This is a genomic window from Pectinatus brassicae (genome assembly GCF_014201835.1).
GTDB lineage: Bacteria > Bacillota > Negativicutes > Selenomonadales > Selenomonadaceae > Pectinatus > Pectinatus brassicae.
In genome coordinates this window covers 1-57671 of record NZ_JACHFH010000012.1, presented here as the reverse complement: position 1 = coordinate 57671, position 57671 = coordinate 1, and the positions used below count along the sequence as shown (strand labels likewise).

52 protein-coding genes, 1 riboswitch and 1 other annotated feature (1 of these 54 running past the window's edge) are annotated in these 57671 nt (G+C 37.1%); of the genes, 31 read left to right on the top strand and 21 right to left on the bottom strand.

Features of this window, described 5'->3' with window-relative positions:
* The 3 genes in view from mutS to HNR32_RS06075 are tightly spaced (at most 46 nt apart) and all read left to right on the top strand, a layout consistent with a single transcriptional unit that may run on beyond the window.
* Positions 1-672: the 3' end of a DNA mismatch repair protein MutS gene (gene mutS, locus HNR32_RS06085; protein WP_231038072.1), read on the top strand. 1941 nt of this gene lie to the left of the window's left edge; 672 of the gene's 2613 nt are visible here — the last part of the coding sequence; the start codon falls outside the window, past its left edge; it ends in the stop codon at positions 670-672.
* Positions 669-2579, top strand: coding sequence for a DNA mismatch repair endonuclease MutL (gene mutL / locus HNR32_RS06080; protein WP_183860726.1), 1911 nt, complete (start codon positions 669-671; stop codon positions 2577-2579). The genes mutS and mutL overlap by 4 nt, the downstream gene beginning before the upstream one ends.
* 46 nt (positions 2580-2625) lie before the next feature.
* Entirely contained in the window at positions 2626-3420 is a 795-nt protein-coding gene (locus HNR32_RS06075) for a class I SAM-dependent methyltransferase (RefSeq protein ID WP_231038071.1), read from the top strand.
* A 70-nt stretch (positions 3421-3490) separates the two neighbouring features.
* Here the strand turns inward: HNR32_RS06075 and HNR32_RS06070 are convergent, their stop codons facing one another.
* The 5 genes from HNR32_RS06070 to HNR32_RS06050 form a co-directional block, all read right to left on the bottom strand.
* Entirely contained in the window at positions 3491-3745 is a 255-nt protein-coding gene (locus HNR32_RS06070; protein ID WP_183860724.1) for a pro-sigmaK processing inhibitor BofA family protein, read from the bottom strand.
* 29 nt (positions 3746-3774) lie between these two features.
* Positions 3775-4371, bottom strand: coding sequence for a recombination mediator RecR (gene recR, locus HNR32_RS06065; RefSeq protein ID WP_183860722.1), 597 nt, complete (start codon positions 4369-4371; stop codon positions 3775-3777).
* Positions 4371-4700, bottom strand: a complete 330-nt coding sequence (locus tag HNR32_RS06060; protein WP_183860720.1) for a YbaB/EbfC family nucleoid-associated protein — start codon at positions 4698-4700, stop codon at positions 4371-4373. The genes recR and HNR32_RS06060 overlap by 1 nt, the downstream gene beginning before the upstream one ends.
* A gap of 159 nt (positions 4701-4859) precedes the next feature.
* Positions 4860-5501 (bottom strand): GGDEF domain-containing protein, encoded by a 642-nt coding sequence (locus HNR32_RS06055; protein WP_183860718.1) that lies wholly within the window; start codon positions 5499-5501, stop codon positions 4860-4862.
* Between the two features lie 161 nt (positions 5502-5662).
* A complete protein-coding gene (locus HNR32_RS06050; RefSeq protein WP_183860716.1) occupies positions 5663-6409 on the bottom strand; it encodes a histidine kinase N-terminal 7TM domain-containing protein in 747 nt (248 codons plus the stop codon).
* 176 nt (positions 6410-6585) lie between these two features.
* On the opposite strand from HNR32_RS06050, the gene HNR32_RS06045 reads away from it, so the two are divergent.
* Positions 6586-7458: a VIT1/CCC1 transporter family protein gene (locus HNR32_RS06045; RefSeq protein WP_183860714.1), complete on the top strand. Its 873-nt coding sequence runs from the start codon at positions 6586-6588 to the stop codon at positions 7456-7458.
* Between the two features lie 45 nt (positions 7459-7503).
* On the opposite strand, the gene HNR32_RS06040 is transcribed toward HNR32_RS06045, so the two are convergent.
* The gene (locus HNR32_RS06040; protein ID WP_183860712.1) at positions 7504-8529 is read right to left on the bottom strand and encodes a hypothetical protein; all 1026 of its coding nucleotides are present in this window, start codon (positions 8527-8529) and stop codon (positions 7504-7506) included.
* Positions 8530-8891: 362 nt separating this feature from the next.
* On the opposite strand from HNR32_RS06040, the gene HNR32_RS06035 reads away from it, so the two are divergent.
* The 5 genes from HNR32_RS06035 to rpoC all read left to right on the top strand — a co-directional run bounded on the left by HNR32_RS06035 (position 8892) and on the right by rpoC (position 19862).
* The gene (locus tag HNR32_RS06035; protein WP_183860711.1) at positions 8892-9158 is read left to right on the top strand and encodes a glycine zipper domain-containing protein; all 267 of its coding nucleotides are present in this window, start codon (positions 8892-8894) and stop codon (positions 9156-9158) included.
* Positions 9159-9404: 246 nt separating this feature from the next.
* Positions 9405-11219: a translational GTPase TypA gene (gene typA / locus HNR32_RS06030; RefSeq protein WP_183860709.1), complete on the top strand. Its 1815-nt coding sequence runs from the start codon at positions 9405-9407 to the stop codon at positions 11217-11219.
* Positions 11220-11310: 91 nt separating this feature from the next.
* Positions 11311-11814 (top strand): cell division protein SepF, encoded by a 504-nt coding sequence (locus tag HNR32_RS06025; protein WP_231038082.1) that lies wholly within the window; start codon positions 11311-11313, stop codon positions 11812-11814.
* Positions 11815-12131: 317 nt separating this feature from the next.
* Positions 12132-15878: a DNA-directed RNA polymerase subunit beta gene (gene rpoB, locus HNR32_RS06020; protein WP_183860705.1), complete on the top strand. Its 3747-nt coding sequence runs from the start codon at positions 12132-12134 to the stop codon at positions 15876-15878.
* Positions 15879-15896: 18 nt separating this feature from the next.
* Complete coding sequence (gene rpoC / locus HNR32_RS06015) at positions 15897-19862, top strand: DNA-directed RNA polymerase subunit beta' (RefSeq protein WP_183860703.1); 3966 nt, start codon at positions 15897-15899, stop codon at positions 19860-19862.
* 100 nt (positions 19863-19962) lie between these two features.
* Here the strand turns inward: rpoC and HNR32_RS06010 are convergent, their stop codons facing one another.
* Together HNR32_RS06010 and HNR32_RS06005 are read right to left on the bottom strand one after the other, a co-directional pair.
* Complete coding sequence (locus tag HNR32_RS06010) at positions 19963-20556, bottom strand: N-acetylmuramoyl-L-alanine amidase (protein ID WP_183860701.1); 594 nt, start codon at positions 20554-20556, stop codon at positions 19963-19965.
* Between the two features lie 139 nt (positions 20557-20695).
* Positions 20696-21610 carry a metal ABC transporter solute-binding protein, Zn/Mn family gene (locus HNR32_RS06005; protein ID WP_183860699.1) on the bottom strand — a complete coding sequence of 305 codons (915 nt, stop codon included), beginning with the start codon at positions 21608-21610 and terminating at the stop codon, positions 20696-20698.
* Between the two features lie 146 nt (positions 21611-21756).
* On the opposite strand from HNR32_RS06005, the gene HNR32_RS06000 reads away from it, so the two are divergent.
* Genes HNR32_RS06000 through HNR32_RS05990 form a run of 3 tightly spaced genes read left to right on the top strand, consistent with a single transcriptional unit; the run spans position 21757 to position 23705 of the window.
* Complete coding sequence (locus HNR32_RS06000; RefSeq protein ID WP_183860697.1) at positions 21757-22425, top strand: metal ABC transporter ATP-binding protein; 669 nt, start codon at positions 21757-21759, stop codon at positions 22423-22425.
* A complete protein-coding gene (locus HNR32_RS05995) occupies positions 22419-23237 on the top strand; it encodes a metal ABC transporter permease (protein ID WP_183860695.1) in 819 nt (272 codons plus the stop codon). Before HNR32_RS06000 ends, HNR32_RS05995 begins: the two co-directional genes overlap by 7 nt.
* A gap of 30 nt (positions 23238-23267) precedes the next feature.
* Entirely contained in the window at positions 23268-23705 is a 438-nt protein-coding gene (locus tag HNR32_RS05990) for a Fur family transcriptional regulator (RefSeq protein WP_183860693.1), read from the top strand.
* A gap of 68 nt (positions 23706-23773) precedes the next feature.
* On the opposite strand, the gene leuS is transcribed toward HNR32_RS05990, so the two are convergent.
* Positions 23774-26242: a leucine--tRNA ligase gene (gene leuS, locus HNR32_RS05985; RefSeq protein WP_183860691.1), complete on the bottom strand. Its 2469-nt coding sequence runs from the start codon at positions 26240-26242 to the stop codon at positions 23774-23776.
* 41 nt (positions 26243-26283) lie between these two features.
* Positions 26284-26476 (bottom strand) — a binding site (T-box leader).
* Between the two features lie 315 nt (positions 26477-26791).
* Here leuS and HNR32_RS05980 point away from each other — a divergent pair.
* From HNR32_RS05980 to HNR32_RS05960, 5 genes are all read left to right on the top strand, one after another.
* Positions 26792-27421, top strand: a complete 630-nt coding sequence (locus HNR32_RS05980) for a flavodoxin family protein (protein ID WP_183860689.1) — start codon at positions 26792-26794, stop codon at positions 27419-27421.
* Between the two features lie 77 nt (positions 27422-27498).
* Entirely contained in the window at positions 27499-27996 is a 498-nt protein-coding gene (locus HNR32_RS05975) for a nitroreductase family protein (protein ID WP_183860687.1), read from the top strand.
* A gap of 603 nt (positions 27997-28599) precedes the next feature.
* On the top strand, positions 28600-32043 hold the full coding sequence (locus tag HNR32_RS05970; protein ID WP_183860685.1) for a DNA polymerase III subunit alpha: 3444 nt from the start codon (positions 28600-28602) through the stop codon (positions 32041-32043).
* 41 nt (positions 32044-32084) lie between these two features.
* Positions 32085-33701, top strand: coding sequence for an MBL fold metallo-hydrolase RNA specificity domain-containing protein (locus HNR32_RS05965; RefSeq protein WP_183860683.1), 1617 nt, complete (start codon positions 32085-32087; stop codon positions 33699-33701).
* 19 nt (positions 33702-33720) lie between these two features.
* Complete coding sequence (locus HNR32_RS05960) at positions 33721-33993, top strand: DUF1292 domain-containing protein (protein WP_183860681.1); 273 nt, start codon at positions 33721-33723, stop codon at positions 33991-33993.
* 109 nt (positions 33994-34102) lie between these two features.
* Here the strand turns inward: HNR32_RS05960 and bioC are convergent, their stop codons facing one another.
* The 4 genes from bioC to HNR32_RS05940 form a co-directional block, all read right to left on the bottom strand.
* Positions 34103-34897 (bottom strand): malonyl-ACP O-methyltransferase BioC, encoded by a 795-nt coding sequence (gene bioC / locus HNR32_RS05955; RefSeq protein WP_183860679.1) that lies wholly within the window; start codon positions 34895-34897, stop codon positions 34103-34105.
* Positions 34898-34901: 4 nt separating this feature from the next.
* Positions 34902-35576, bottom strand: a complete 675-nt coding sequence (locus HNR32_RS05950) for an alpha/beta fold hydrolase (protein WP_183860677.1) — start codon at positions 35574-35576, stop codon at positions 34902-34904.
* A 226-nt stretch (positions 35577-35802) separates the two neighbouring features.
* Positions 35803-36369 carry a lipid-binding SYLF domain-containing protein gene (locus tag HNR32_RS05945; protein WP_183860675.1) on the bottom strand — a complete coding sequence of 189 codons (567 nt, stop codon included), beginning with the start codon at positions 36367-36369 and terminating at the stop codon, positions 35803-35805.
* Positions 36370-36474: 105 nt separating this feature from the next.
* Positions 36475-37701, bottom strand: a complete 1227-nt coding sequence (locus tag HNR32_RS05940; protein WP_183860673.1) for a nucleotidyltransferase — start codon at positions 37699-37701, stop codon at positions 36475-36477.
* Positions 37702-37839: 138 nt separating this feature from the next.
* Here HNR32_RS05940 and HNR32_RS05935 point away from each other — a divergent pair, with 138 nt between their 5' ends.
* From HNR32_RS05935 to HNR32_RS05875, 13 genes are all read left to right on the top strand, one after another.
* Positions 37840-38343, top strand: a complete 504-nt coding sequence (locus tag HNR32_RS05935) for a YceD family protein (protein ID WP_183860671.1) — start codon at positions 37840-37842, stop codon at positions 38341-38343.
* A gap of 34 nt (positions 38344-38377) precedes the next feature.
* Positions 38378-38557 carry a 50S ribosomal protein L32 gene (rpmF, locus tag HNR32_RS05930; protein WP_183860669.1) on the top strand — a complete coding sequence of 60 codons (180 nt, stop codon included), beginning with the start codon at positions 38378-38380 and terminating at the stop codon, positions 38555-38557.
* 410 nt (positions 38558-38967) lie between these two features.
* Complete coding sequence (plsX, locus tag HNR32_RS05925; protein WP_183860667.1) at positions 38968-39993, top strand: phosphate acyltransferase PlsX; 1026 nt, start codon at positions 38968-38970, stop codon at positions 39991-39993.
* Positions 39977-40978 carry a beta-ketoacyl-ACP synthase III gene (locus HNR32_RS05920; RefSeq protein ID WP_183860665.1) on the top strand — a complete coding sequence of 334 codons (1002 nt, stop codon included), beginning with the start codon at positions 39977-39979 and terminating at the stop codon, positions 40976-40978. Before plsX ends, HNR32_RS05920 begins: the two co-directional genes overlap by 17 nt.
* 1 nt (position 40979) lies before the next feature.
* The gene (gene fabK, locus HNR32_RS05915) at positions 40980-41927 is read left to right on the top strand and encodes an enoyl-[acyl-carrier-protein] reductase FabK (protein WP_183860663.1); all 948 of its coding nucleotides are present in this window, start codon (positions 40980-40982) and stop codon (positions 41925-41927) included.
* Between the two features lie 39 nt (positions 41928-41966).
* Positions 41967-42911 (top strand): ACP S-malonyltransferase, encoded by a 945-nt coding sequence (gene fabD, locus HNR32_RS05910; protein WP_183860661.1) that lies wholly within the window; start codon positions 41967-41969, stop codon positions 42909-42911.
* A 1-nt stretch (position 42912) separates the two neighbouring features.
* A complete protein-coding gene (gene fabG, locus HNR32_RS05905; RefSeq protein ID WP_183860659.1) occupies positions 42913-43656 on the top strand; it encodes a 3-oxoacyl-[acyl-carrier-protein] reductase in 744 nt (247 codons plus the stop codon).
* Positions 43657-43692: 36 nt separating this feature from the next.
* Positions 43693-43923 (top strand): acyl carrier protein, encoded by a 231-nt coding sequence (locus HNR32_RS05900; RefSeq protein ID WP_183860657.1) that lies wholly within the window; start codon positions 43693-43695, stop codon positions 43921-43923.
* A gap of 80 nt (positions 43924-44003) precedes the next feature.
* Complete coding sequence (locus HNR32_RS05895) at positions 44004-44948, top strand: NAD(P)H-dependent flavin oxidoreductase (protein WP_183860655.1); 945 nt, start codon at positions 44004-44006, stop codon at positions 44946-44948.
* 20 nt (positions 44949-44968) lie between these two features.
* On the top strand, positions 44969-46210 hold the full coding sequence (fabF, locus tag HNR32_RS05890; RefSeq protein WP_183860653.1) for a beta-ketoacyl-ACP synthase II: 1242 nt from the start codon (positions 44969-44971) through the stop codon (positions 46208-46210).
* A gap of 13 nt (positions 46211-46223) precedes the next feature.
* Positions 46224-46931, top strand: coding sequence for a ribonuclease III (rnc, locus tag HNR32_RS05885; protein ID WP_183860651.1), 708 nt, complete (start codon positions 46224-46226; stop codon positions 46929-46931).
* A 107-nt stretch (positions 46932-47038) separates the two neighbouring features.
* Positions 47039-47419, top strand: a complete 381-nt coding sequence (locus HNR32_RS05880) for a VOC family protein (RefSeq protein ID WP_183860649.1) — start codon at positions 47039-47041, stop codon at positions 47417-47419.
* A 59-nt stretch (positions 47420-47478) separates the two neighbouring features.
* Positions 47479-48273, top strand: a complete 795-nt coding sequence (locus HNR32_RS05875) for a hypothetical protein (protein WP_183860647.1) — start codon at positions 47479-47481, stop codon at positions 48271-48273.
* A gap of 304 nt (positions 48274-48577) precedes the next feature.
* Here HNR32_RS05875 and metK read toward each other — a convergent pair whose 3' ends face one another.
* The 8 genes from metK to hisD form a co-directional block, all read right to left on the bottom strand.
* Positions 48578-49768 carry a methionine adenosyltransferase gene (gene metK / locus HNR32_RS05870; protein ID WP_183860645.1) on the bottom strand — a complete coding sequence of 397 codons (1191 nt, stop codon included), beginning with the start codon at positions 49766-49768 and terminating at the stop codon, positions 48578-48580.
* Positions 49769-49842: 74 nt separating this feature from the next.
* A riboswitch (SAM riboswitch) is annotated at positions 49843-49948 on the bottom strand.
* A 46-nt stretch (positions 49949-49994) separates the two neighbouring features.
* Positions 49995-51200, bottom strand: coding sequence for a bifunctional phosphopantothenoylcysteine decarboxylase/phosphopantothenate--cysteine ligase CoaBC (gene coaBC / locus HNR32_RS05865; RefSeq protein WP_183860643.1), 1206 nt, complete (start codon positions 51198-51200; stop codon positions 49995-49997).
* Positions 51200-51412: a DNA-directed RNA polymerase subunit omega gene (gene rpoZ, locus HNR32_RS05860; RefSeq protein WP_221300573.1), complete on the bottom strand. Its 213-nt coding sequence runs from the start codon at positions 51410-51412 to the stop codon at positions 51200-51202. The genes coaBC and rpoZ overlap by 1 nt, the downstream gene beginning before the upstream one ends.
* A gap of 2 nt (positions 51413-51414) precedes the next feature.
* The gene (gmk, locus tag HNR32_RS05855; protein ID WP_183860641.1) at positions 51415-52029 is read right to left on the bottom strand and encodes a guanylate kinase; all 615 of its coding nucleotides are present in this window, start codon (positions 52027-52029) and stop codon (positions 51415-51417) included.
* A 1-nt stretch (position 52030) separates the two neighbouring features.
* Positions 52031-52303 (bottom strand): extracellular matrix/biofilm regulator RemA, encoded by a 273-nt coding sequence (remA, locus tag HNR32_RS05850; protein ID WP_183860639.1) that lies wholly within the window; start codon positions 52301-52303, stop codon positions 52031-52033.
* 104 nt (positions 52304-52407) lie between these two features.
* Entirely contained in the window at positions 52408-53340 is a 933-nt protein-coding gene (locus HNR32_RS05845) for a YicC/YloC family endoribonuclease (protein ID WP_183860637.1), read from the bottom strand.
* Positions 53333-54172: a diaminopimelate epimerase gene (gene dapF / locus HNR32_RS05840; RefSeq protein WP_183860635.1), complete on the bottom strand. Its 840-nt coding sequence runs from the start codon at positions 54170-54172 to the stop codon at positions 53333-53335. The genes HNR32_RS05845 and dapF overlap by 8 nt, the downstream gene beginning before the upstream one ends.
* 170 nt (positions 54173-54342) lie before the next feature.
* A complete protein-coding gene (gene hisD, locus HNR32_RS05835; protein ID WP_183860633.1) occupies positions 54343-55605 on the bottom strand; it encodes a histidinol dehydrogenase in 1263 nt (420 codons plus the stop codon).
* 168 nt (positions 55606-55773) lie between these two features.
* On the opposite strand from hisD, the gene HNR32_RS05830 reads away from it, so the two are divergent.
* The gene (locus tag HNR32_RS05830) at positions 55774-57531 is read left to right on the top strand and encodes an Rqc2 family fibronectin-binding protein (protein ID WP_183860631.1); all 1758 of its coding nucleotides are present in this window, start codon (positions 55774-55776) and stop codon (positions 57529-57531) included.
* The last annotated feature ends 140 nt before the right edge of the window (positions 57532-57671 follow it).

Sequence of the window (57671 nt, the reverse complement as noted above, 5' to 3'; positions counted from 1 at the left end):
GCTTTTATTTCGCCGGTAGACAGAATTTTTACCCGTATTGGGGCCAGTGATGACTTAGCCAGCGGACAGAGTACTTTTATGGTAGAAATGAATGAAGTAGCACATATTTTGAAATATGCTACTAAAAATAGTTTGATAATTTTGGATGAAATCGGCCGCGGTACAAGTACGTTTGATGGTATGAGCATTGCCAGGGCAGTTATTGAACATATCCGTGACAAGGTAAAAGCGAAAACGTTATTTGCTACGCATTATCATGAGCTCACCGATTTGGCTGATGATAAACATGTAAAAAATTACTGTATTGCTGTCAAGGAAAAAGGCAGTAAAGTTCTCTTTTTACGGCGAATAATAGCCGGCAGTGCTGATAAGTCATATGGTATTCATGTGGCCAAATTAGCTGGTCTGCCGAAAAATGTTACTGACAGGGCTGAAAAAATACTTATTGATTTAGAAAATAGTGATTTGGCTGGTAAAAATGGAAAATTTGTCAGTAAAACAGAAACAGCACAAGAAAATCCAGTGATTGAGCCGGCAATGCCGACATTATTTGGCTCAACCTTGAGTGAAGAAATTCAAAAACTGGATGTATTGACGATGACGCCGCTTGAGGCGATGAATACATTATATAAATTACAGCAGCAGGCAAAGAAGGAGGCTGGCCGACTATGAGTAATATCCATGTGCTCGATGAAAATACCATAAATAAGATTGCAGCAGGAGAAGTAGTAGAGAGACCATCATCAGTGGTTAAAGAGCTCATGGAAAATGCTATTGATGCGCAGTCAGATAAGATAGAAGTAGAGATAATGGCGGGTGGCACAAGTTATATCCGTATAACAGATAATGGTCATGGTATGAGTCGGGAAGATGTACAAGTAGCTATTTTGCGTCATGCTACCAGCAAGATAACAGCGGTAGGCGATTTGGGGAAAATATCAACCTTGGGGTTTCGTGGTGAAGCTTTACCATCAATAGCAGCAGTATCAAGGTTTTCGATACTTACCCGTCGCCCCGAGGAAGAACTGGGAACAAGTGTAAAAATAACAGGTGGACATTTGGAAGATATTGAAGATGCGGGCTGTAATATTGGGACGACGATAAAAGTTGAAGATTTGTTTTTTAACACTCCTGCCCGCAAGAAATTTTTAAAAACCAATAATACCGAGTCCAATAAAATTAATGATTATGTCATAAAGCTGGCTTTTTCCAATCCGCAGATAGCCGTAAAGTTTATCAATAATAATAAATTTACAGTGACCACACCGGGAAATGGACTGCTCAGTGATGCTATTGCCAGTGTATATGGCAAAAATGTATCAGAACAGTTATTATCGCTTGAACTCAATAATGAAGATATAAAAATCAGCGGTTTTATAACGAAACCGGCAGTAATACGCAGCAGCCGCAGCTGGCAGACTTTTATTGTTAATGGCAGGATAATTACTAACCACATGATAAGCAAGGCCATAGATAATGCCTATCATTCATTGCTGCCAAAGTCGGGTTATCCATTGGCAGTACTTAATATTGAGGTACCAAAAGATAGTGTTGATATAAATGTGCATCCACAGAAAATTGAAATGAAGTTTGCTGATGAGGGGACGGTGTTTAAAGCTGTATATAAAGCTGTTCTTGATGCCGTACGACCATCCGATGATATTAAGCAATCTTCAAGTTTGGAATCATTTGCGGCTCCGGCTAATTATATCAAGCCTCATTATGAGGAAACTATCTTAGAGCCACAGCCGAAAATTGATTCGCAAAAATATGATGAAATTACTGAAACAATAAAGGAAAGATTGCCAGAAAAAAATAAATACAGTCTGGGTAATTTATATAAAAATAAACAAGACTATCATACGACTGTTAATGAGCCGTCAGTCGATTTTTCATTGGCAAAAGAAGAAGTATATGCAATGAAAAATAAGTCCTTTATTGCCCAAAATACTGAAGCTGTGGTTCAAGAAGAGGTTGTACAGATACAGTCGGAAATAGAAGTGCCAGAAGGCGATTTGCAGCCGTTGGGTCAGATTGATTTATGCTATATTATAGCTCAGGGGGAAGACGGCATGTATATTATTGATCAGCATGCCGCGCATGAAAGAATCCTTTATGACAGGTTTGGTCTGGCTAAAGACAGGGTTGTTACCCAGCAGTTATTAGTTCATTTACTGCTGGATTTGGCACCGACTGAATATGAGCTTTTGGAAAATAATCAGGAGGCACTGTATAAACTGGGATTTGGCATAAACGCAGCTGGTCCGGGTAAATTTCGTTTAAGTGAAGTCCCTGCTGATATACCGATAGAGGATGCCGAAAACACTCTTCGAGAAATATTGGCATCACTAGAAGATATGCATATGCCAACACCACAGGAAATACGGCATACCTGCTTGGCAACAGCGGCTTGCAGAGCGGCTATAAAAGCTGGCGATAAACTGACTACTAAGCAGATGAAGATAATTTTGGATGAATTGGCTAATACCAAGCTGCCCTATACATGTCCGCACGGACGTCCGACAATTATAAAATTTGAGCATCGTGATTTAGCAAAGATGTTTAAAAGAATACAATAAAAATCAGCCAGCAGTGCTGGCTGATTTTTACTGAGAAGTATAAGAAATGAGAAAAGCAGGAAATATGGATAAGTTTTTTATAACTACCGGCCGCAAAATAGATGAAAAAAGCTATAAAAAAGCACAGCAATTAGCTGAAAAATGTCAGATGCCTTTTGTAGAAAGAGATGGCAAATCGCTAGAACAGTTAAAAATAGAACAGCAGCTGGATAAAATTTTATTGGTAAAAAAAACGAAAATAGTTATAGTGACAGCTGTGGGCGAATTATTTTTCCATCCTAATATGGCACAATTGCGCATAAAAAAATTATTAAAAAAAGAGCCGGATAATATGATTGAGGCTATGGGATTAAAAGCAGGGATGACAGTGCTTGACTGCACATTGGGATTTGCTGCTGATGCCTTAGTGAGTTCATTTATAAGTAAAATACAGGTAGTAGGATTAGAGACAGATGAGCTGTTATCATTGGTAATAAGCGATGGCCTTAAAAACTATAATTCGGGCATAACGGCAATGGATGAAGCTATGCGCAATATTAAAGTTATAAATATCAATTATAAAGATTATTTACGGCAATTGCCGGATGATAGTTTTGATATTGTTTACTTTGATCCGATGTTTCGTCATCCACTGCAAGACAGCATTCATTTACAGCCATTGCGGCAATTAGCTGATATATCAGCAGTAGATGCAGAAAGTATAGTCCAGGCGCGGCGTGTCGCCAGAAAAAAAGTTGTTTTTAAGGAAAATAGTAAAAGCCGGGAATTTTCTCGCTTGGGATTTACTAAGATAGCTGGTGGACGTTATAGCAATGTCCATTATGGTGTTATGAATATATAGATTGATGAAAAAAGAGGTAACAACCACAAATTTATTGTGTGGCTGTTACCTCTTTTGGCATAAAACATTATTATTTAATTAAGTAATAAATTACTACCAGCAGTACACCAGGAATCCCTAAAGTACCAGCAACTAAAGCTGTTACAAAATTTATAGGAATTGCCAGACCTAAAACAAGATTTACAAGCCAAAGGCAGATAGCACCGATGATGCTGTTGTAAATAAGTTTCCATAAAGTTTTTACTGGCAGAGATAATATTTTTGTTATCAGGCATAATATAAGCAAGCCGATACAAAAAGCTATCACTAGATTTGCACTTATCATATTATAAATATCCTTTGAAAATTAGTAGATTAAATTTCACGGCGGTTTTCCAAAGCTTTGGCTAATGTAACTTCATCGGCATATTCTAAATCGCCGCCTACTGGCAAGCCGTGGGCAATACGGGATACTTTTATGCCGGCTGGTTTTACCAGACGAGCTATGTACATGGCGGTAGCTTCTCCCTCAATATTAGGGTTTGTAGCCATTATAAGTTCCTTAACCGTAGTGTTTTGTAAACGAAGCAGCAGTTCTCTTATTCTTATATCCTCTGGGCCGATACCTTCAAGTGGTGATAAAACGCCATGCAGCACATGATAAACACCTTTATAATCACGCATCCGCTCCAGCGCAGCGACATCACGCGGCTGTTCCACAACACAGATAATTGAGTGGTCACGGTTTGCCGATGAACAGATACTGCAGGGGTTGGTATCACTTAAGTTGAAACAGGTGTTGCAAAAGCCGATTTTTTCCTTGGCTTCAATTATGGCCTGGGCTAATGCTTTAGCTTTGGCTGGTTCCATATCAAGGATATGATATGCAAGACGCGCTGCCGTTTTGGAGCCAATTCCCGGCAGCGCGCGTAAATGTTCGATTAATTTGGCCAGAGGTTCAATATACTGCATTAAAACATTCCTGGTGGTAAATTAAGACCGCCAGTAAGTTTGCCCATCTCAGAAGCCATCATATCATCAACTTTTTTTACAGCTTCGTTTATAGCCGCAGAAATAAGATCCTCGAGCATATCAACATCTTCTGGATCAATGGCAGCCGGGTCTATTTTTAGGGAAACGACTTGTTTTTCACCGTTCATAACGATTTTAACTACACCGCCGCCGCTGGAGACATCGACTGTTTGTTTTTTTAAATCATCCTGCATTTTTGCCATGTCCTGCTGCAGTTTCTGTACTTTTTTCATCATGCCGGCCATATTGCCGCCCATAGGATTGAACATAAAATTTATTCCTCCTGTGATTTCGCTGAAACTATATAGTCTCATACTAAACTATCATTTATTCATCTACTAAGTATATAATATAGTTACTTCGCTTGCAAGTAGAATAATGGCATACAGCTCAAACATGTTGATTTTATCATGGTTGAAGTGTAATTTTTATTGGTAGAGACGTACACAGTTACGGCCTGCTTTTTTGGCATTATATAAGGCAATGTCTGCATTGTTTATTAAATTTTTAATATCAAGTGGTGTTTTTGCATTAGTGGTATGCGCGATGCCGATGCTTGCTGTTATATTTATAGTTAGAGAATTATTTATAAACACATTTTTGGCTGCGATTGAACAGCAAATTTTTTCAGCAATTTCCAAGGCGGTATCAATGCTTGCAGCGGGAAGAATAATAATGAATTCATCCCCGCCATAACGGCCTAAAATATCATTTGGACGCAGATTGTTCTCACAGATCCTGGAAAAAGTCTTTAAAACAGTATCACCGCCGAGATGGCCACATTTACCATTAATAATTTTAAAATTGTCAACATCAATAAGCAAAAGAGATAAATCCATGTCTTCATCAGGTGACATTTCAAGTAATAAAGCAATGTCCTCTTGTAATTTATGGCGATTGGCAATGCCGGTCAAAGGATCAGTTGAGGCTTTGCTTTGCAGCGTGTCAAGTTTATTGGAAAAAAATGTAATATCATGCAGGGTTATAATAAAGCCAATAAGTTTTTTCCCATTCATCAAGTTGATTCGCTTGGCCTGATATTTTTGTCGGGGTTTTCGTTTGATTTCCATTTCTAATATGAGCTCAGGCGCACTTTTCATTAGCTTAAGCATGATGGTATTGTGGGAAAATAGAATAAGGCCCGATTTACCTATTTGTCGTTCTCTTAGGTATGGGAAAATATTTTTACAGACCTTGTTGAAATCAGCTAAAATCCCGTTTTTATCAAATATTAAGATAGCATCAGATAATGTTTCGAAGATTTTTTTTGTGCTAGAGGGATGATTTCAAATAAATCTAAACTATATATAGCCCAGCCATATACAATACTAGGCACTAGAAAAGAAACAGGCGAAGGATCAAGCCCCCAAGGAATATAGCCGCATGTGTAGATAAGTGCTATTATCCAGGGGAAGAGTGAACTTAAAAAAAATATAAGGGCAGGTTGATTTTCCGGGTAGACTGATTTTCGCCAATAAATTAGATAAAAGATATTGCCTAATAACACAGCGGCATTGTTGAATACTATATGAATATCATACCAAAGGCCAGCCTTTATTTTAGCGATGGGGAATGGGGCAGCAGTATTAAGTGTCACAGATTTATAATACAAATTATGCAGGTCGGTTGTTACACTCAATATAAGTGTAATGGAGGAGAAAATAAGTAAAAAGGCTATTAGTAATTTATTATATTTAAAACGTAGTCCGGTATGCTGCAGGGAAAGAATTATCCAGGCCGTAGGAATAAAGGATACACCTATATTTTCGATATGCAGCCAAAATTTTATAGCAGTAAGGCTGTTGCTGGATAATTCACAGGTATAACCTAATGCGTATATGGCAGCAGATGAGGTTAAGAAAAGCACACATTTACTGAACGGGATATTTCTTTTTTCCCAGGCGATTATGCATACGCTGATTAAGGTAAAAAAACTAAATAGACATAAAATAATAAAAAAGATTCTAGGAAAATACATATAGCACCTCGAAAATACAAAATAAAGCTTTTTTTATATTCAATATTATGGAAACTATTTCCTCTGACAAGATCGGAAATAAAAAATAATGATGTAGATTGTCATTTTTATGTTATAATACGAAGTTAAATAATAGAAATGAGGTGTTGGTGTTTTAACAATATACACCATATATTATGAAATTATCGCAAACAAATTATAAAAGAATTATTAAATTTCAGCGTGATGAAATAACGGCAAGTATTTTATATAAAAAAATAGCGCAAAAGATAAAAGATGATAGTAAAAAAATGGCATTGTTGGAATTTGCTGCAGCTGAATATGAGCATTATAAAATATGGTACGATTTTACGCAAAAGGAAGTAAAGCCAGATTGGTTTACCGTAATGATTTATAATGTGTTATTCTTTATTTTAGGACAGACTTTTATTATAAGATATATGGAACGAAAAGAAAAATACACTCAGATGGAATTGCAGCAGATAAGTGAGCAGATTCCTGTGGCAAAGACGATAATTTTGCAGGAAGAAGAACACGAAATGCGCTTAATTGCCATGATTGATGAGGAGCTTAAGTACGTGGGGTCAGTGGTATTGGGGTTAAATGATGCTTTGGTAGAGTTGACAGGCACAATTGCCGGGATAACATTTGCCTTGATGAATACACGGTTAGTGGCGTTAGCAGCTATAGTCACGGGAGGAGCAGCAACCTTATCAATGGCGGCTTCCAATTATCTGGCACAAAGGGCGGAAAAAAGAGATGATGCTTTAAGGTCTAGTATATATACAGGCAGTGCCTATCTTATAACGGTTGTATTACTGGTGTTGCCTTATTTGGTTTTACCAGATGGGTATTATATTTCAGCATTTATTATCATGATTGCAGTGGCCGTGTTTATAATATTTTCGTTTAATTATTATATTGCAGTAGTACAGGCAACTGAGTTTTGGCCTAAGTTCTTCGAAATGGCATTAATCAGTCTTGGCGTTGCAGCATTGTCCTTTGCTATTGGTATTGCCGCTAAATATTTTCTAGGTGTAAATGTATAAAAAATGGTTGTCCACACTGTTACAACGTGTGGACAACCATTTTTGTTAGTTTTTGTCGAAAAGGCTGGTACGTAATTTAGTTACCTTTTTATTTTTGTCAGCAATTGCTGAAGTATTAAGGGTTACTTTTACTGTATTTAAATCAGCTTTTAATAATGGTGAATCATTGTTTAAAGGGATACTGATTTTTTTATTAAAGCTTGTTTGACCAGCAGGGATACGACCGGATATTTTACGTTCCGATAATATTGTACCATTTTTATCGGTAATAGTAAGCTGGGCCTGAAATCCCAGCAGTTCTTTATCAGAAGTAACGGTGACAGGAAATTCTAAATGCAGTATTTTACCAAACATTAAGCCTGTACCATCTGTGATGCTTGGCGTTATTTTACCGAAATCAACAGTCTTATTAAGCTGGTCCTGTAAAGATTTATTGAGCTGTACCAATTTTTCTTTTTCAGCAGTTTTTATTTCTTCAATATATTTATTGAGGTTGTCAATTTTTATTATTTGCCAGGTACCGTCATCTAGCTGGTGCATTTTTAAATCGAGTACAAATGTTTTATCAAGATCTTTATTGTATAGAGATAACCCGACAGTAGCAGTGCCGTTTTCTTTTTTGGTGTAGGCAATACCCTTAAATTCAGTGACTTCTAAGCCGGTAGTAGCTGTAAGTTTTTTGGTCATGCGGTTTGAAGATAAATCATTTGATTTTGCTTTATCGGAATCATCTTTTTGTGATGAAGTGTTTTCAATGTAAGATTTAAGTTTGCTTTTTACTTCGGATATAATTACTGGTTTAAGCATTTTTACTAATCCATTACCAAGCAGTGAAGCATTTTTTTGATTTTGTGTTGCTGTTACATCGTCAATAGCAGCTGATAAAGTTTGATCAATATCAACATGCTTTTGGAAAGTATCCCAATCATGATTTTGTACTGATTTGCGAATCAGATTTAAAGAGTAGGCAGGTGTTTTTTTGTAATAGAGAAAATAGCCAGCCGCTGAGATTATGCCTAATACAATGATTAAACCAATTGCTATAAATAAAATACGTTTTTTTTGTTCCATTAATTATGTACCTCTTTCTTAAAATATATGTAATACGTTGAGCTCGAAAGACAGATAGTGTTGTGCACTATCCAGAGTGGCGTAAAACTAATATCCCTCCTTCATTGAAAAAAATACAGTGAATAAAATAATAGTTTGGCTATTAAAATGGACTGGGTAATTATTGTAACATGGTTAATTCTTTTTTTGCAAGACTGTGATGAAAATCTACGAAATAACATAAAAAAGACACATTTTTATAAAAAATATAGTATATCATATTAATAAATTAGTTTTTAGGATATATAATATATAATATTCACATGGCAGTGTATCAACAGTTTATATTTTCACAGAAAATAAAATAAAGGATTGTGATATAGATGAAATTAAACAAAATATTGCCATTAGTATTTTCATGCTTATTAGTTGCCGGGATTTCCAGTAATGCTGTTATGCAGTCAGGAATGACTTATACAGGAAATACAGCACAGTCAGTTAATTACAGTAAGGCTACTACGGGGGCTGTAGTTGGTGGTGCAGCTGGAGCTATAATGGGAAGTAAGAGCAAAAAACATAAAACTGCCCATGCTATTACTGATGCAGCTATTGGTGCTGTAGTTGGCGGCGCCATTGCGCATAATACCTAATTGACACTGCTGCCATGTGAATGTTCTATAAGGGCTGTACGCACATTATTAAAAGTGTACGTCAGCCTTTTTAATTTTATATAGATTGTTAGTAGTGTGGTGTTTTTTTTATGGCATTTTTTATTTTTGTTGAGAAAAATATATCTGAGAAATAATTGTAATTGACAGTAATCGTTTTTTATACTATGCTTATGAAGATAAACAATTAAATAATGAGATTATTTCCTGGAGGAATGTATTTTTATCATGAACATTAATGAAAAACTTAGAAACATTGCCATAATTGCCCACGTTGACCATGGCAAAACAACATTGGTTGATGCCATGCTGAGACAAAGCCATGTATTTCGTGCTAATGAAAAAGTGGCGGAACGCGTTATGGATTCCAATGATTTGGAACGTGAACGCGGTATTACTATTTTATCGAAAAATACAGCTGTTATGTATAAGGACATAAAGATAAATATAGTAGATACACCGGGCCATGCTGATTTTGGCGGTGAAGTTGAACGTGTTTTAAACATGGTTGATGGGGTACTCTTATTAGTAGATGCATTTGAAGGCCCTATGCCGCAAACTAAATATGTTCTCAGGAAAGCACTGGAACAAAAATTAAAACCAATTGTTGTAATAAATAAAATAGACCGTCCTGACCAACGTGTTGATGATGTTTATGATGAAGTGTTAGAACTTTTCATGGAACTAGGTGCTGATGATGATCAGCTTGATTTCCCGGTAGTGTATGCTACTGCTCGCGATGGTATTGCTAAAATGGCAATGGAAGATGAAAGTGACAGCTTGCAGCCACTTATGGATCTTCTAATAAAAGAAATTCCGGCACCAAAAGGGGAAGCTGATGGTCCGCTGCAGATGATGGTAACTACACTTGATTCTGATGAATATGTAGGCCGCGTTGCTATCGGTCGTATCATTCGTGGCAGTGCTAGAGAAGGTCAAAACGTTGTAGTTATAAGCGGTGATGACCAAAGAAAAGCAAAAATTGGTCAAGTACTTGAATATCAGGGACTTAAAAGAGTTGCAGTAAAAGAAGCCGGATTAGGTGAGATTGTTGCTGTAACAGGTCTTGGTGACATCAGCATCGGTGAAACTGTCGCTGATGCTGAACAACCAGAAGCATTACCAATGATAAATATTGATGAACCAACCTTATCAATGACCTTTGGCGTAAATACCAGTCCTTTTGCTGGTAAAGAAGGTAAATTTGTAACTTCTCGTCATTTGCGTGACAGATTATTTAAAGAAACAGAAACTAATGTAAGCTTAAAAGTAGAAGAAACAGATTCAGCAGATACTTTCAGGGTTTCTGGCCGCGGCGAACTTCATATTTCAATATTGATTGAAACAATGCGCCGTGAAGGCTTTGAATTACAGGTTGGTAAACCAGAAGTTATTTATAAAACTATTAATGGACAACTTTGCGAACCAATTGAAAATCTTTCTATTGAAGTACCACAAGAGTTTATGGGAACAGTAATGGAATCCCTTGGTACCCGTAAGGCAGAACTTTCTAATATGGTTGAGCTGTCTGGCTATCTTAGAATGGAATTCACTATTCCGGCTCGCGGTCTTATTGGTTTTAGATCAGAATTTTTAACCAATACTAAGGGTAATGGTATTATGAACCATGTATTCCATGGCTATGTTCCTTATAAAGGTGATATCCCAGGTCGTGCTCGTGGTTCACTCGTTGCTTTTGAACAGGGCGAAACAACCTCCTATGGTATCTATACCTTGCAGGATAGAGGAACAATGTTTATTTCACCTAATCAGCATGTTTATGAAGGCATGATTGTTGGTGAAAACAGTCGTGATATTGACATTGATATCAATCCTTGCAAAAAGAAAAATGTATCTAATATGCGTACCAGTTCTTCTGATGAAGCTATTCGACTTACTCCACCACGTATTTTGAGCTTGGAGCAGGCTTTAGAATATATTAATAAAGACGAATTAGTAGAAGTTACACCGGAAAGTGTTCGTTTGCGCAAAACGGTGCTGGATAAACAGCAACGTGGTCGTATGAAAAAAAATGCAAAATAATAGATGCTTTTAGAAGGATTTTATAGTTTTGCATAGAATAGCTCTAATAACTATAAAAAAAGTATGTTGTATGGGGGTGATTTTTTTGAAAATGATGGATAGAATAGCTAATTTACTAATGCCAATTGAAGAGGTTGAAGAAATCGAAATGCCGGTTGAGAATATATCAACACAGCAGACCGTAGCTGATGATATGAAACAACGACATTTTACTGAAGAAAAGCCAATTACTGAAAAAGCAGTACCACCAAAAACATCACTTAAACCTTCTTCAACATCAAATGGAAGAGCACATTTATCTGTACATACTAATAAAATGAATATACAGGTATTTGAAATAAATGCATTCGATGAAGTAAAACGAGCTGCTGATGCTTTGAAATCTAAGCAGGCAGTAGTTTTGAATTATGAAAAAGTTGATACTGAAACGCAAAAAAGAATGTGTGATTTTCTAAATGGGGTTTGTTATGTATTGGAAGGCGAAGTAAAACGCGTTTCTGATACGATGGTCTTATATGTGCCAGATGATATGACTATTAGTAATGGAATTGTTCGCGGCTCGGATGGTATCTTTAAAAAAGATATGGCCAGCTAAATTGCTATTTTGATATTGTATTGGATTTATGAAAAAGGCTTTCTTTCATTTTGGATGGAAAGCCTTTTTCTTTTAACACACCGTAATGATTATATTTATAATAAAAATGATATTGACTAATAAAAAAAGCTGTGCTATAATTGGATTTTACAGAATGGCTAATTATCTGTAAAGCTAAAATTACAGATAAAATATATCAGGCGGGGTGACAATGAAATATTATGAAATTAGGAGAGCAAGGTATGAAAAACGATAACTGCCTTGCCTTTTTAATGTCATTGCTTATTATTGTTTAAATGTGCTGAGGGGTGAAAATTTTGTTTAAACCTGTTCCGGTAGGAAAAAGAACAAGGTATAGCTACGCCAAAATTAAAGAAGTTATGGATATGCCGCATTTGCTCGATATCCAGAGAAATTCATATGAATGGTTTATGAAAGATGGCTTGAGAGAAATTTTTCAGGATATCTCTCCTATTCAGGATTTTACGGGAAATCTCGTATTATCGTTTGAAAACTTTTCTTTAGGCGATCCAAAATATTCTATTGATGAATGTAAAGAACGTGATACTACTTATGCTGCACCATTGCGTGTAAATGTGCGTCTCATCAATAATGAAACTGGCGAAATAAAAGAACAAGAAGTATTTATGGGTGATTTCCCGCTCATGACAGAAACGGGAACATTTATTATAAATGGTGCTGAACGTGTTATTGTAAGTCAGTTAGTACGTTCACCAGGAGCATATTACGGGGTAGCTACCGATGCAACTGGTAAAAAACTTTATAATTCCACGCTTATTCCTAATCGTGGAGCATGGATAGAATTGGAAAATGATGCCAATGATATCATTTCTGTCAGAATAGACCGTACACGTAAATTGCCGGCGACTATTCTTATTCGTGCACTAGGGATAAGTTCCAATCAGGCTATTAGTGAGTTGTTTGCCGATGACCCACGTATTATAAATACCATGGAACGCGATAATGCTGTATCAAAAGAAGAAGCCTTAGTAGAAATTTATAAGCGTCTGCGTCCAGGTGAACCACCTACAGTTGAAAATTCACAGGCACTTTTAGATGGATTGTTTTTTGACCCCAAACGCTATGATTTAGCTACAGTTGGTCGTTATAAAATAACTAAGAAACTGGGCTGGAAGCGTCGTCTTGCTGGTCATGAATTAACTGAACCATTAGTTGACCGTACTACAGGTGAAATTGTTGTGCCGGCTGATACTGTTATTGATATGACAATGCTGGAAGCAATTACGCCTGAACAGGAAAGAAATATTTTTGGTGAAACCGATATGATTTCTTTCTATGTTAAAACGAATACTGATAAACCAATGAAGATGATTTGTTCATCAACTTTGGAATACTCTCATCGTACAGTGACTATTGAGGATATAATGGCTTCAATAAATTATCTGCTAAATCTTATGGATGGTGCAGGCAACACTGATGATATTGACCATTTAGGCAACAGACGTGTTCGTTCTGTTGGTGAATTATTGCAAAATCAGTTCCGTATTGGTCTGTCACGTATGGAACGTGTTGTCAGAGAGCGTATGACAATTCAGGATAATGAGGCAATCACACCGCAGGCATTAATAAATATTCGTCCGGTAGTGGCATCAATAAAAGAATTCTTTGGATCAAGTCAGTTGTCACAGTTCATGGATCAACATAATCCACTTAGTGAACTTACCCATAAACGTCGTCTTAGTGCGTTGGGACCTGGTGGTTTGTCACGTGAACGTGCTGGTTTTGAAGTTCGTGATGTTCACAACTCCCATTATGGTCGTATGTGTCCGATTGAAACCCCAGAAGGACCGAATATCGGTCTTATTGGTTCACTATCAACATATGCTCGTGTTAACCGCTTTGGTTTTATGGAAACACCATATCGTAAAGTGGATAAATTAAATAAAAATGTTACTAATGATGTACAGTATCTTACCGCTGATGAGGAAGATGATATTGTAATAGCACAGGCCAATGAAAAACTAGAAAATGATTGGTTTGTAAAAGATCGTGTAACAGCTCGTTTCCATGAAGAAACAAGTCTTATGCCAGCTGATTCAGTTGATTATATGGACGTTTCACCAAAACAGGTTGTATCTATTGCAACAGCAATGATTCCGTTCTTAGAAAACGATGATGCTAACCGTGCTCTAATGGGGGCAAACATGCAGCGTCAGGCTGTACCGCTCCTTCGTACTCAGGCACCTTTAGTAGGTACTGGTATGGAATATAAGGCAGCCTGTGACTCCGGTGTTATGATTTTGGCTAAAAATGCTGGAACAATCAGCAAAGTAACAGCTGATCAGATTATTATCCGCAAAGAAAATGGCGATTTTGATATATATAAATTGCAGAAATATCTGCGTTCAAATCAGGGAACCTGTATTAATCAGGTGCCAATCGTTAATAAAGGTGACAGCGTTTATAAGGGACAGCCTATTGCTGACGGTCCGGCAACTGACCACGGTGAACTTGCTTTAGGTTATAACGTTATTGTGGCATTTATGCCATGGGAAGGTTATAACTATGAAGATGCTATCTTATTAAGCGAAAAGCTTGTAAAAGAAGATGTCTATACTTCTATTCATATTGAAGAATATGAATGTGATGCCCGTGATACAAAACTTGGGGCTGAAGAAATAACCCGCGATATGCCAAATGTTGCTGAGGATGCGCTTAGAGATCTTGATGAACAAGGTATTATCCGTATTGGTGCTGAAGTGCGTCCAGGCGATATCCTTGTTGGTAAAGTTACACCAAAAGGTGAAACTGAGCTTACCGCTGAAGAAAGACTCTTACGTGCTATTTTCGGGGAAAAAGCTCGTGAGGTGCGTGATACTTCATTGCGTGTTCCACATGGTGAGGCTGGTAAGATTGTTGATGTTAAGATTTTCAGCCGTGAAAACAATGATGAATTGCCACCAGGCGTAAATCATCTTGTACGTGTATACATTGCCCAGAAACGTAAAATTTCTGTAGGGGATAAAATGGCAGGTCGTCATGGTAATAAAGGGGTAGTTTCTCGTGTAATGCGCGAAGAAGATATGCCGTTTTTACCAGATGGTACGCCTGTAAACATTGTTCTTAACCCATTAGGTGTTCCGTCGCGTATGAACATCGGACAGGTGCTGGAAACACATCTTGGTATGGCTGTACGTGAACTAGGTATGCAGATAAAAGCAGGTGACACTACAGTTAAAGATCGTTTGCAGGCTATGGGTTATGACTATGAAACATATGGCATGCCTAAGCCCGATGTAGCAGGTCTTCATATTGCTACACCAGTATTTGATGGTGCCAAAGAAAATGAAGTATTTAAAACCTTGCATGCATCAGGATTCTCTGATGACGGTAAAACCATTCTTTATGATGGTCGTACTGGTGATCCATTCGAAAATCCAGTAACTGTCGGCTGTGTGTATATGCTTAAATTGCATCATCTTGTTGATGATAAAATTCATGCACGTTCCACTGGTCCATATTCCTTAGTTACTCAGCAGCCACTTGGTGGTAAAGCACAATTCGGTGGACAGCGCTTTGGGGAAATGGAAGTTTGGGCACTGGAAGCATATGGTGCGGCTTATACCTTGCAGGAAATTCTTACTGTTAAGTCAGATGATGTAGTCGGTCGTGTTAAAACATATGAATCAATTGTTAAAGGCGAAAATATTCCAGAGCCAGGTGTACCTGAATCCTTCAAGGTTTTGATAAAAGAATTACAAAGTATTGGCCTTGATATCAAAGTATTATCAGAAGATGCTCAGGAAATCATGATCCATGATACCGAAGAGGAAATGAATGATAATGGTATTGAAAGATTAGGGGCTGCTTCAGATACTGAGCAGTCACATCATAAACATGATGACGAGCAGGCGGACAATGCTGATGATCAGGAAAATGACAATGCTAACGAAGATATAAGTGATAGTGATATTATTGCTGAACTTGGCAATATGACTACTGAAGATGATACAGATGAAGCTGATACGATCGATTTATCCGAGATTGATTCAGCAGATGATAATGACGATTATAATGAATAAGAGGGGAGTGAATACCCTTTGTTGGATGTCAATAATTTTGATTCCATGCGCATAGGGATTGCTTCACCAGAAAAAATTAGAGAATGGTCTCATGGTGAAGTCAAAAAACCGGAAACTATAAATTACCGTACACTAAAACCAGAACGTGATGGCTTATTTTGCGAGAAAATATTTGGGCCAACTCGTGATTGGGAATGTCACTGCGGAAAATATAAACGCATTCGTTATAAAGGTGTTATTTGTGATCGTTGTGGCGTTGAGGTTACAAGAGCAAAAGTACGTCGTGAACGTATGGGCCATATTGAACTTGCAGCGCCAGTGTCACATATTTGGTACTTTAAGGGTATCCCTAGTCGTATGGGGCTTATCCTTGATGTATCACCGCGTTCTTTAGAGAAAGTATTGTATTTTGCTTCATATATAGTACTTGATGCTGGTGATACGCCGCTCATGAAAAAACAGCTTTTGACTGAAAGTGAGTATCGCGAATATAGTGTTAAATATGGCAGTAATTTTAAAGTCGGCATGGGGGCAGAAGCTGTAAAACAGCTTCTGGATGAACTCGATTTAGAAAAAATGAGTGTAGATTTACGTGCTGAACTAAATTCTTCTAGTGGACAAAGAAAAATCCGTGCTATTCGTCGCTTAGAAGTTGTAGAGGCATTTCGTAAATCAGGCAATAAACCATCCTGGATGATTATGGATGTAGTTCCGGTTATACCACCGGAATTACGCCCAATGGTTCAGCTTGATGGTGGACGGTTTGCTACCTCTGACCTTAATGATTTATATCGTCGTGTTATAAATCGTAATAATCGTTTGAAACGTTTATTGGATTTGGGAGCACCTGATATTATTGTCAGAAATGAAAAACGTATGCTGCAGGAAGCTGTCGATGCCCTTATTGATAATGGTCGCCGTGGTCGTCCTGTAACAGGACCGGGAAATCGTCCATTAAAATCTTTAAGTGATATGCTTAAAGGTAAGCAGGGACGTTTCCGTCAGAACTTACTTGGTAAACGTGTTGACTATTCCGGTCGTTCCGTTATCGTAGTAGGACCTGAACTTAAACTGCATCAGTGTGGTTTGCCAAAAGAAATGGCTCTGGAATTATTCAAACCGTTTGTAATGAAAAAACTTGTTAATGCAGGAATTGCTCATAATATTAAATCAGCTAAACGCATGGTGGAACGTGTACGTCCGGAAGTTTGGGATGTACTCGAAGAAGTAATCAAGGAACATCCGGTATTATTGAACCGTGCACCGACCTTGCATCGTCTTGGTATTCAGGCGTTTGAACCTGTTCTTACCGAAGGTCGTGCTTTGAAACTTCATCCGTTGGCATGTACAGCATATAACGCTGACTTTGATGGTGACCAGATGGCTATTCATCTGCCGTTATCAGCCGAAGCGCAAGCCGAAGCACGTATTTTAATGCTGGCAGCAAATCATATTTTGGCACCAAAAGATGGTCGCCCTATTATCGTACCTACTCAGGATATGGTTTTAGGTTCATATTACCTGACCATATTACGTCCAGGTGCTCAGGGCGAAGGCAAAGTATTTACTGGTATCAACGAAGCATTACTTGCTTATCAGGAAAAAGAACTGGCATTGCAGGCTGAAATAAAAGTTCGCTTTGAAAAATATGGTATGGTAAGAACATCATTAGGTCGTATGATATTTAATGAAATATTGCCTGAAGAAGTTCAGTATTTCTATAAAGACAAGAAGACTGATGAATGGTGTCTGGGCATCCGTATGGACAAAAAAGAACTTGGTAAATTAGTTGCTAAATGCTACGAAAAATTAGGTGGCAGTCAAACTGCTGTCGTTATTGATAATGTTAAAAATCTGGGCTATCATTTTGCTTGTATAGCTGGCATGACAGTTGCTATTTCTGACATTATCGTTCCGCCAGAAAAGAAAGAAATCCTCACAGCTACTGAAGGCGTTGTCAATAAAGTTGAGCGTCAATTTGGCCGTGGTTTAATAACAGAAGAAGAACGTCATAAAAAGGTTTGTGACCTTTGGACTGAAGCTACTGACAGCATAACTGATGCGATGATGAATAATATGAGTCAATTTAATCCTATTTTCATGATGGCCGATTCTGGGGCGCGCGGTAACAAACAGCAGATGCGTCAGCTTGCTGGTATGCGTGGCTTGATGGCTGATCCATCAGGTAATATCATCGAATTACCAATCAAAGCGAACTTCCGTGAAGGTCTTACCGTATCAGATTACTTTATTTCATCACATGGTGCTCGTAAAGGTCTTGCTGATACAGCGCTTCGTACAGCCGATTCTGGGTATCTTACCCGTCGTCTCGTTGACGTTGCACAGGATGTTATTGTTCGTGAAGATGATTGTGATATTGTTGGTATTAATCTTGTACGTGAAAGAGCAAAACTTGCTACTTCATCATCAAATGCGATAATAATGCTGGCCCCTACGCTTGTTGACCGCATTTTAGCGCAGGATGCGACTGATCCAAAAACAGCAGATATTATTGTAAGCGCAGATACAGTACTTACTGAAGAAAATCTTAAGCTTATTGGTGAAGCCGGTGTAGCTGAAATAGTAGTAAAAGGATCTTCTAACATGGAAATATCCGGCAGTGCTGTTTCCAGCGAAAAAATTGCTTTAGGTGCACCAGAAGAAAATGTTCGTAAAGCAATCAAAAAAGCGATGATGCATGAAATGCTTGGCAAAAGCATTACTGCAGATGTACGTACTAGTGACGGCAAGGTGTTGCTGACAAATGGTACGCCATTAACTGAAGCTGATATCGAAAAAATACTAAACAGTGACGCCAAAGAAGTAAAAGTACGTAATAATACTGTTCGTGGTATTGAAGTTGAAGCTATCAAAGAAGGTACTGGTGTCATCGAATCACTTAAAGAACGTATTGTAGGTCGTGTTTTAGCTGAAGATATAATAAATCCTGAAACAGGTGAAACAATAGCGTCCTTGAATGAAAATATCACTGATGAATTAGCAGATGCAATTTGTGCTGTTCGTGAAACCGTATCGATAAGAAGTGTACTTACCTGTAAATCTCAGTTTGGTGTTTGTATTAAATGTTATGGTCGTGATTTGGCAAATGCTACTGAAGTTAACATCGGTGAAGCTGTTGGTATTATTGCAGCGCAGTCAATCGGTGAACCAGGTACACAGCTTACAATGCGTACATTCCATACTGGTGGTGTAGCAGGGGAAGATATTACCCAGGGTCTGCCGCGTGTCGAAGAATTATTTGAAGCACGTAAACCTAAGCATCATGCCATCATTGGTGAAATCGAAGGTCAGGTTTCCATGACTGAGGATAAAGGTCTGCGCGTAGTTGTAATAACACCAGCTGAAGGTGAAGCACGTGAATATCCGATTCCTTATGGTGCACGCTTAGTTGTTCGTGAAGGCATGACAGTAAAACCAGGTGATAAACTGACTGAAGGCTCGATTAATCCACATGATATATTACGTGTCTGTGGCTTAAAAGAAACTCAGCGTTATCTTGTATATGAAGTGCAAAAAGTTTATAAATCACAGGGTGTTGAAATCAATGATAAACATATTGAGGTTATGGTTCGCCAGATGCTTCATAAAGTTAAAATTGAAGATGCCGGTGATACAGAATTTTTACCAGGTGAATATATCGATATAAATACCTTTGAAGTTGCTAATGCTAAAGCTATAGCGCATGATGGTATGCCATCGGTAGCTCGTCCGATATTGCTTGGTATTACCAAAGCGTCATTGGCTACAGATTCCTTCTTGTCAGCAGCATCTTTCCAGGAAACAACACGTGTTCTTACAGATGCCGCTATCAAGGGTAAAGTCGATCCGCTTATCGGTTTAAAAGAAAATGTTATTATTGGTAAACTTATTCCAGCAGGTACAGGTATGAGTCGTTACCGTAATATCGAAGTTGAAGATTTAACTGCTAGCGATGATGCTGCAGAAGATTCATCTTCTAATTAAATACTATAAAATATGTTATAATGCTTAATAAACAGACCCCCCTTTCTTTTAGGAGAAAGGGGGGTTCTGAAATTTAGTTTAAAATATATGTAATTAATAATTAATCTAGCTCACTGGAAACTTGTTTACGCAGTGTGGGCAAGGCTGCATAAAGATTACTGCCAGGGCATAACGTGTCATTGAAATCTTTATGCCCCCAAATGGTTTTTGTGGGGATATCAAGCTGATATATCTGGGATAAACAGGCACAGAGATTTTTTAAAGAAGCAGTTTGCGCGGCTGTTGGCTCAGCTATTTCGAAATTACCAACAACATTGATGCCGATGGAATTCTTATTATGACCATAACAATGAGCACCAATAGTATCACGGGGACGACCACGTTCAATGGAGCCATCTTTACGAATAACGTAGTGATAGCCAATACCGGCCCAGCCATTAGCTAAATGCCATTGATGAATTTCGGCAGCAGATACATCACGATTTATTTCGCCAATATGATGAATAATCAAAATATCAGTTTCGGTGCGGTTTTCTAAGGGCAATACAAATTTTAAATTAGTTTCCTTAATCTCAGGCGATGGGATAAGGTGCTTTGATGATGCAGAAGCAAGATCTTCAAAAGCAATATTAGATGTAAAAAATAAGCTGGATATAGCAGTAAGTGTAAGATATAAGAATTCTCGACGCTTCATACAATAAAAACCTTCTTAAAAAAATTTGAAAGCAACAACACACTAAGTCAGCCAATGATGTTACGATAATAAATCATTGGCTGACTTATAACAATCCTGACTTATTTTATACTAATAAAGTATTTTTGTCTATAGTAGATTAATTAAGGCTTGCATATATTTTTTCTAAATTGTATTTTAAAGCGTCAATATAGGTCATGTTTTCAGGAAGACTTTCCAAAGTGTAAATTTTTACAGCTTTAGCATTTACTTCATTGGCTAGTGTTTCTGAAACCTTAGGACTGACCATATCTTCAACAAAAATAGTTGTGACTTTATTGGCTTTGCAGTAATCTGTCAGTTCTTTTAGTTTTTTAGCACTTGGTTCACCGGATAACAGGGCATCAGATACACTTTTTTGTTCTAAGTTAAAATCTTTAGCTAAATAACCAAAGGCGGCATGACCGGTTATAAAGTCTTTGCGTTTGCTCTTAGCAAATTTAGCAGCGTATTCTGTTTTTAAGTCTTCAAGTTTTTGGCGGAATTCCTGATAATTTTTTTCATAATCATCTTTATGAGCAGGATCAGCGGTTATTAGTGCCGTTTCGATATTTTTGCTTTCTAATTCAGCACCATTAAGACTAAGCCATAAATGAGGATCATTTACTTTTTTCCCTTCAGCTTCATCACCTTGCAGTAAAATAGGAGCAGCACCTTTAGACGCATCTACTTTTACCAGAGCATTGCTGTCGGCGGCTGAAGAAACCTTATCAAGCCAAGCATCTTCAAGACCAAAGCCATTATAGATAAATAATTTGGCATTATTAAGCGCTTTTAGATTTTTGATTGTTGGCTGAAAATTATGTGGTTCAGTGCCATCTGGAATGATAAGGCTGATCGCAACATGATCTTTACCAATAGCTTTAGTTAATTCTTTTATAGCGCTAAAGGATACTGCAACATGCAGCTTATCCGGAGATGGTGCATTAGTAGTTTTTGTTTCTTGTTTGCTGCATCCGGCAAGCATAAATATACTTAGGCATAGTATTAAACAGATTGATAGAACTTTTTTCATTAAAAATTTCCGCCCTTCTTATATAATAAATAAGTTAAATAAAACATAAATAATTAACTCAAATGCAAATAATTTGCATTTGCATTTAAGCTAATATAAAGATATAATAATAAAAAAGAAATGTCAAGCTGGAGATAGGAGATTTTATGTTAAAAATTGACCACTTATATTTTTCGTATAATAATGTAAAAAATCTACTGACCGATATTAATTTTACGCTTAATGATGGTGAATATATATCTATTATTGGTTCAAACGGCTCGGGTAAGAGTACGCTTATCCGGCTTATTTTAAAACTTATAGAACCTACTGACGGCACTATAAATAATACTTTTAAAAATATGGCATATGTGCCACAGCGCTTTAACCAGCTTAATATTCATTTTCCAATTACAGTTAGGGAAGTCCTTGCTTCATATAAAAAAGTACGGCACAATGGTTGTCAGGATATTTCAGAAGTATTAAACTTATTAAATCTTAAAGAAAAAGAACAGACCTTGATCGGGCAATTATCCGGCGGACAATGTCAAAAGGTGTTTATCGCCAGAGCATTATTGGGAAATCCAGATTTATTGGTATTAGATGAGCCATCAAATGGCATTGATGTAAAGAGCAGAGATGAAATATATGAATTATTGGCAAATCTTAATAAATCAAAAAAAATGTCAATAATTTGCGTTGAGCATAATTTACAGGCAGCAGTAAAAAATTCGACATTATTATATCATATAAAAAAAGGTCACGGACATATGTGCTTGCCGGAGCGTTATGCTCAGGAATATATCAAAAATGATTTAGGAGATATAAAATGCTAGAATACAGTTTTATGCAAAATGCCTTTTTAATTTCATTCTTTATTGCAGCCTTGTGTCCAGTTATCGGCATGTTCCTTGTTTTGCGCCGTTATTCAATGATGGGGGATACTTTGTCACATGCATCATTAGCGGGCATATCTATTGGTATGTTGGCTAATCAGAATCCTGTTCTCAGTTCATTTATAGTTGTTTCTATGTTCAGTATTATAATAGAGTGGCTGCGAAAACATTTCCGCACTTATGCTGAGCTTATTTTAGTAATAGTATTGTCACTTTCCATAGGTATTGCAATTACTTTATTAAGCTCAGGTTTGGTACATGCCAATATTGATTCGTTGATGTTTGGCAGTATTTTGACCGTCACTAAATCAGACTTTTACTGGGTGCTGTTTTTCAGTGTAATATCACTATTTCTTGTTTATCGGTATTATGCTGAACTGATGTTTATCGTTTTTGATGAGGAAGGCGCTGTTATTGCCGGAGCTAATGTAAAATTAATAAACTACCTTTTTGCGGTATTAGTAGCAGCTACAATATCAATATCAATACGGATTGTAGGTATCTTAGTCATAAGTTCACTTATTGCTTTGCCAATTGCAGCATCGTTGCAGCTGGAAAAAAGCTTTAAGCAGACTTTATGGTACGGTATATTATTCAGCTATATTGATATATTTTCCGGCATTGTATTATCATATTGGCTCGATGCAGCACCTGGCGGTATTATTGCGATAAATTCAGTAATTCTTTTACTTATAGTGCTTTTTTATAAGCATAAAATCCGCAGTAATAAAAAACGAATTATACAGGAATAATAATATAATAAAACAAAAGGAAGGATAGATATGAGTAAGATAGATTATAAAAAATATCTTAATAAATATGGAATAAAGAGCACTAAACAGAGAAATTTGCTGCTTAATATTCTGAAAGATAGTATGGCAGCACAATCGGCTGAAAATATCTATCTGGAAGCAAAGAAAAGTGATAAAATAATAAATCTATCTACAGTCTATAGAATTTTGGAAAAATTTACGGAAAAAAATATTATAACGAAGACTGTAATGAATGATAAAATGGCGGCATATTCACTGACACCACAATTGCATCAGCATCAATTAATATGTCTGCGCTGCAAAAAAATGATATTATTGGATGAATGTCCTTTACATGAATTTGAAAAGAATGTGGAAAAAACAACGGAATTTTCAGTTACAGATCATCGTTTGGAATTATATGGCTATTGCCGGGAATGTCAGAAGATCATAAATAAACCGAAATAGATTTTACGAAGCAAAGCCCCTTATTACACAGTATCGGTAATAAGGGGCTTTGTTATGCAGATATATAATTATTTTATAACTATATTAACTAGTTTTTTCGGTACATAAATAACTTTAACAATGTTTTTATCAGCAGTAATTTCCTGAATACGGTCAAGTTCAGTCGCTTGTTTTTTTACATCTTCTGGTGCAGCCTGAGCGGAAATAGTGATCTTTTCACGTACTTTGCCGTTTACCTGAACAACAATTTCAACTTCATCGGCAACAGTTGCTTTTTCATCATATTGCGGCCAATCAGCTATATGGATGCTGTTAGTGTGTCCTAGTTCCTGCCAAAGTTCTTCAGTGATATGCGGCGCAAATGGTGCCAGCAGTAATAATAATGAAGTAGCTGTTTCATTGATAAGACCGGCTTGTATTTCCTTATCATTTACAGCATAAAAAGCATTGACAAGCTCCATGATAGAACTTATAGCTGTATTGAAATTAGAACGTTCAGCGATATCTTCAGTAACTTTTTTGATAGTAGTGTGAAGCACGCGGCGCAGTTCTTTTTCAGCAGAAGTAAGAGCGGCCACATCTGTTTTTTTATTTTCTTTTATAGTTGGCAAATATTGTTCAACTATACGCCAAACACGATTTAAAAATCTCCAAGCGCCATCAACGCCTTGGTCACTCCACTCTAAATCGCGTTCCGGTGGAGCAGCAAATAATATGAATAGGCGCGCCGTATCAGCGCCGTATTTGCCAATGATTTCTTCCGGGGAGACAACGTTGCCAAGTGATTTACTCATTTTTGAGCCGTCTTTTATAACCATGCCCTGGGTCAAAAGATTTTTAAATGGTTCATCAAAGTCGACTAAGCCGACATCTTTTAATACTTTAGTAAAGAAACGGGAATATAAAAGGTGCAAAATAGCATGTTCAATACCGCCGATGTATTGATCAACCGGCAGCCATTTGTTTACGAGTTCTTTGCTAAATGGCGCTGTAGTATTTTTAGCATCAGCATAGCGCATATAATACCAGGAAGAACAGATAAATGTATCCATAGTATCGGTTTCACGATGAGCAGGACCACCGCATTTCGGACAGGTGCAATTGACAAATTCTTCGCTTTGGGCTAAAGGTGAGACACTGCCAGGTTCAAAGTTTACATCTTCAGGCAGTTTAACCGGCAGGTCTTTTTCCGGAACGAGAACAGTACCGCATTTATCGCAGTAAATTACAGGAATAGGAGCACCCCAGTAACGCTGACGGGAAATGAGCCAGTCACGCAGGCGGTAATTGATGCGGCGTTTACCGCAATTATTTTTTTCCAGCCAGTCAATCATAGCCGGAATCGCTTTGCGATTATTCATGCCGTTAAATTCACCGGAATTGATTAAAATGCCTTCATCAGTATAGGCATCGTTCATTTCATCTAAAGTTAATGTTTTATCAGCAGGAGTGATGACAATTTTTTTATCGATACCATATTTGTCAGCGAACATCCAGTCACGACTGTCGTGAGTTGGTACGCCCATGACAGCGCCGGTACCATATTCAAATAATACATAGTTGGCAACCCAGATTTGTACTTTTTCATCATTAAATGGATTAATGGCGTAGGCACCAGTAAAGATACCTTCTTTTTCTGATTTATCGGAAGTACGGTCAAGTTCACTTTGATTATGGACATGGTCGATGAAATCACGAATTTTTTGTTCATTAGCAGTGCCCTTGATAAGTTTATCAACTAATGGATGTTCAACAGCTAATACCATATAACTGATACCAAAAGCAGTATCAGGACGAGTAGTATAAACAGTTACTTTTTCGTTAAAAGCAGGAATATCAAAGATTATTTCAGCACCTTCGCTGCGGCCAATCCAATTTTCCTGCATTGTTTTTACGCGGGATGGCCAGCCGGGCAGTTTATCTAAATCTTTGAGTAATACATCGGCATAATCGGTAATTTTAAGGAACCATTGTGAAAGGTCCTTTTTTATAACTGGAGAATCACAGCGCCAGCAGCAGCCGTCAATTACCTGTTCATTGGCTAAAACAGTATTACAGGAATCACACCAGTTTACAGTAGCTTTTTTCTTATAAGCAAGACCTTTTTTATAAAATTGTTCAAATAAATACTGGGTCCAGCGATAGTAGTCAGGATGACAGGTCTGGACAAGCCGGTTCCAGTCATAGGCAATACCCATTTCTTTTTGCTGACGGATCATATTATCCATATTGGAATAGGTCCAGTCAGCTGGTTTGATATTGCGTTTTATAGCGGCATTTTCTGCAGGCATACCAAAGGCATCAAAACCCATGGGATGAAGTACATTAAAGCCCTGCATTCTTTTAAAGCGGGCAATGACATCACCAATGGAATAGTTCCTGACATGTCCCATATGTAAATTTCCGGATGGATAAGGAAACATTTCAAGTACATAGTATTTTTCTTTGCTATCGTCATCAACAGTAGAATAAAGGCCATCAGCATCCCATTTATTCTGCCATTTTTTTTCAATTTCCTGTGGGCAGTATTTGTCCATAAAAAATTCCTCCTTATAAATAAAAAAGTCCTTGGCTTATAGCCAAGGACGATAAATATCGCGGTACCACCTTGATTGACAGTAAAACTGTCCACCTTAAGATATTAACGCTATCAACGCCGAAATTATCGGAAGTCTCCATAGCGAGTTCGAAAACTGTATTTACCAATTCGCATCAACCATTGGCTTTCTGTAAAATACATAAAATCTACTGCTCTATCTCATAGACTGTTATTGCCATATTCAAACTGCTATTTATTATACTGTTTGTAATATTGAAAGTCAAGAAACATAGAAAAGTTATTTGTTAGCTGTATAGCATTAAACGTTTTTTTGAAATTGACATCATTCAAAACTATAGAAGGGATCTGGCACAAATTATTATTTTTCTAATTGTAAAATAATTTTATTAGCAAATTCTTCACTAGATTGACAATTAACTGAACCATAGTATCAAATTGGATACTATGATACTAAAAAGTGCATACTTGTACTATACGACATATGTCGGTATAATTATACTAATATTAGAGAAAGCGGGATGATTCTGTGAAAATTATAGCTATAAATGGTAGTCCTCATAAGAATGGTAATACCTATACAGCATTGAAAACAGTAACTGAACAATTAGAAAAGAATGGAATTGAAGTGGAATTCCTTCATATTGGAAACAAAACTATTCGTGGCTGTATGGCTTGTAATGCATGTTTTAAAAATCAAAATGAGCGTTGTGTAATAGATGATGTGGTTAATGAATGTGTACAAAAAATGAAATATTCTGATGGGTTTTTATTGGGATCACCAGTACATTACTCAGGAATTTCAGGAACTATGAAATCATTTTTAGACCGAGTATTTTATTTAGCCAATAATGGCATTTTTAGACATAAAGTAGGCGCTGCTGTTGTTGCAGTAAGAAGATCTGGTGGGGTAACTACTTTTGATCAGTTGAATCATTATTTACATTATGCAGAGATGATTTTGCCGACAAGTAATTATTGGAATGTAATCCATGGCTTAGAAGCTGATGAATCCAAACAAGATGCTGAAGGATTGCAGATAATGCGCGTTTTGGGTAATAATATGGTATGGCTTTTAAACTTAATAGAAAATGGTAAAAAAAATGGACTTATTGAACCCAGTCCTGAGGATAAAATTTTAACAAATTTTGTACGATAAATCATTCCATAATATTTTTTTGTATCTTTAAGTATGAAAAATTATTATGGATTTTTTACTACTATGGGAGAAAAACTATGAAAGAAATATTTACGAGAACTAGTGTAAGAACTTATAAAGAAGAAAAAATTGAGAAAGATAAGTTAACATTACTTTTAAAAGCTGCAATGGCAGCTCCATCAGCAGGTAATCAGCAACCTTGGGAATTCTGTGTAGTAACAAATGTACATTTGCTAGAAAAATTATCGCAGTCAAGCCCGTATGCTGGATGTGTAAAAAACGCACCAGCAGCAATAATAGCCTGCTATAATAAAAATCGCTTAAATATGCCTGAATGCGCAGATATAGATATGAGTGCTGCTGTAGAAAATATTTTATTAGCTGCAGAAGCAATAGAACTGGGTGCAGTTTGGTTAGGTATAGCTCCATTGAGAGAAAGAATGGATAAAGTCAATAAAATACTCTCATTACCAAAAGAACTGGAAACTTTTGCTATAATTCCTATTGGTTATCCACAAAATAAGCAGCCTCAGCAAAATAGGTTTGATGAAAAACGAATTTATTACAAAGACTAGATCAAGTAATATAATCTCCATCTCACTTAATTTATTATAAAAATAGCAGCTAAAATTAAAAACATGAAATCGATAAACGTAAATAAGTAATAAAAATCATAACTGAATGATATAAAATCCTCCAATAATAGGTTACTAAACTGTTAGTGGGGGATTTTTATGTTAGTGAAAAGAAATATAAAATAATATCTACAAGCGTTAGCTCTGTAATAACTAACGAGTATTAAAAAGACATATTAGTGTTGTCTTTAAGTAAGAAATAATGCATTGGCAAACACGCCGTATAAAATTTAATTCATAATGATCATTATGAATTAAATAGAAAAATTGACAATACGGTGATCTAATGAAATAATTAGGAATACAAGTTAATGAATTAATAAATGTTTCCTTCATATAATAAAAGAAAGAAAGTCAATAGGGATAGATTATACATTAACTTTTATAGAAAATATTGGTAGGTATGAAAGATTAAAAAGGGGCTGTCATAAATAATCATATGAGAGTACTTTTGCAGCAAAATTAATGTCAGAAAAGAGAGAGTTAGAAATAGATAACACAAGAGAAAATAATAGTTTACATAAAAACGGGGGTGATTGACATATGACAACTATAGAAAATCCAGATAACACAAGAGAAAATAATAATTTACATAGTAGCTTTGTCCACCTTCATGTACATACACAGTATAGTCTGCTTGATGGTGCCAGCCGGATAAAAAATCTGGTAGCAGAGGCTAAAGCCATGAATATGCCAGCTGTCGCGATAACTGATCATGGAAATATGTATGGAGCGGTGGAATTTTATAAAGCGGCCAAGGCCGAGGGCATTAAACCGATTATTGGCTGTGAGGTTTATGTTGCACCGCGCGACCGTCATGAAAATTTTGAAATAAATGGCGTCAGATATTATCATTTGATATTATTGGCAGAAAATGAACTAGGCTACAAAAATCTCGTAAAGCTGGTGTCTTTAGCTAACATCGAGGGCATGTATTATAAGCCGCGTGTTGATAAGGAAATTTTGCAAGAGTATCATGAAGGGATTATTGCCCTTAGTGCTTGCGTCGCCGGAGAGATACCGCAGGCAATTTTACATGATGATGCAGAAAAAACCGAAAAGGTACTGCAGGAATATTTGGCAATATTTGGTAAGGATAATTTCTTTTTGGAAATACAAAATCATAATTTGCCGGAAGAAATAAAAGCGAATAAAGTCCTTATTGAATTAGCCCATAAACATGATATCGGACTTATTGCAACTAATGATATCCATTATTTAAAGAAACAAGACAGTGAATTTCATGATGTATTATTATGTATTCAAACCGGTAAGACATTAAATGACAGCGAACGCATGAAATTTTCCAGTGATGATTATTATTTAAAGTCAGCTGAGGAAATGAAGTCGTTGTTTAGTTCAACACCGGAGGCAATAACTAATTCGCTGAAAATAGCCGCAAGATGTAATGTTGATTTTGAATTTGGTCATCTGCATCTGCCGTATTTTCCGCTGCCTGACGGTATGACTGATCAGCAGTATTTACGTAATTTATGTGAAGACAATTTAAATAAACGATATAAAGAAATTACTGAGGAAATAAGAGAGCGCTTAGAATATGAATTAAAAATAATACATAAGATGGGCTATGACAGTTATTTTCTTATTGTTTGGGATTTTATAAATTTTTCACGGGAAAATGACATTGTGGTTGGGCCGGGACGTGGTTCGGCAGCGGGCAGTATAGTTGCCTATTTGCTGCGTATAACGGATATTGATCCGTTAGCTTATGAGTTACTGTTTGAACGTTTCTTAAATCCAGAACGTGTTACAATGCCGGATATTGATATTGATTTTTGCTATATCAGGCGTGAAGAAGTTATTGAGTATGTAAAGCGCCGTTATGGTGAAGACCATGTGGCCCAGATAATAACTTTTGGAACGATGGCGGCTAGAGGAGCTTTGCGCGATGTAGGAAGAGTCATGGATATTCCTTATAATGATGTTGATAAAATAGCCAAAATGGTACCAACAGACTTGGGAATGACATTAGATAAGGCATTAAAGGAATCTAAGGAATTTCGTAGTGCCTATGAAAATGATGCTACTATTCATCGTATGATAGATTTTGCCCGTGATATTGAGGGTATGCCAAGACATTCTTCTACCCATGCCGCCGGAGTAGTTATTGCTAGGCAGCCATTGACTGATTATCTGCCGGTTCAAACCTCAGAAGGCACTTTGGTAACCCAGTATGATAAGGATTACGTGGAAGAACTCGGACTTTTAAAAATGGACTTTTTGGGACTTAGAACACTCACGGTAATAAGTAATGCCATTAAAAATATAAAAAATAATACTGGAAATATTATCGATATAAGCAGTATTCCTTTAGATGATGAAAAAACTGCTAAAATGCTGTGCAGTGGCGATACCTGTGGTGTTTTCCAGATGGAATCTTCTGGTATGACTACGCTTGTAAAAGATCTACAGCCCAAAGAGTTTGCTGATTTAATTCCTTTAGTGGCACTATATCGTCCGGGACCTTTGGGCAGCGGTATGGTAACTGATTTTATAAACGGACGTCATGGTAAAAGTAAGGTAAGTTATATGCATCCTTTATTAGAACCAATCTTAAAGGAAACTTTTGGCGTCGTTTTGTATCAGGAACAGGTTATGCAGATTGTGCAGGTTTTAGCAGGCTTTACCTTGGGACAAGCTGATATTTTACGACGAGCCATGGGGAAAAAGAAGCATGCTGTACTTGTAGCGCAAAAGGAAAATTTTATAAAAGGTACCAGAGAAAAAAATATTGATGATAAATTAGCGGAAAAAATATTCGATTTATTGGTTAGCTTTGCTGATTATGGTTTTAATAAATCGCATAGTGCAGCTTATGCTTTGGTTGCTTATCAGACGGCATATTTAAAGGCTCATTATCCGCAGGAATATATGGCGGCAATGCTTACCAGCTTTATGACTAATGCCGATAAAATTAAAAATTATATTGAACAGTGCCAATATATGGGGATTAAAATACTGCCACCGGATATTAATTTAAGTGGGGCGGCGTTTACGGCTGATGCCAAGGAAAAAGGCATTCGTTTTGGTTTGGCAGCTATAAAAAATGTTGGTGAGTCAGCTATGGATGAAATAATTGCAATACGGCAGCAAGATGGGGCTTTTAAATCGTTAGTCGATTTTTGCAGCCGCGTTGACAGCCGTATTGTCAATAAGCGAGGCCTGGAATATTTGATACGGGCAGGAGCATTTGATTCCTTAGGCAATAAACGATCACAATTATTAGCCGTAATGGATCAGGTTATTGAAACTGCCAGTATGAAACAAAAAGATATTGCCAGTGGACAATTATCATTATTTGGTGAGGCACCAGCACAAGATGAAATAAAATTGCCGGATATTCCAGAATTGTCACGGATGGAAATGCTGAGCTCGGAAAAAGAAATAACGGGATTTTATATCACTGGGCATCCCCTCGATTTGTACCGGGAGAAATTGGGCGGCACAAAATCATTGGCACAATTAACCGAAGAAAAAGTACGCGATAATTCTTACACAAAAATAGCAGGCGTTATAGTCGGTGTAAAAAAGATGAATACCCGTAAGGGCGATACGATGTGTATTTTACAAGTGGAAGATTTTACGCAGACAGTTGAAGTTGTTGTTTTTCCCAATGTTTTTTATGAATCAGTGAATATTATAATGCCGGAAGAGGCTATTATGATTTCTGGTACAGTAAATTTGCAGGACAATGGTTTTAAAATAATAGCCCGTCAAATAAAGTCATTATCCAATTATAAACAAACTTATTGGATACAGATAAATGCTATGCAGGAAAAACCCGATTTTCTCGAGAAATTAAAAGATATATTAGTACAACATCATGGTGATTATGTAGTGTGCTTTTATTTTCTAACTGATAAAAAGAAAATAAAAACCCAGCCCCAGTACTGGATTGATGGCAGTGAACAGGCTGTTGCAGCAATAAAGGAACTTGTTGGGGCAGAGGCTGTAAAAACTACATAATATATTAATATTTATTGTAGTCGTGAAGGAGGGGCACTATTATGAAATTGCAATTTTTAGGAGCTGCACACACAGTAACAGGATCTTGTTATTTGTTGGAAACAACAGGACATAAGGTACTTATTGACTGCGGTATGTATCAAGGCGGACATCAGTTGCGTGATCGCAATTATGCAGATTTTCGTTTTAATCCTAAGGAAATTGATGCGGTAATTTTGTCGCATGCCCATATTGATCATAGCGGTCTTATCCCTAAATTATGCCGTGAGGGATTTAAAGGTAAAATATATGCGACAAAAGCCACTTGCGATTTGGCAGCTATTATGCTGCCTGATAGTGCCCATATCCAAGAAAGTGATGCTGAGATAATAAATCGCAAGGGAATGCGTCTTGGCAGAATGCCAATAACACCCTTATATACAATTGAAGATGCGGAAAAATCATTAGCATTTTTTTCACCGGCTGATTATAAGTTTAAGACGGCAGTTACGGATAATATTGAAGTTGTTTTTTTAGATGCTGGGCATATATTAGGCTCAGCAATAGTTGAAATTTATATTACAGAGATTAATAAAAAGCCAATTAAAATTGTGTTTTCCGGTGATTTAGGAGCACTGGACCAGCCAATAATAAAAGATCCGGAATATATAAATAATGCTGATTATCTGCTGATGGAATCAACCTATGGCGGTAGGACACATCGTTTGTACGACAAAGAAACAGCCTTGGCTGAAATTATAAATGATACAGCAGCACGTGGTGGCAATCTTATAATTCCTGCATTTGCTGTTGGAAGAACACAAAAATTGTTGTATTATATTTATAGACTGTGGAAGCAAAATCGCATTGAGGAAATCCCTATAATTATTGATAGCCCATTGGCTATTGCTGCAACAAGAGTTTTTGCTGCTAACATGAATACTTTTGACGAGCAAGCTGTAGAATTATTACAAAAAAGCGGAAAACTATATGAAATGCCGCAGTTAAAATTCAGTGAAACGGCTCAGCAGTCGCGGGAGTTAAATAGTATGGCGGGGCCGGCAATAATTATTTCAGCCAGTGGTATGTGTGATGCTGGCAGAATTCTGCATCATTTAAAACATAATCTATGGCGGCCTGAGTCAACAATACTGTTTATTGGTTATCAGGCAGAAGGATCACTAGGAAGACGATTATTAGAGGAGATAAAGCGAGTCAGAATTTTAGGCGAAGAAATTATTGTTCGTGCCCATATTACAAAGCTTGATGGTTTTTCGGCGCATGCCGATCATGATCAGCTGCTGGCATGGCTGGAGCATATAAATATAACTAAAAATGGCAAGGTGTTTTTAGTACATGGGGAATCTTTGGCAATTAAAGCTTTGCAGGAAGAAATAAAAAAATCATATAAATATGATGTATATGCACCGTTTTATGGCGATACAGCAATTATAGATGATGCTCGATGCATTATAGAAAAAGCTGATATTCCTGCTGTTGCGGTCGAACGTGAAATGGAGGAATTTTTGCAGCTGATAGATTCAGATTATCAGCAATGGCGGAAAAAAATATTGGCAGCTGTACTGCGTGAGCCGCAAATTATGGAAAATACAATGAGACAAACACAAAAAGGCTGGCGCTATATGAAACGAATGTTTAAGGACTTTGGCATAAATTAAATTTATAAGGAGTACTGAAATGGAAGATAATCAGCAAAATGAAAAAGATATAATTGAGATGGTGGATGAAGACGATCAAGTGCATTATTTTTATGAGGAAATGCAGTTTGAAGTTGATGGCAAACGTTATGCCCTGCTTAGTGCTGTGGGTGAGGATGAAGAGCTTACCGAAGACGATAATACAATTGTCCGCGTTATAGTAAATGATGAAGGCGAAGAAGAATATTATTCGCCTGATGATGACGAGTTTGATAAAGCTGTAGAGGCCTATGAAAAATTGATGGATGAGTAAAAATTATATATTAGTTTTAGAAAATGGGACTGTCACATGTTTTATTGATATGTGGCGGCCCCATTTTTTTTACTTAATAATTTTTATATAATTTATTTAATAGAAGAAATTATTTTTGTGAATGAACAAAAATAGTTTCATATGTCGCGGGAACTTTATCATGAAATTTATAATTTGTTTCATATAATTGCAGCATATCCAGCATAATTTTACGATTGGTATGAATATAACTACTTTTAGAAGAGTTGTTAGCACCAACTTTTTTCACAGAACGTAAAAATTCCCGGACAGTCGAAAAATATTCAGTATATGTTAGTGTTTCAAAGCTGTTAGTAAAGCCAGCATTTTTCAAATAGTAGGCTAAATCGTTTATTGAATAAAAATCGGGACTTATCTTCCATTGTTGGGAAAATAAATTTTGCGCACAAGCGGTATGAAAAGAGTGATGCAATTCTTTAAAGGTGTTGGGGCCAAACGTAGAGAAAAATAATTGTCCCTTTGGTTTTAGACTGTTATAAATAGCAGTAAAGGCAGTTTCATAATTAGTAAACCACTGGAAAACAGCATTGGAGATAATTAGGTCATATTTATTGCTGTCACTGATTTTTTCGCCATCCTGTACTTGAAATTGGATATTGTCATAATTGGACAATTGTTTTTTAGCATAAGCCAGCATTGCTGGAGAGATGTCAGTAGCTAAAATTGCTGCAGCTGGAAAAGCTGCTGCTATTTTTTTTGTCAATAAACCAGTACCGCAGCCGATCTCCAATATGGTGGTGATTTTTTTTGACGGGCTGCTTAAAGAGATAAGATAATCTGCCATTTTTTTTTGAACATTAGCGTATTCATCGTATTCGGCAGCGGCTTGGGAAAAATGTTCAGTCAGTCGTAGCTTGTTTAGCATAATATTAATTACCCCATATGATTTTATTGCAAAGATTATTTTCAGTTAAAAAAGGAATATGACCACAATCAGGTAAAGTGAAAAGCTCACAATTAGGCAGATGTTCAGCTAGGTATATTCCTGCTGTCAGCGGACAAATAGTATCAGCTGAGCCATGAATGATTTTGACTTTTACTGTAATTGCACTCAAAAGACTGCGCAGGTCGCTATATTGCAAATACTCCAGACCAGCCAGTAATGCTGCTGTGCTTTTGATCATAGGCTCTCTGGCGGCAAAAATATCAGCAGCAGCTTTTTCTTTTGCTGAAAACATAGTTTGATAAAAGGCCAGCTGGGCAGTAGATGCATTATGGTTAACTTGCCGCTTCAGCCATTTCAGGCTGCTGGCTGGAATACCAGCATTATAATTTTTGTCATTGATAAATTTAGCGGTGGAACTAATAAGCGTTAATTCCTTTATTTTTTCTGGATATTTAGCGGCTAATTCTAAAGCCATCATGCCGCCTAATGACCAGCCAATCAAGTGAAGCCCACCCTGGGGACAGATATGTAACAGCGACTCCGACAAACTTTTCGCGCTGACCTTTTCGGAAAAATCGTGGCGATGCAGGGGGGAGACTTTTGGAGGATTGGGAAAAATATCCTTATTTGCGGCCCAGCCGCTAAGAAATAATATCATGTTTTATTCTCCTATAATAGTAAAGATGGACTATTGTTAAAATAACCTAATATTAATTTATTGTCAACTCATTGATTTTAAAAGTTGACTTAAAACTATAATTTTAGTTTATTACTAGGATAAGCACTAATTTCGCAATGAAATAAAACATATATTAGGAAGCGGAATTATATAGCAATAAAAAAAAGAACCGCATAAATAGCGGTTCTTATATAATAGAGCGTATTTAATTGAGATCTTTGTCTTTGTAATAATTGGTGCCTTTTACAGCAAGTTCAGCAGCAAGTCCTTTAGTGGTCATCTGATAGATCCAGACACCAGGCGATATGGGGACAGCACCTTCTAAGGCATCGCCGTTTACACCATCGGTAGCGGCAGCAGTTGCCTGTGCGCCAAAAGTCCAGCCCTTTTCAACAAAGGAATTCCAAGCATCTTCATTAGAAAAAACAAAAATAACGGCATATTCCTTGACCCCTAAACCGAGGCCTGCTTGATATTCCTGCATGCGCATAAATATTTTTTTGCCGGTTCGGCGGTTAACAGCAACCCCCTGTCCATGTGAATGTCCTAACAGCAATAGTTTAAAACCAGTATTATTGAATACGGCATAGCCGGCAGAATGCTCAATTACAGATTTTGCCTTAGGCTGTTTGCTATAAAGTTCTTGTAGTGTGGTAACGGTTTTATGCAGTAAGGCAGTTCTTTGATCTTCTTTACTGGTCGCCGATACCGTGGTGGTAATAAGTAATAGCATGAATATGAACACTATGGTTTTTATTGTTATCTTAGGCATGGAGTAAACACCTCTTTCTAAAATTAGTAATAAAAATAATTAATATTATAATAACATTATCAAAATAACAATGATAGTATAATAGCAATGTAAAATTAATTATTATTATTTTAAGTAAATTGGCGATGTATAAAAATCACGGCCGGCATTCTTTGGCTGTGGATAACAAAGTGCCTGCAAATCAGTGGCATGGATATCCACAGCCAGCATTTTTTGCAGACCGGACAAGGGATGCTTCCATAATTGTTTTTGTGATAAAAATTGTGTTGTCTTTATGATAGCCGGAATTTGCGCTTGTTTTTTAATTTTTTTTAAAATAGTCTGTCCCTGCCCGTTAAAACCTAAAACACGTGCATACTGTGGGCCGAGTGCCGTAAAATTATTTAAGCTGTCAGCTGAAATATTTAAAAGAATATGCATTAGATTACGTCTAAGCCTGCTGTGATGATAGTGTTTGCTTTTTACTTTATCGACAAGCTCATTGATATTTTTGGCAGTAGAGGCGGCTTGCAAAAATTTAAATTCAAGACCGTTGTTTATTTGGGCATATTTTTTTAATTCTTCGGTATTAGTGCAGCGCAGTTTGGCAGTTAAAATTGGAAAAAGTCTGTTGTTGTCAGCAATATCCAAGTTGGCAGTGATTAAAGCAAAACAGTCTGCCGGAAGAACTGTTTGTAAATCCTTCCTATTATATTGTAAAGAGTGCAAAAGATTTCTGATAGAGGTAGCACTGGAAATTGTACCGTTTATAGTTGTATCATTGTGATGAGATATTTGTCTTTTTATAATGATGGGCGAAAAAGCAGCATTTATTTGCTGCATGGTTTTTAAGTATTCTATACCTAAGATAATATTAGGTTCCTGCAGTAATCCCTTGGCAGAGGGAAGATACTGTGCTATTAGTTCACTGATAGCAGCGGCATAAGAGCTGCCCTGCTGTAATTTTTCGCGCAGGCTGTTAATTTGTAAATCATTATTTAAAAAATCAGCAATTTTTATTAATGTAGTAATATCAGAGGTTTCACTGCCAAAACAAATATAGTCGATACAATTTAAATATGCTAATAATTTGACAGCTCCTTGGGCGAATCCTTCAGCACTTCGCAGAGAAAAAACTGTAGGAAGCTCTATAATAAGGTCAGCACCACCTAATAGAGCCATATGGGCACGCTGCCACTTGTCAAAAATAGCAGGTTCCCCTCTTTGGACAAAACTGCCACTCATAATTATTACAAAAACAGCATCGGGGAATTTTTTGCGTATGGAGTCTATTAAATATTTATGACCGTTATGGAAGGGATTGAATTCAGCAATAATACCAAAGATTTTCATAAAAATTCCTTTCAATTTATTGTTATTTTAGGTATATTATAGTATATTGAAAAGAAAAAAGCATAAAATAAAAAAAAATTAAAAACTAATTTGACAAAATATATAGTGCCCGCTATAATAAATTGAGGTTGTTATCTTATGATGAAAATAAAATTATCCGATGTAAACAATGCCAGTGGTAGGAATTATAGATTTGCTTTTAATTTACCTGCCGACGAATTTAATTTTCCGACAGATGATTATCAGATTATAGGAACAATAGAAGTAAGCGGTATAGCTGAAAATACTGGAACTGGATATCATTTGCAAGGTAGTGTGAAATGCCAACGGCATTTTATATGTGATCGCTGCTTGGGAAAAATTACCGAAGATCAGGTTAATGATTTTGATGAGATTTACGCAGTAGATGCCCCTGAAACTCAAAAAGATGTTAACCTGTTTAGTGGCGATTTTGTTGATATCACTGATTTAGTTCACGATGTTGTTATTGTTGCACAGCCTATGGCTAATTTATGTAAACCGGATTGCAGAGGCTTGTGCCCTAAATGCGGCATAAATCTTAATGAACAGCAGTGTGATTGTGATACAACGATAATAGATGCTCGTTTAACGGTATTAAAAAAACTGCTGGAAAAGGATTAGTTTAATATTGGGTCGGTTTAAGGAGGTGTTTTAAATGGCAGTACCAAAGCGTAAAATGTCTAAAGCTCGCCGTGATAAGCGCCGTGCTAATTGGAAATTAGAAACTCCAGGTTTCGTATCATGCCCGCAATGCCACGAACCTAAAATGCCACATCATGTTTGTACAGAATGTGGATACTATGATGGAAAGGAAGTTGTTTCCGCTGCGGAATAAAGTTCTGATGAGCAAGGTATATTTGTCTATATCTTGCTCATTCTTTTTATTTTAGGGAAGAATAATTTATACATAAAGTAGAAACTTGAGATTTCTGAGTATTGAAATTAAATTTTAGTATTCGGGAGTTTATTTATGTTATAAAGTACAAAACTTATTTGCATATACAAAAAACAAAATTCGCTTGAGAATTATTCATAAATATAGAAATAAAACAGCATAAAAATATATTTTCTATCGTAATGAAAAATGATGGATAACTGAAAAATATATCGTAAAACTAACAAACATTGACATAACAGCGGAAAAATTATATCTTTTACTTGCTATTTTATATTAAAGCCAGTATAATAACAAAACGATGATTCAAATTAGAGATTATATTTTAGCAAACAATGGGGAGGCTGAATATGAAAATAGCGCTGGATGCAATGGGTGGCGATTATGCACCTGAACAGATAGTTGCTGGCGCGATTGATGCGGCCCAATGTTTTGATTGTGAAATAGTGCTTGTTGGTGATCAAGATAAAATACAGGCACAGTTAGATAAATTCCCAAATTGGGAGAACTTAAAAATTACAGTGCATCATGCAACTGAGGTTATAGAGATGGGAGAACATCCCGCAGCTGCCGTAAGAAAGAAAAAAGATTCTTCTTTAGTTGTGGCAGCACAATTAGTAAAAACTGGTGAATGTGATGCAGTTATTTCGGCTGGCAGCACTGGAGCCGCCGTAACCTCAGCACTGTTTATATTGGGACGTATTGCAGGAATAGCTCGTCCAACTATTGCAACACCTATTCCAACAGGACATGGAGTGACGCTCCTTTTGGATTCGGGAGCCAATGTTGACAGCAAGCCCAAACATTTACAACAAAGTGCTTTGATGGGGTCGATTTATTCTGAATGTGTATTTGGCGTAGAGCGACCACGCGTGGGACTTTTAAATATTGGTGAAGAAAAAACAAAAGGCAATGAACAGGTTTTAAGTACATATCCGTTATTAGAGAATATGCATACAATTAATTTTATCGGTAATGCTGAAGGCCGCGATATTACGAACGGTACAGTTGATGTTGTAGTTTGTGATGGCTTTGTCGGCAATATTGTTTTGAAATTTGCTGAAGGCTTGGCGAAAACCTTGCTGAAATTGATAAAAGAAGCCATAAAAAATGGTGGCTTTTTGGCAAAGCTTGGTGCATTGTTGTTAGCTCCTACTTTAAAGAAAATTGCCAAAAAAATTGATTATGCTGAGTATGGGGGTGCTCCTTTACTTGGTATAGATGGATGTTATATAATAGCGCATGGAAGTTCAAATAAAAAAGCAATAAAAAGCGCAATTGGTGTGGCTTGTGAGTATGTGAAACGCGATGTTGTAAGCCGCATTCGAGAAAATATGCAAAAAGAGGAGATGCTGGCTAATGACCAAGAAAAATAGCGCCGGTATACTTGGCACAGGATATTGTTTGCCAGAAAAAAAACTGACGAATTTTGATCTTGAAAAAATGGTTAATACCAGTGATGACTGGATAGTAGAACGGACTGGTATACATGAACGTCGCATAGTAGCGAAAGATGTGGCTACCTCAAGTTTGGCGGTTAAAGCTGCTGAAATGGCATTGAAAGATGCTAATACTACAGCAGAAGAGCTCGACTTAATAATTGTAGCAACAATTACACCAGACAGAATAATTCCATCGACGGCTTGTATTTTACAAGATAAATTAGGAGCCAAAAATGCCGGAGCCTTTGATTTAACGGCAGCATGTTCTGGATTTGTTTATGCTTCAGCGATTGCCTGTCAGTTTATTGAGTCAGGTGTATATAAAAAAATATTAGTAATCGGTGCTGAAACCTTATCAAAAATTGTTGATTGGCAGGATAGAAATACCTGCGTGCTTTTTGGTGATGGAGCAGGTGCTGCTGTCTATGGACAGGTTGAAGCTGGCTATGGTATGATGGGATTTGATCTTGGTGCTGATGGTCCTGGCGGAGATAATCTGCAGATACCTGCTGGTGGGAGTTTACATCCAGCGTCTTTGGAAACAGTGAATGAACGTATGCATTATATGCAGATGAACGGTAAAGAAGTTTTTCGCTTTTCCGTAAAAGCGATGGGCGAAACAGTTCTTCGTTCGTTGGAAAAAGCTGCGTTGCAAAGAGAAGATATTGACTGGCTGGTACCGCATCAAGCAAATATCCGCATTATCCAAACCGGAGCTAAACGGTTAAAGATGCCAATGGATAAGGTGATTATAAACCTTGATAAATATGGTAATACATCGGCAGCCTCTATTCCTATCGCATTAGCGGAAGCTGCGCATAATAATCACTTCAAAAAAGGTGATGTATTAGCATTTTCAGGATTTGGTGCTGGTCTTACATGGGCATCATGTGTAATGAAATGGGCTAAGGGGGAATAAGATGTTTGAGAATAATAAGCTTTGTAAACTGCTTAATATAAAATATCCGATATTTCAGGGTGGTATGGCTTGGATTGGCACATCTGAATTAGCAGCTGCTGTATCAAATGCTGGTGGTTTAGGAATAATTGGTGCTGGACATATGCCGCCAGATTTATTACGCATAGAAATTCAAAAAACAAAAAAATGGACTGATAAACCTTTTGGTGTTAACATAATGTTGATGTCACCGTTCGTAAAAGAAGTAATGCAGGTTGTAGTTGAAGAACGAGTACCGGTTATTACAACTGGTGCCGGCAATCCAGCTGAATATATTCCCGCATTAAAAGAAATTGGCAGCAAAGTAATTCCCGTAGTAGCTTCGGTGGCGTTGGCTAAAAGATTAGTAAGAACAGGTGTAGATGCCGTTATTGCTGAAGGTTTGGAAAGCGGCGGACATATTGGCGAAATTACTACAATGTCACTTGTGCCGCAGATTGTTGATGCTGTTGATGTACCAGTTATAGCTGCTGGTGGTATTGCGGACAGTCGTGGTGTGGTAGCTGCATTTTCGTTGGGAGCAGCTGGCGTTCAAATGGGAACACGGTTTGTTTTATCAGAAGAATGTATCGCTCATGACAATTATAAAAATGTAGTTTTAAAAGCAAAAGATCGTTCTACCGTGGTAACAGGCCGGACAACAGGTCATCCTGTACGCGTTTTATCCAATAAATTGACACGTAAATTCCAAGAGATGGAAAAATCAGGTGTAAGCACTGCAGAACTTGAAAAACTTGGTGCTGGTAAACTGAATTTAGCAACACATAAAGGTGATGTTGAAAATGGTTCAGTTATGATTGGTCAAATCAGTGGAATGCTTTCTGAAATAAAACCAGTACAAAAAATTATTACTGATATAGTAGATCAAATGCAAAATGCTTTGGATAATGTTCAAAATAGTTGTCGGTAACTATTTTATTTGAACGGAATATGAAAGGATAATTTATTTATGAATAAACTTGGATTCATTTTTCCTGGACAAGGTTCACAAACAGTAGGAATGGGCAAAGAATTCTTTGATAATTATGATGTTGCTAAAAAAATGTTCAAAGAAGCTGATGATGCTTTGGGTTATTCCATAATGGATATGTGTTTCAATGGTCCAGAGGAAGATTTAAAATTAACGGCTAATACTCAGCCAGCTATATTAACGGTCAGCGTTATCGCTGCAACTATTTTACAGGAAAAAGGCATAGTACCGCAGATAGTCGGCGGTCATAGCTTGGGCGAATACTCAGCATTAGTCGTCGCCGGCGCTATGAAATTTGCTGATGCCGTGTATCTTGTTAATAGGCGTGGTTCTTATATGCAGGAAGCTGTTCCAGTTGGTGAAGGCGGTATGGCGGCTGTAATTGGTCTTGACAGAAATATAATTGTTGACATATGTCAGCAGATTACCGATAATATATCATTGGTACAGGCTGTTAATTTTAATTGTCCGGGTCAGGTAGTTATAGCAGGAACGACAGCAGGCGTAAATGCAGCTGTTGATAAATTAAAAGAAGCTGGAGCCAAAAAATGCGTATTGCTGCCAGTAAGTGCACCTTTTCATAGCAAATTGATGGCTCCAGCTGCTGAAAAATTAGCAGTGGAACTCGATAAAATAGATGTTTGTGATGCTAAAATACCAGTTGTAGCTAATGTTACAGGCAAGGCACTGACAAGCGCTGCTGATATTAAGGCAAGCTTAATTAAACAAGCAGCCAGCCCGGTAAAATGGGAAGACTGTGTTGCTTCAATGAAAGAATTTGGTGCTGACACTTATGTAGAAGCTGGTCCAGGTAAGGTTTTATGTGGTTTTAATCGCCGTATTGATAAAACTCTAAAATCTTTAAATGTAGAAGATGAAGCTTCTTTGCAAAAAACGCTTGATTATTTCCAGGAGGTTCGTTAAAATGCTGTTAGAAGGCAAGATTGCATTAGTTACTGGAGCTTCTCGTGGTATTGGCAGAGAAATAGCTATCAGCTTAGCTAATGAAGGTGCCAGTGTTGCAATAAATTATGCTGGTAATACTGCTGCTGCTGAAACAGTACAAAATGAAATTATTGCTAATGGCGGTAAAGCCATGATAGTTCAGGCTGATGTAGCGGACGCTCAGGCAGCAGAAGAAATGATTAATAAAGTTGTGTCAAAATTTGGTACGATAGATATTTTGGTTAATAATGCCGGAATAACTCGTGATACCTTATTTGCCCGCATGAAACAGCAGGATTGGGATGCTGTTATAAATACAAATTTATCCGGTGTTTTTAATTGTACTAAAGTTGTAACTAAGTTAATGATGAAAAAACGCGCCGGAAAGATAATAAATATGGCTTCAGTAGTTGGTTTAACCGGTAATATCGGTCAGGCTAATTATGCAGCTGCTAAAGCTGGTGTCATTGGTTTTACTAAATCATTGGCGAAAGAATTAGCAGCACGTAATATAACAGTTAATGCTGTAGCTCCAGGATTTATTTCTACTGATATGACATCAGTAATTCCAGATAAAGCTAAAGAAAATATATTACATAATATACCGTTAGGAAAAATGGGCGAACCGCAGGATGTAGCCAATGCAGTAATGTTTTTGGTTTCTGATAATGCCGCTTATATAACTGGTCAGGTTATTAATGTTGATGGTGGCATGGCGATGTAATAAAAAAGTAACTTTATGGGAGGAGGTGAGCAACATATGTCGACATTCGAAAAAGTTAGAGATATTGTTGTTGAACAATTAGGCGTTGAAGCAGATGATGTCAATATTGATTCTACTTTTATTGATGATTTAGGTGCTGATTCTCTTGATATAGTCGAATTAATCATGGCTTTTGAAGAAGAATTCAGCATTGAAATTCCTGATGAAGCTGCTGAAAAAATCAAAACAGTTCATGATGTTGTGACCTATATAGAACAGACTAAATAAGATACTTATTTAGTTTAAGGAACCTTTATTGATAAAGGTTCCTTAAACTAATACAAGCGAAATTGATAGGAGGAGTTATTTTGAAGCTTCCGGAGCTTAAGATTGGCGATAAAATCGCAAAAGTACCGGTTATTCAAGGCGGCATGGCGATAAGGCTTTCGACAGCACGTCTGGCTGCAGCTGTAGCAAATGAAGGCGGTATTGGTTTAATCGCTGCGTCCGGTATGACAAATGACGAACTACGGTATGAAATTCGCTTAGCACGTTCTTTGACATCTGGGGTTATTGGAATCAATATAATGGTCGCTGCAAAAAAATTCAGCGAATTAATAAAGACGGCTATACAAGAAGGTATAGATTTGGTAGTTGCTGGTGCAGGCTTTTCTCGGGATATGTTTGGTCTGGGCAAGGAATCTGGTACACCAATAGTTCCAATCGTATCTTCGGCTAAATTGGCGAAAATTTCTCAAAATCTTGGCGCTGCTGCTGTTGTTGTTGAAGGCACAGAAGCAGGTGGACACTTAGGTACATCAATTTCTATAAAGAAATTAATACCTGAAATACGGGCTGCTGTTGATATACCTATTATTGCAGCTGGCGGGGTGTTAAGTGGTCAGGATATTGTTGATTTTATAAATATGGGTGCTAATGGAGTCCAAATGGGCTCTCGTTTTGCTGCAAGCGAAGAATCTAATGCAGCACCGGCACTTAAAGAATTTTATTTAAAGGCAAAACCTGAAGATATTGTTGTAATAAAAAGTCCGGTAGGACTTCCAGGTCGTGCCGTAAGAAATCCATTTTCAGAAAAAATAATGCAGGGCAGTGTGCCAATAACGCATTGCAATAATTGTTTAAAAAGTTGTAAACATAATTTTTGTATAATAAAAGCGTTGGAGCGTGCTCAACAAGGTGACGTGGAAAACGGTTTAGTTTTTGCAGGGGAATATATTCATAAGATAAAGGAAATATTGCCCGTAAAAGAAATATTTGCACGGCTTAAGCAAGAAGCTGCTGTAGCAAATTAAAGGTGAGGTGTAGTATTATTTTGGCAAATAGAGTAGTTATTACCGGTCTCGGTGCAGTTACGCCTATTGGTATTGGTAAAGGTAAGTTTTGGGAAGGGCTGTTGGCTGGAAAATCTGGTATTGGTAAGATAACCCAATTTGATGCAACTGATTTTAAAGCACAGGTTGCTGCTGAAATTAATGATTTTGAACCATCTGATTTTATTGATAAAAAAGAAGCAAAGCGGATGGATAGATATACACAGTTTGCAATAGCTGCTACTAGAATGGCATTTGAAGATGCAGCTGTTGATTTGGACAAAGAAGATAAAGAACGTATCGGTGTATTTATTGGTACTGGTATTGGCGGCATTGGAACAATGCATGACCAATATGATGTATTGTTTAAAAAAGGCCCTAATCGTATCAGTCCTTTTTGTGTACCAATGATGATAGCCAATATGGCTACTGGTCAGGCATCCATTACATTTGGCTTGCAGGGACCAAGCAGCTGTCCAATTACGGCTTGTGCTACAGGAACTAATGCTATTGGTGATGCCATGCGTGTAATTCAACGCGGTGAAGCTGATATGATGGTTGCTGGCGGTACAGAAGCATGTATTTCACCATTGCCTGTTGCTGGTTTTGCTTCCATGAAAGCATTATGCACAGACATGAATGACAATCCAGAAAAAGCATCACGTCCATTTGATAAAAATCGCAGTGGTTTTGTAATGGGTGAAGGTTCTGGTGTTGTTATCTTAGAAAGCTTGGAACATGCATTAGCTCGTGGTGCTGAAATTTATGCTGAAGTAGGCGGCTATGCTGCAACTTCTGATGCATATCATATAACCAGTCCAGATCCTGAGGCTGTTCAGCCGGCAAGATGTTTTTCATTGGCAGTAAAAGATGCTGGTCTTAATATGGAAGATATTGATTATATCAATGCTCATGGTACATCAACACAGCTTAATGAAAAAACGGAAACCATGGCAATTAAACGTGCCTTTGGCGATCATGCCTATAAATTATCAATCAGCTCAATAAAATCCATGATTGGACATTTATTGGGGGCAGCAGGTGGAATAGAATGTATTGCTACGGCACTTACCGTTAAAAATGATATAATGCCTGCTACGATAAATTTAGAAACACCTGATGAAGCATTAGATTTAGATTATGTGCCAAATGTAGCACGTAAGAAAATTATTAACGCAGCTATTTCTGATTCATTAGGGTTTGGTGGTCATAATGCCGCAGTCCTTTTGAAAAAATTTAAGTAAATCAGGTTTTATAATGGAGCTTTCGCAGGAACGTACGAAAAAAATTACACAATTGGCTAAAAGCTTAGGCGTCAATTTTAAAGATATCAGCTTATTAGATACAGCGCTTACGCATACATCTTATGCTAATGAATCCAAAAACAATATTGTTCATAATGAGCGATTGGAGTTTTTAGGTGATGCAGTACTGGAGTTAGCATCAAGTACGTATTTATTTAATAAATTCCCTGAAATGCCTGAAGGTGAAATGACTAAGGCCCGTGCTTCAGTTGTTTGTGAAACAACGTTGGCTAATCTATCCTCACAGATGAAGGTGGGAGATTATCTCCTATTGGGAAAAGGTGAACGTTTGACGGGTGGCAGTAGGCGTCCCTCAATACTTGCTGATGCTTTTGAGGCCATTATCGGTGCCATATATATGGATCAAGGCTGGCAGATTGCCTGTGAGTATGTATTAAATAAGCTGCAAGCTGATCTTATTTCTATTGAACAGGGATACAACCTTAAAGATTATAAGACCATTTTGCAGGAAGTGGTGCAAGGTCGCGGACAGTGTATTGAATATAAGCTTATTTCCGAAAATGGACCTGATCATGCCAAAATTTTTTCCTTTGCTGTTATTGTAGAGGGAAAGCCTGAAGGTACAGGCGATGGAAAAAGCAAAAAAGAAGCTGAACAGCGCGCGGCTTTTGCTACTTTACAGAGATATAACATAATATAAGGATTTATTCCTAACTAATAGCTGATAAAAAGACTGTCATAGCATGGCAGTCTTTTTATCAGCTATTATATTATGCCAAGAAGGTAAATAATTGTAAGGAAAATAAAATGAAATTTGAGTTTTTACATGTAAATTTATGCGTTTCTGATTTAGAAAAATCGCTTGAGTTTTATAGGGAAGCTTTAGACTTAAAGGAAATAAGGCGCTTGGATTTTCCTGAATTTATAATGGTTTATTTAACTGATAATAAAAATAATTTAGAGTTGGAGTTAAAATATTTAAAAAAACCGTTAGCGGCAGAAAATTTATTAGAAAAAGAATTATTCCATATTGCTATGCAGGTCGATGATTATGACCATGCACTGCAAAAACATAAAGCTATGAATTGTATTGCTGTTATTAATGAAAAGGCTGGAATTTATTTTATAAATGATCCTGATAATTATAAAATAGAGATACTGCCACAAAACTTTTTTTATGATAAGTAAGTATTAACATATAATTTATATAATAAAGGAACAGTATAGTTTACTTAGGAGAGAATATATTGAATAAATTAAAGGCGCAAATAATTCTTGTAATAACTGCTATTATGCTATTTCAAGGATTAATAATTTCAACAGGTAGTGCTTTTGCACTATCTGATTCAAATGGAGAAAAAGCACGAGCTTTTAATAAAACTTTTGTTGATGCTGATATCCATAAACAAGATACCGAGGCTACAGTTTTATTAGATAATTGTACAAAAGAAAGAGCTCGTGAATTTGCAAAATTTAAGGTTCAGTTTGATCTTGCAAGAAAATATGAAGCCCAAATTTATAAAGAAAATTTGGGGTTGGATAATAATATTTTTTCGGTATCAGCAAATGATATTCCAGTGCAGGAAATATCGGAAAAAATTGAGAATAAAGAAATAAATGGAAAAGTAAAAGACTATATGATTGTAATTTTTCGTCAGAAAAAATTCGATAGTAATAAATTCAATCCATTTATAGAAAAGGAGATAAGTATAAGACCAGCTGTCATAAAAAAAGTTGATCATATAGGTAAGGTGTGGACAATTGAGGCCGAGGGATATGGATATTATGAAAGTGCCGACAATATTGATAGGAAAGCAACTGTTGCAGCACATATGGCACAAAAAGCAGCATTTGATATAGTGATAAAAAAAGCAGTAGAGTTAAAGTTGATTAAGCCAGATAATAAAAAAGATTTTCAGCAGCCACTTGCAGTAAAAAACCATCAAAGTGGAGTTTATAAACCTAGTGGTTGTGGGGTGTATTTTACTAAAACGATTAAAGTGGAAATTGATGCTAATGGAAAAATATTAGATGAAGAATAATAAAATTGATTATTATTATTTAATAAAGTTTGTTTTTAATACATAACTACTGTAAAGAAAAAAGAGGCTGTCATATGCATGCTATATTAATGCTTTATCTTCCTTATGGCTCCCCTGTAGGGGAGCTGGCAGCTTTAGCTGACTGAGGGGTTATAATATTAATTAGTAGCCCCCTTTTTCAGTCATTGCTAGTGCTATTCTTCTTGAAGGGACGGTTTTAAAACATAAAATACGAGGCTGCTGTACGTTTTTATTAACGTGCAGCAGCCTCGTCGTATTTAGTAAAATAAGATTTTAATGTAGATTATAACCCGGCCTGCTGTTTTAAAAGAGCAGCTTTGTCGGTGTGTTCCCAAGGTAAATCAATATCGGTACGGCCAAAATGACCGTAAGCAGCAGTCTGTGCGTAAATAGGACGGCGTAAATCAAGCATTTTTATGATGCCGGCTGGACGCAGGTCAAAGTTATCACTTATCAGCTTAGAGATTTTATCTTCATCAATTTTAGCGGTACCAAAGGTTTCAACCCTGATAGATACAGGATAAGCAACACCAATAGCGTAAGCAAGCTGTATCTCGCATTTATCAGCAAGACCAGCAGCAACTACGTTTTTAGCAACGTAGCGGGCTGCGTAAGCAGCTGAACGGTCAACTTTGGTAGCATCTTTACCAGAGAAAGCACCGCCGCCATGACGAGCCATACCGCCATAGGTATCAACGATGATTTTACGGCCAGTAAGTCCACAGTCACCCTGAGGGCCGCCAATGACAAATTTACCGGTAGGGTTAATAAAGTATTTTGTGTTTTCATCAACCATATTTTCTGGAACAATAGGAGCAATGACTTTGGCTTTAATATCTTTTTCAATTGTTTCCAAGGATACTTCAGGACCGTGCTGGGTAGAAACAACAATAGCTTCAATGTGAACTGGTTTGCCATCTTCATAAGCGACAGTTACCTGAGTTTTCCCATCGGGACGTAAATAATCAAGTTCTTTCTTTTTACGTACTTCAGTTAAGCGACGGGAGAGGCGATGTGCCATAGCAATAGGAAAAGGCATAAATTCCGGTGTTTCATTGGTAGCATAACCAAACATCATACCCTGATCACCAGCACCAATAGCATCCTCAATTTCCATATTGCCTTTTTTAGCTTCTAGGGCTTTATCCACGCCTAAAGCTATGTCAGGTGATTGTTCGTCTATAGAAACGGAAATACCGCAGGTTGAAGCATCAAAACCATATTTAGCACGGGTATAACCGATTTCTTTGATTTTGTTGCGTACTATTTTAGGAATGTCTACATAGCAAGTGGTGGAAATTTCGCCAGCAATGTGTACCTGGCCAGTGGTTATTAGTGTTTCACAGGCAACGCGTCCGTTAGGATCCTGTTCCAAAATTGCATCTAAAATACTATCAGAGATTTGATCGGCAATTTTATCGGGATGGCCTTCAGTAACTGATTCAGATGTGAATAATATACGTTTTGCGTTCATAAGTTCCTCCATGATTAGAAAAATTTGTAAATAAATAAAAGCCCTCTAAGAAAAGAGGGCTTTTTATAAGCTTACTCTCATCTTCTAGGATTAATCCTAAAGGAATTAGCACCGTTTGATAATAAAATCATGGTTGCCGCAGCGTCATAGGGCCAGTCCCTCAGCTGCTCTTGATGAGTTCCATATTCATTTACAATATACATATTACTATTTTTGAGAATAAATGTCAATGAGTTTTTAGTTTATTGATTTTATCGAGAATAATAGAGGCTAAGGCAGTCTTTTTTATTAACGGAATATCTTCAACTAAATTGTTCTTGCCGATGATTTTAACGATATTTGTGTCAACATTAAAGCCGGCGTTGACCTTGCTGACATCATTGGCAATTATCATATCAAGATTTTTGCGCTGCAATTTATCCTGAGCGTATTTAAGTAAATTTTGTGTTTCAGCGGCAAAACCAATGAGTAATTGATTTTGCTGTTTTTTCTGCCCTAGTCCCAGCAGAATATCAGGATTTTTTACAAGCTCAAGCGAAAGCTTTTCTGAGGCTTTTTTTATCTTTTGCTCAGATACTTCGGCAACAGCATAATCAGCAACGGCAGCTGCCATTACAATAACGTCATTAGATGCAAAATTTGCTTCAACATGCTGCTGCATTTCTTTAGCAGTTTCTACCTTTATAACTTTAATACCAGCAGAGGCAGTTAGTGTAGTAACACCTGAGATTAAAGTTACTGCAGCACCTCTTTTTGCTGCAGCCTCAGCAATGGCATAACCCATTTTTCCGCTGGAACGATTGCCGATATAGCGGACTGGATCAATTGGCTCACGGGTGCCGCCGGCAGTAATTAATATTTTTACATTCTTAAAATCCTGTTGCACTGGTGTAAAATAGTTTTCTACAGTACGTACAATATCAGCAGGTTCAGGCAGACGTCCGATACCGCTGGTGCCGCAGGCTAAATGACCTTCTGCTGGTGTTATTATATTATAATTCGCAACTTGCCTGAGTGTTTGTAAATTACGCTGAAAAATAGGATTGTTATACATATTAGTATTCATTGCCGGGGCAAGAAAAACAGGGGCTAACGATGCCAGTACTGTAGTAGAGAGCATATCGTCAGCAATGCCATTTGCTAATTTACCAACCATATTGGCTGTAGCAGGTGCAATTAATATTAAATCAGCTTTTTGTGCCAAGGCAATATGCTCGACATTCCAGGTATGAACTTTTTCCCACATATCACAGCTGATGGGATTGCCGGTTATTTCCTGAAAAGTTAAGGGTGTTACAAATTTGGTTGCCGATTTTGTCATGATTACATCAACATTGGCACCGGCTTTTCTTAAACGACTGGCAATGTCAACGGCTTTATATACAGCGATACCACCGCATACACCCAGTAAAATATTTTTCCCTGTAAGCATTATTTAAGTCCGACTTTTACGCGCTGATAGCTTATTTTGTTTTCAGCGATCTCTTCTAAAGCATTGGTTACATTTTTGGTGGATGTTTTTACAGAACGGATAGGTGCACCGTCTAAAATTTGACGGGCACGTTTTGATGCTAAGACAACAAGTGTGTATTTGCTGTCAACTTTTGGCATTAATTCATCTATTGAAGGGTTTACTATATCCATGATTATATCTCCTCAGTTTTTATTTTATTAATGATATCAATATTACGGCTGGTTCGGCATTTTTCTGCTAAAATTATCGCAGTTATCTGTTCCACAGCAGTATCAATATTGTTATTTACTACCAGATAATTATAATGCTGACCTAGGGCGATTTCATCAATAGCAGCATCTAAACGCTTTTTTATTACCTCAGCAGTTTCAGTGCCTCGGCCGCGAATGCGTTTTTCAAGCTCAGCAAGTGATGGCGGCAGTAAAAAGATAAATATTCCATCAGCAGCCTTTTCCATGACATTCAAAGCACCTTGTGTATCTATTTCCAACAATACATCAATTCCCTGTGCCCGCAATTCATTGATTTTGTTTAAGGGCGTTCCATAATAATTACCATACACATTAGCCCATTCTAAAAGCTGATTTTGGGTAATCATATTTTCAAATTCATCTTTGCTTACAAAATAGTATTCGCGGCCGTTTTCCTCACCAGGACGCGGCAGGCGAGTTGTGGCAGACACGGAATAGGTGATATTTGAATTTTGGGCAAATAGTTTTTTGCAGACCGTTCCCTTACCAGTACCGGAAGGACCCGATAGAATGATTAAATTTCCTTTGCTGGACATTTTACTTTTCTTTATCCTTTACTATTTCACTATTATTGTCAATTACACGATTGGCAACTGTTTCAGGCTGAATAGCAGACAAAACAACATGGTCACTGTCAACAATTATAACGGCGCGGGTACGTCGTCCATAGGTAGCATCAATCAACATACCTTTTTCACGCGCTTCCTGAATGATACGTTTTATGGGAGCAGATTCAGGGCTGACGATTGCAATTATTCTATTAGCTGATACGATATTACCAAAACCAATATTGATTAATTTTATACTCATATAAACCAGCCTTTCCTATTTGAATAAATTCAACCTGTCACATATAGATAAACTACTCCGGATTATTGAATATGCAACGATATAAAAATAATTATAAAATGAACTTATTCAATGTTTTGTATTTGTTCACGAATTTTTTCTATCTCGCCTTTAACATCGACCACAAGCTGTCCAGCATCAGCTGAATTAGCCTTAGAAGCGATGGTATTGATTTCACGGTTCATTTCCTGGACAATGAAATCTAATTTTCGTCCAATATTGCCACCGTTTATTACCGTTTGTTCAAATTGTGAAAGATGACTTTTTAACCTGGTTGTTTCTTCCGTATAATTGGTTTTTTCGGCATAAATGGCAGTTTCCTGAATTATGCGGGTTTGGTCAAGGTCATTGGCATTAAGATATTCTCCTAAAGCAGCTACAAGATTTTGCCGATATTTTTCAACAATTGTTGGCGCAAGCTGACATAAGTCATCAGTTATTTTGCGAATAACATTAATGCGATATAAAATATCTTTACACAGATTCTTGCCTTCTGCGGTTTTCATTTGAATGAACAATTCTATGGCGCAATCTAAAGTGTGCGTAAAATCATCCTGCAAATCCTGTACATCAGGAAATTTATCTTCTTTAATTAAAATGCCGGGATAAGTGGATAAGCTTATCAGATTATTTAAAGAAAATTTTTCATCAGCTGAATGTATATCGCTGTTGTTAACTATCTGTGATAAATTATTTAAAGCGTCACGATAAGCAAGAGCAAGATCTTTATCAATTACCAGTGAGCTGTTGTTACCAATGTTATCAGTGTAGTTAACGTAAAGATCTATTTTACCACGTAATGCATATTGATTCAAATGTTCGTTTATAATACTTTCCAATGAGCGTAGTCCGGCAGGCAAATGAGCATAGACATCTTTAAAGCGATTATTTACTGATTTAATTTCAATACTCATTTTATAAGTGTCTTTTTCACAAACGGCTGTACCGAAACCTGTCATACTGCGTACATTGAGTTCATCTATGTTTATTTTATCCACTATATTTACCTTCAAATACTTTAGTTGCTGGCCCAGTCATATACACATTATTATCAGATTCATTCCATTCGATAGATAATAACCCACCATCTAACTGTAATGAAGCTTGTCGGTCACATAAATTATTTAGAACACCTGCTACAAGTGTAGCACAGGCGCCGGTTCCACAGGCGAGCGTAATGGCTGCACCACGTTCCCAGACACGCATGCGTAACTTGGACCGATTTAGTACCTGGACAAATTCCACATTAGTTTTATTAGGGAAAATCTGGTGCTTTTCTAAAACAGGTCCCCATTTATTAATATCAACAGCATTAATATCGTCAACGAAGATAATACAATGCGGATTTCCCATTGATACACAGGTAATATGGAAATTTTCATTATCAACAATTATTTCTTCGGAGATAATTGTTTTATCAGCAAAGCCAGCCACAGGAACTTTATCGGCCTGTAAAACAGGATTGCCCATATTTACTGTAACTAATACATCGTCACCAGAAGCAATAATTTTGGGCTTCATAATACCAGCTTTTGTTTCTATTGTCATCTCTGATTTTGTAGTTAATTTTGCTTCGTATACATAGCGGGCAAAGCAGCGAATGCCATTGCCGCACATTTCAGCTTCTGATCCATCAGAATTAAAAATACGCATGCAAAAATCGGCATTTTCTGAGGGACACACTGTAATTACACCGTCTGCACCAATACCGAAGTTTCTATTGCAGATAGCAGCGGCTTGAGGCTGGATGGTTTCAATGTTTTCTTCTAGCCCATTGATAATGACAAAGTCATTGCCACATCCATGCCATTTAGTAAATTTGAAGTTCATATAATAATAACCTCCTGACCTTATAGTCATACATAGTAATTGTAATATTTATTTCGTATTATTGCAACATATTAGTAAAATAAAATAGTATTTATAATGATAAAAAAGACTGCCGGCGTAAAATAATTACACTAACAGTCTTTGGGTTTATATTTAGAGGATGAATTAATTTATTTTAGGCGTTCAGCAACAGACTGCTTATGTGCCATAAGACCTTCAACTTCAGCTAAATGCATACACGGTGCAGATAAGTTTTGACAGCCTTCCGCGGTAATATGCTGATAAAAAGATGTTTTAATGAAGGTACCAACATATAAGCCATTGGAGTAGCGTGCTGTACGCATTGTGGGTAAAGTGTGGTTGGTACCAGAGCAATAATCGCCAAAGGCTACAGGCGTATATTCACCAATGAATAATGAGCCGTAATTGTTTAGATTTTTGCTGAATTCAAGGCTGTTTTTAGTGTGCACTTCCAAGTGTTCCGGAGCCATTTCATTGGCAGCTGCGATCATTTCTGCATCATCAGCGGCAATTAATATAGTGCCATTATCAAGCCACGATTTATAAGCTGTTTCACCTGTAGGCAGCTGCTTTACAAAGTCAAGCAGTTTATCCTGGACTTTTTGGGCATAAACTTCATCAGTCGTTATAAGAATAGCCCGGGCATTGGCATCATGCTCGCTTTGGGCGAGCAAATCAATAGCAGCGTATTCGGGTTTAGCAGTGCCATCGGCAACAATCATTACTTCGCTGGGGCCAGCTAAACTGTCAATACCGACTTCGCCCAAAACCTGACGTTTTGCTTCAGTAACAAATTTATTGCCAGGTCCGACAATCATATCAACCGGCACAATACTATCTGTGCCGTAAGTTAGCGCGGCAATAGCCTGAGCACCACCGGTGCAGTATATTTCATCGACACCGCCAATATCCATAGCAACAAGAACCGCTGGATGAATGCCGCCATATTTTTTATTGGCAGGGCTGACGGCAACAATTCGATCAACACCGGCAATTTTGGCGGGAATGGATAGCATTAACGCAGTACTGGGAAGCGGATAGCGCCCTCCTGGTACATAAGCACCGCAGGATTTTACAGTGATTAATTTATGACCTAAAGTAACACCGTGCACATTGCTGGGAACTTCTAATTCCTTAAGGCAATTCATTTGCTGCTGGGCATAGAATTTAATTTGTTTGGCAGCAAACTGCAGCTGCTCTACCGTTTCGGAAGATACCTGTTTATAAGCATTTTCGATTTGTGTGGGTGTAATACGTAAGTTCGGTGTGTCACATCCATCAAATTTTTTGCCAAATTCCCATAGTGCCTTGTCACCGTTTTGGCGTACTGTATTAATTATATTGGCAACATTTTGACTGAGTTCAGCGGTTCGATTATAAGTTATATGTGCGGCGGACTTTAATGTTTTCAATGATATCACCCTTTTATCCTTTATCTATTTAAAAAGTAAAATCGTTATTATATATAATAAGCTTTATTATCAATTATTGCAAGTGATTATTATAGAATGTTTGCTTATTTGACCGTTATTTATGGAGTATGATATACTCAACCTATTCTTTAATAAGGTAGTGATAATATGGGAATGGATGGTTTTTCCCTTTATGCATCAATAGATGAAATGAACAGACTTTTAAGCGGTGGACGTATTGATAAGATCGCTCAGCCGCGTAAAAGTGATATTTATATTTCTGTAAGACTGCCGGGGATGACGCATGTACTGCATGTGTCAATAGATCCGGCAATGCCAACGATGACAGTTACAAAACGGCAGATAGAAAATCCACCAGAACCACCGGTTTTTTGCATGCTGCTGCGCAAACAGCTTGAAGGCGGACGTATTGCCCAGATATATCAGTTGGGCAGGGATAGAGCAGCCATCATGGAAATAGATACCTTGGGGGCTGGCGGTTTAATAGTGACAAAAAAATTATACATCGAATTAATGGGAAAATACAGTAATATAATATTAACGCAGGAGGATATAGTTATTGATTCTTTGCGCCGTGTAGGCACAAATAGCAGCCGCGTGCGTACAATTCTGCCACAGCGGCCATATATGCCGCCGCCGCAGCAAGATAGTATCGATGTATTGGAACATCAAGATGAATTTATTGCTAATGTAAAAGAAAAAATCGGTGAAGATATATATCGAGCAGTACTGCATACCGGAGCAGGTTTTGGACCAATAACGGCTAAGCAGATATTGTTTCTGGCAGGACTGCCTAAGGATATGCCCGTAGAGTCTTTAGAGGAAAGCGATTATGTGTCACTATCCAATGCCTTGCAGGAACTACTTGATATTTATAAGAAAAAGGAATTTACACCGACACTGGTTAAAAATAAAAACAATAAAGTTATTGCAATGGCCGCATTTGCATTCGATATCTATCCTAATGATGAAAGTATGACATTTGCTACCATGAGTGAGATGCTGGAAATGGGCCATAAACTGACCGATGATTATGTATCGCCGGAAAAAGAGCATTTATTAAAATTCGTTGTGCATGAAATAAATAAACAAAACGGTAAAAAAAATAAACTATTGGAAGAATTGAGCAGGTCGCAGCAAGCTGAAGATGAAAAAATCAAAGCCGATAATATCATGACATATCAATATCGGTTTATTGACCATATTGACAGCGAAATTAAGGTTAACAATATTTATGCTGCTGACGGTGCCCAGATAGTTATACCGATGGATAAGAAACTGACAGTCGTGCAAAATATGCAAAAATATTATCAAAAATATGATAAACTGCGCCGGGCCGAAAAAATATTAGGAACACAGATTAATGAGTGCAGTGAAAATATCAAATACTTAGGAACAATAGAGGCTGCCTTGTTTTCGTCATCATCAATTTCTGAGCTGGCTGATGTAAAAAATGAGTTGATTGCGGGCGGATATATGCAGATGGAGAAACGCAAGCGTATGGCTATCACACCATCAAAACCATTTAAGTTTATATTAAGTGATGGTACAGAAGTGCTTGTGGGAAAAAACAATTACCAAAATGATAAAATAACCATGAAAACAGCACATTCTTCAGATATATGGCTTCATACTAAAGACATTCCCGGCTCGCATGTTATTATTCGTACACAGGGAATAGAACTAGAAGATGCTGTAATTGAAGAAGCAGCAAACTTGGCGGCTTATTTTTCCAAGGCTAAGGATTCATCAAATGTGCCGGTTGATTATACAAAATGCCGATTTGTAAAAAAACCAGCTGGTGCAAAACCAGGTTTTGTAATTTTTACTAATAATAAAACGTTGTATATTACGCCGGACAAAGAAAAAATGGCTAAATTATTAAAACAAAATAATATTGAATAAATTAAGAAGGCTGTTTCTAAAATATGGGAACAGCCTTCTTGCTTAGGTGCGCCCGGCATGGGCGCAGTCTAACGGGTGAAAGTCCCGAGTGTGGGTTAATAGTGCCAAGCACATAGCTCAAGGCAAGGGTGTCCACCGTG

Bases quoted from the DNA above. Each gene is read 5' to 3' on its own strand.
- dapF (WP_183860635.1), bottom strand. From the start codon at position 54,172: ATGAACTTCAAATTTACTAAATGGCATGGATGTGGCAATGACTTTGTC.
- remA (WP_183860639.1), bottom strand. From the start codon at position 52,303: ATGAGTATAAAATTAATCAATATTGGTTTTGGTAATATCGTATCAGCT.
- HNR32_RS05990 (WP_183860693.1), top strand. From the start codon at position 23,268: ATGAGTAAGATAGATTATAAAAAATATCTTAATAAATATGGAATAAAG.
- HNR32_RS05945 (WP_183860675.1), bottom strand. From the start codon at position 36,369: ATGCCTAAGATAACAATAAAAACCATAGTGTTCATATTCATGCTATTA.
- fabK (WP_183860663.1), top strand. From the start codon at position 40,980: ATGTTTGAGAATAATAAGCTTTGTAAACTGCTTAATATAAAATATCCG.
- HNR32_RS05920 (WP_183860665.1), top strand. From the start codon at position 39,977: ATGACCAAGAAAAATAGCGCCGGTATACTTGGCACAGGATATTGTTTG.
- HNR32_RS06005 (WP_183860699.1), bottom strand. From the start codon at position 21,610: ATGAAAAAAGTTCTATCAATCTGTTTAATACTATGCCTAAGTATATTT.
- fabG (WP_183860659.1), top strand. From the start codon at position 42,913: ATGCTGTTAGAAGGCAAGATTGCATTAGTTACTGGAGCTTCTCGTGGT.
- HNR32_RS06040 (WP_183860712.1), bottom strand. From the start codon at position 8,529: ATGGAACAAAAAAAACGTATTTTATTTATAGCAATTGGTTTAATCATT.
- HNR32_RS06010 (WP_183860701.1), bottom strand. From the start codon at position 20,556: ATGAAGCGTCGAGAATTCTTATATCTTACACTTACTGCTATATCCAGC.
- HNR32_RS05935 (WP_183860671.1), top strand. From the start codon at position 37,840: ATGATGAAAATAAAATTATCCGATGTAAACAATGCCAGTGGTAGGAAT.
- HNR32_RS06075 (WP_231038071.1), top strand. From the start codon at position 2,626: ATGAGAAAAGCAGGAAATATGGATAAGTTTTTTATAACTACCGGCCGC.
- HNR32_RS05960 (WP_183860681.1), top strand. From the start codon at position 33,721: ATGGAAGATAATCAGCAAAATGAAAAAGATATAATTGAGATGGTGGAT.
- HNR32_RS05995 (WP_183860695.1), top strand. From the start codon at position 22,419: ATGCTAGAATACAGTTTTATGCAAAATGCCTTTTTAATTTCATTCTTT.
- HNR32_RS06035 (WP_183860711.1), top strand. From the start codon at position 8,892: ATGAAATTAAACAAAATATTGCCATTAGTATTTTCATGCTTATTAGTT.
- HNR32_RS05940 (WP_183860673.1), bottom strand. From the start codon at position 37,701: ATGAAAATCTTTGGTATTATTGCTGAATTCAATCCCTTCCATAACGGT.
- HNR32_RS06070 (WP_183860724.1), bottom strand. From the start codon at position 3,745: ATGATAAGTGCAAATCTAGTGATAGCTTTTTGTATCGGCTTGCTTATA.
- plsX (WP_183860667.1), top strand. From the start codon at position 38,968: ATGAAAATAGCGCTGGATGCAATGGGTGGCGATTATGCACCTGAACAG.
- recR (WP_183860722.1), bottom strand. From the start codon at position 4,371: ATGCAGTATATTGAACCTCTGGCCAAATTAATCGAACATTTACGCGCG.
- leuS (WP_183860691.1), bottom strand. From the start codon at position 26,242: ATGGACAAATACTGCCCACAGGAAATTGAAAAAAAATGGCAGAATAAA.
- HNR32_RS05950 (WP_183860677.1), bottom strand. From the start codon at position 35,576: ATGATATTATTTCTTAGCGGCTGGGCCGCAAATAAGGATATTTTTCCC.
- HNR32_RS05970 (WP_183860685.1), top strand. From the start codon at position 28,600: ATGACAACTATAGAAAATCCAGATAACACAAGAGAAAATAATAATTTA.
- metK (WP_183860645.1), bottom strand. From the start codon at position 49,768: ATGAACGCAAAACGTATATTATTCACATCTGAATCAGTTACTGAAGGC.
- HNR32_RS05900 (WP_183860657.1), top strand. From the start codon at position 43,693: ATGTCGACATTCGAAAAAGTTAGAGATATTGTTGTTGAACAATTAGGC.
- rnc (WP_183860651.1), top strand. From the start codon at position 46,224: ATGGAGCTTTCGCAGGAACGTACGAAAAAAATTACACAATTGGCTAAA.
- rpoZ (WP_221300573.1), bottom strand. From the start codon at position 51,412: ATGGATATAGTAAACCCTTCAATAGATGAATTAATGCCAAAAGTTGAC.
- HNR32_RS05880 (WP_183860649.1), top strand. From the start codon at position 47,039: ATGAAATTTGAGTTTTTACATGTAAATTTATGCGTTTCTGATTTAGAA.
- HNR32_RS06025 (WP_231038082.1), top strand. From the start codon at position 11,311: ATGATGGATAGAATAGCTAATTTACTAATGCCAATTGAAGAGGTTGAA.
- HNR32_RS05830 (WP_183860631.1), top strand. From the start codon at position 55,774: ATGGGAATGGATGGTTTTTCCCTTTATGCATCAATAGATGAAATGAAC.
- HNR32_RS06050 (WP_183860716.1), bottom strand. From the start codon at position 6,409: ATGTATTTTCCTAGAATCTTTTTTATTATTTTATGTCTATTTAGTTTT.
- gmk (WP_183860641.1), bottom strand. From the start codon at position 52,029: ATGTCCAGCAAAGGAAATTTAATCATTCTATCGGGTCCTTCCGGTACT.
- HNR32_RS05965 (WP_183860683.1), top strand. From the start codon at position 32,085: ATGAAATTGCAATTTTTAGGAGCTGCACACACAGTAACAGGATCTTGT.
- bioC (WP_183860679.1), bottom strand. From the start codon at position 34,897: ATGCTAAACAAGCTACGACTGACTGAACATTTTTCCCAAGCCGCTGCC.
- HNR32_RS06055 (WP_183860718.1), bottom strand. From the start codon at position 5,501: ATGGAAATCAAACGAAAACCCCGACAAAAATATCAGGCCAAGCGAATC.
- HNR32_RS06060 (WP_183860720.1), bottom strand. From the start codon at position 4,700: ATGTTCAATCCTATGGGCGGCAATATGGCCGGCATGATGAAAAAAGTA.
- HNR32_RS06000 (WP_183860697.1), top strand. From the start codon at position 21,757: ATGTTAAAAATTGACCACTTATATTTTTCGTATAATAATGTAAAAAAT.
- HNR32_RS05975 (WP_183860687.1), top strand. From the start codon at position 27,499: ATGAAAGAAATATTTACGAGAACTAGTGTAAGAACTTATAAAGAAGAA.
- typA (WP_183860709.1), top strand. From the start codon at position 9,405: ATGAACATTAATGAAAAACTTAGAAACATTGCCATAATTGCCCACGTT.
- rpmF (WP_183860669.1), top strand. From the start codon at position 38,378: ATGGCAGTACCAAAGCGTAAAATGTCTAAAGCTCGCCGTGATAAGCGC.
- mutL (WP_183860726.1), top strand. From the start codon at position 669: ATGAGTAATATCCATGTGCTCGATGAAAATACCATAAATAAGATTGCA.
- coaBC (WP_183860643.1), bottom strand. From the start codon at position 51,200: ATGCTTACAGGGAAAAATATTTTACTGGGTGTATGCGGTGGTATCGCT.
- fabD (WP_183860661.1), top strand. From the start codon at position 41,967: ATGAATAAACTTGGATTCATTTTTCCTGGACAAGGTTCACAAACAGTA.
- HNR32_RS06045 (WP_183860714.1), top strand. From the start codon at position 6,586: ATGAAATTATCGCAAACAAATTATAAAAGAATTATTAAATTTCAGCGT.